The following is a 57,019-nucleotide window of genomic DNA, read 5'->3' on the forward strand; positions in this document are numbered from 1 at the left end:
CGCCGCGATCACCACGACCAGCGCGGCGACCAGAAACAAGAACATGACCATGTCTGCCGTCCCCTGCGTTCGACCGGGCCGTGCGGCCCTCAACCGTCAGGCATCGATCGTGCCATGCCGCACTGACAGTTAAGGTCACAGACGACGTTCGACCAGGACCGAGAAGGAGAGTCACAGGGGATGCTCAGGCTGGGCCAGCACGAGTTCGGTGTGAACGAGCCGGTGATCATGGCGATCGTGAACCGGACCCCGGACTCCTTCTACGACCAGGGCGCCACCTTCCGGGACGAGCCCGCGCTCGCCCGTGTCGAGCAGGCGGTGTCCGAGGGCGCCATGATCGTGGACATCGGCGGGGTGAAGGCCGGCCCCGGCGAGGAGGTCACCGCCGAGGAGGAGGCGCGGCGGACCGTCGGCTTCGTCGCCGAGGTGCGGCGCCGCTTCCCCGACGTGATCATCAGCGTCGACACCTGGCGGCACGAGGTCGGCGACGCCGTGTGCGAGGCGGGCGCGGATCTGCTCAACGACGCGTGGGGCGGGGTCGACCCGAAGCTCGCGGAGGTCGCGGCGCGCCACCAGGTGGGCCTCGTGTGCACGCACGCGGGCGGCGCCGAGCCCCGCACGCGCCCGCACCGGGTGACGTACGAGGACGTGATGGCGGACATCCTGGACGTGACGGTCGGGTACGCGGAGCGGGCCGTCGCCCTCGGGGTGCCGCGCGAGTCCGTGCTGATCGACCCCGGCCACGACTTCGGGAAGAACACGCGGCACTCCCTGGAGGCGACGCGGCGGCTTCCGGAGATGGTCGACACGGGGTGGCCGGTGCTCGTCTCGCTGTCCAACAAGGACTTCGTCGGCGAGACCCTCGACAAGCCGGTCAAGGAGCGGGTCATCGGGACGCTGGCCACGACCGCCGTGTCGGCGTGGCTCGGGGCGCAGGTCTACCGGGTGCACGAAGTCGCCGAGACGCGGCAGGTGTTGGACATGGTGGCGTCCATCGCGGGCCACCGGCCCCCGGCGGTCGCCCGCCGGGGACTCGCGTAGCGGCCTCTTGGAGGGGCCTACTTACCGGTCTCCTTGGTGACCAGCGTGATCGCCTCCTCCACGTCGTCCGTGATGTGGAACAGCATCAGGTCCACCTCTGAGGCCTTGCCCTGCGCGATCACCGTGTTCTTCAGCCAGTCGACCAGGCCGCTCCAGTACTGCGAACCGAAGAGGACGATCGGGAAGCGCGTCACCTTCGTGGTCTGCACGAGAGTGAGCGCCTCGAAGAGCTCGTCCAATGTGCCGAGGCCGCCGGGGAGCACCACGAAGCCCTGGGCGTACTTCACGAACATCGTCTTCCGTACGAAGAAGTAGCGGAAGTTCAGACCCAGGTCGACGTACGGGTTGAGGCCCTGCTCGAAGGGCAGCTCGATGCCGAGGCCGACCGAGGTGCCCTTGGCCTCCACGGCGCCCTGGTTGGCCGCCTGCATGGCGCCGGGGCCGCCGCCGGTGATCACCGCGAATCCGGCCTCCACCAGGGCCTTGCCGATGGCGACGCCCGCCGCGTACTCCGGAGAGTCCTCCGGGGTGCGCGCAGAGCCGAACACGCTGATCGCGGGCGGCAGTTCGGCGAGCGTGCCGAAGCCTTCGATGAACTCCGACTGGATGCGCAGCACCCGCCACGGGTCGGTGTGCACCCACCCCGAAGGGCCTTCCGTGTCGAGCAGACGCTGGTCGCTCGTCCCGGGCTGCATCTGGTCACGGCGCCTGACCACCGGCCCCGTCCGCTGCTCCACAGGACGTCGCTTGCCCTCCGGGTTGCTCATGGTCCGCTCCCTTCCTGCGCAGGTATCACGCACTTACGTAGAGCAAGGGTAGGTCTACGCGGGTTACCGGCGCGGGACCTCGGCGTATCGGGAAGCCGAGGATCAGGAAGCGGTGAGCCAGGCGGCCAGGCGCTTCTCGCCCTCCAGGATGAGCGACGTCTCGACCCGCTCGTCGATCTTGTGCGCGAAGATCGGGTTGCCGGGGCCGTAATTGACCGCGGGCACGCCCAGCGCACTGAACCGGGAGACGTCGGTCCAGCCGAACTTGGGGCGCACCTCGCCGCCCACCGCGGCCACGAAGGCGGCCGCCGCGGGGTGCGTGAGGCCGGGGCGGGCGCCGCCCGTGTGGTCGTCGACGACGAACTCGTCGATGGGGCAGCCGGCGAAGAAGTCGCGGACGAACTGCTCGGCCTCCTCCATCGACCGGTCGGGCGCGTAGCGGAAGTTGACGGTGACGGCGCACTCGTCCGGGATGACGTTGGTGGCGACGCCGCCCTCGATGCGGACCGCGTTGAGGCCCTCGTGGAACTCCAGTCCGTCGACGACCGGCTTGCGCGGCTCGTAGGCGGCGAGGCGCTCCAGGATCGGGGACGCGGCGTGGATGGCGTTGCTGCCCATCCACGCGCGCGCGGAGTGGGCCCGCTCGCCCTTGGTCTTCAGGATGACGCGCAGGGTGCCCTGGCAGCCGCCCTCGACATCGCCGTTGGTCCCCTCCAGGAGGATCGCGAAGTCGCCCTCCAGCCAGTCGGGGTGGGCGTCGGCCACATGCCCGAGCCCGTTGAGGTGCGCGGCGACCTCTTCGTTGTCGTAGAACACGAACGTGAGGTCGCGGTTGGGCTCGTGGACCGTCTGCGCGATCCGCAGCTGGACCGCGACGCCGGCCTTCATGTCGCTGGTGCCGCAGCCCCACAGGACGCCGTTCTCATCGAGCCGCGACGGCACGTTGTCGGCGATCGGGACCGTGTCGATGTGACCCGCGAGGATGATCCGCTCGTCGTGTCCCAGGTTCGTCCGGGCCACGATGTTGTTGCCGTACCGGTCGACCGTGAGGTGCGGCAGCTCCCGCAGGGCCTCCTCGATCGCGTCGGCGAGCTCCTTCTCGGCTCCACTGGGCGAGGCGAAGTCGACCAACTGGGCGGTGAGGCGCGCGGCGTCCTGCGTGAGGTCAAGGGGGGTGCGGTCCATGGCGCCGAGCCTAATACCCATGGGACGACGGGCCTGTCAGTGGACTCCAGTACCTTGGACGCGTGCCTGAGCCCCCCACTCTCGTCCGGCGCGGCCGCCTCCTTCGTATCGGCGCGGCCGTCGTCGTGCTGCTCGCTGTGGCCACGTACGTGGCCGTGCAGTACGTCACCGGGGGCCGCTCCAAGCCGAGATGCACGGTCATTTCGGCGAACGGGGACGGGGCGACGTACGCGTTCTCCTCCGAGCAGGCGGTGAACGCGGCGACGATCGCCGCCGTCGGCACCTCGCGCGGCATGCCCGAGCGCGCCGTCACGATCGCCCTCGCGACGGCGCTGCAGGAGTCGGGGCTGCGCAATATCGACCACGGCGACCGGGACTCGCTGGGCCTGTTCCAGCAGCGCCCCACGAAGGGCTGGGGCACCGCGGACCAGATCATGGATCCGGCGTACGCGTCCGAGCGCTTCTACGCGCACCTGGCGAAGATCCCCGGTTACTCGCGGCTCCCGCTGACCGCGGCCGCGCAGCGCGTGCAGCGCAGCGGCTATCCGCAGGCGTACGCGAAGCACGAGCCGGACGCCACGTTGCTGGCCGCCTCGCTGACCGGTCGCGCCGCCGCGTCGCTCACCTGCGACGGGCGGGCGGTCGGGGGCGACGCCGCGCGGTCCGGCGACCCCGCGCGCGTGCGGGCCGCGCTCGCCCGTGACTTCGGGCGGGACGTGGCGCCCGCGAAGGGGCCCGGCGAGGGTTCGGTCCGCGTTCCCGTGCCCGCCACCGTCGACTCGGCCGGGGGCGGGGAGCGCCAGCGCGGCTGGGAGCTGGCGCAGTGGGCGGTGGCCAACTCCTCGGCGCTGCGCATCGAGCGGGTGTCCTACGCGGGCCGCGAGTGGGCCGCCGGCGAGTCCGGGGACAAATGGCGCAAGGCGTCGTCCGCGGAGCGGGGCGGGCGGTCCGGTGCCGCGGCCTCGATGTCCGTCGGCGAGGTCCGGATCGTCACCGGGCAGTAGTCCGGGCGCCCACTCGAAGGGGTGATGCGGATCACGCTGGGTGGACGCCTGCGGGGCACCTTCGAGTGAGGGGGCGCGTCACCCTCAAGGCCCTTGCGGGCGGGGCGCTGTAAGGGTTCTTCAGCGGTCGGCGTTGCGTGCACTTTGCCCGTTTCTGCCCTGAACTGATAATGCGACGCATTGCGAACCCTTTACGTTTCCGACCCGCAACCTTCCTGGGGCCTGGGGCGGTTGTCACGGCGTCCGGTCGCCGCACGGCAGCCGGGCACCAAACGTTCTCTCCCGTCTAAGGAGCATCATGTCCCTCCCCCTGACCCGCCGGATCGCCCGTGCCGCGCTGCTCGTAGCGGCAGGAGCGGCGCCCGTGGTCGGTGCGGCCGGCTCCGCGAGCGCCGCCGACCTTCCGGCCACGTCGAACCTGGGTGGTGTGACCGCCCTGGACGGTGCGAACGTGGGCAGCACCGTCGACGGTGCGGCGCAGGACACCACCGGTCTCGCCGGGGCCACCGGCGGCAAGGCCGTCAAGAAGGCCGTTCCCGCGGCGGGCAAGGTCGTGGGCTCGGGTGCGAAGACCGCCACGCCGGCCGCGCAGGAGGCCGCGGGCAGTGCGGCCGGTGGCGCGGGTGAGGTGCTCGGCGAGACGGCCGGGGCCGCGACCGACGGCGGCCTGCCGGTGGGTGGCGGCGGCCTGCCGACCACCGGGGCGCTGGGCGGCCTGCCGATCGGCTGACAGCCAGGATGACCGAACGGGGTGCCGGGAGCGTTCTGCTCCCGGCACCCCGTTCTGGTGCCGTGCCGTGCCGTGGGCGGGCCTGTGCAGCTGTTGCGCGGCACCGGGGTGCCGCCTTGCCCACCCTGCCGCCCAAGGCGGCGGATTGCCCAAGTCGGCGACGCCCGCGTCAGGTCAGCCGGTTCACCGCTGCCGCTACGCGGTCGTCCGAGGCCGTCAGGGCCACTCGTACGAAGGTGGCGCCCGCCTCTCCGTAGAAGTCGCCGGGGGCCACCAGGATGCCGAGGTCGGCCAGGGCGGAGACCGTGTCCCAGCAGGACTCGTCACGGGTGGCCCAGAGGTACAGGCTCGCCTCGCTGTGCTCGATGCGGAAGCCGTGGGCCAGCAGAGCCGAGCGCAGCGTCTCGCGGCGGGCCGCGTAGCGCTCCCGCTGCACCCGTACGTGCTCGTCGTCGCCGAGCGCCGCGACGACCGCCGCCTGCGTCGGCGCGGAGGTCATCATGCCGCCGTGCTTGCGGATCTGGAGGAGCGGGCCGAGCACCGAGGCGTCACCCGCGATGAACGCCGCGCGGTAGCCCGCCAGGTTCGAGCGCTTCGAGAGCGAATGGACGGCGACCAGGCCCTCGTGCGAGCCGCCGTTGACGTCCGGGTGCAGGACCGAGACCGGGTCGGCCTCCCAGCCCAGCTCCAGGTAGCACTCGTCGGAGAAGATCAGGATGCCGTGCGAGCGCGCCCAGTCCACGATGCGCTTCAGCTCGTCCTTGGCAAGCACCCGACCCGTGGGGTTCGACGGGGAGTTGAGCCACAGGAGCTTCAGGCCGGTCGGGTCGAGCTCGGTCGGGTCGTCGTAGACGACGTAGTCCGCGCGGGCCAGGCGGGCGCCCACCTCGTACGTCGGGTAGGCGAGCCGCGGGTAGGCCACCTTGTCGCCCGGGCCGAGGCCCAGCTGCGTCGGCAGCCAGGCGACCAGCTCCTTGGAGCCGACGACCGGCAGGACGTTCGTGTGGTCGAAGCCGCGGGCGCCGAGGCGGCGTTCGCACCAGCCGACGAGCGCGTCACGCAGCTCGGGGGTGCCCCAGACCGTCGGGTAGCCGGGCGAGTTCGCGGCGTCGACCAGGGCCTTCTGGATCAGCTCGGGCACCGGGTCGACGGGCGTGCCGACGGAGAGATCGACGATGCCGTCCGGGTGCGCCGCAGCCGTCTTCTTGTACGGCTCCAGCTTGTCCCAGGGGAAGGCGGGGATGCGGTCGATGGGGGCCGGGACGGTGGACACCTGGGGGCTCGCTTTCCTCGTGATGCTTTCTTCGCGACGTGGTGGACAAACACCTCGGTCCCGTACGGCAGTCAGAGCCGTACGGGACCGGGGCAGCGCCTGTGCGTACCGCTGAACTCGGTTACTGGTTCTGCGGCGGCAGCGCGGCGATGAAGGGATAGTCCTTGTCGATCAGGCCCATCTTCGAGGCACCACCGGGCGAGCCGAGATCGTCGAAGAACTCGACGTTCGCCTTGTAGTAGTCCTTCCACTCCTCAGGAGTGTCGTCCTCGTAGAAGATCGCCTCGACCGGGCAGACCGGCTCACAGGCGCCACAGTCGACGCATTCATCCGGGTGGATGTACAAGGACCGCTTGCCCTCGTAGATGCAGTCGACCGGGCACTCCTCGATGCACGCCTTGTCCTTGACGTCGACACAAGGCTGCGCGATGACGTAGGTCACGCTGTCGTTCCTCCTCGATAGGGCGCTGGCGGGCCTCCGCAGGCTCCGCCGCCTGGCGCGCGGGAGCGCGGCGTCGTCGATGCCCACCTCTAGTATCTCCGTTCCTGGGCATGATCCGAACAGGAGGGGTGGGCCGAGCTGTGGAATTCACTGCGGGCGGACGCCTGGAAGTCCGCATTTCAGGCCATGACGTGGGGAAACGCGTCTCTGTGCGACGGGTGAGCGGGGAGGGCTCCGCGGGTCGAAAGTTCACCGACACCGTCGGAGTTCTCACATCGTGGAACGACGGTGTGCTCCTCGTCACACGGAGAAACGGTGAAGGTGTGCGGATCGAGGAGTCCGCGCTGGTCGCGGGCAAGGTCGTACCGGCCGCGCCCGCCCGTCGCCGCGGCCCGTCGGCCACGTATCCGGAGCTCGCCCGCGTCGCCTCGCGCGCGTGGCGGCCGATCGAGAGCGAGCGGCTCGGCGAGTGGGAGCTGAGAGCCTCCGAGGGGTTCACCCGGCGGGCCAACTCGGTGCTCCCCCTGGGTGACCCCGGGTGCCCGCTCGACGACGCGCTGAGTCACGTACAGGAGTGGTACGCGGCCCGTGGCCTTCCGGCGTACGCGCAGACGGCGACCGGGGCCGAGGGGGCGCAGGAAGTGCTGTGCGCCGGGCTTGAGGAGCGCGGGTGGGCGCGCGAGGTGAGCGCCGAGTTGCGGATCGCCGCGCTCGCGCCCATCGGGGACGCGCCGGACGCGCCGCGCGTGCTGCTGAGCCGTGTGCCGGACGAGGCGTGGCTCGCGCGTTACCAGCGCAAGGGGGCGAGCGAGGTCGCGCTGAAGGTGCTGTGCGCCGGTCCATCGGTGTGGTTCGCGACCGTGCCGGGCGAGGGTGACGTGCCCGCAGCGATCGGGCGGTGCGTGGTCGACGGGCGGTGGGCCGGGTTCGCCGCCGTCGAGGTCGACCCTGCGCAGCGGCGTCGAGGGCTCGCCACGGACGTGATGACGGCGCTCGCCCGGCAGGCGCTCGACGAGGGGGCGTCGGCGGCCTGGCTCCAGGTCGAGGCGGAGAACGAGGGGGCGCGCGCCCTCTACGACCGCATGGGTTTCGCCACGCATCACACGTACCACCACTACCGTGCTCCGGAACGGCGTGGCGGGTGACGCGTTCCCGGCCGGGGGTCCGGGGGTTGCCCCCGGGAGACGCAGCACCACTATCGTGCTCCGGAACGGCGTGGCGAGTGACGCGCTCCTCCGGCCGGGGGTCCGGGGGTTGCCCCCGGGAGACGCAGCACCACTACCGTGCTCCGGAACGGCGTGGCGGACTCGTCGGCTGATGCCGTAGCGACGAATGCCGTATCGATCGGCCTGAGAGGGCACGAGGCACGTATGTCCCCCCACCTTTCCCCCCGTTCCACGGAGCTGCGGCGGCGGTTCGCCGAAGAGGCGCGGGCCGAGCGGCCCGATCTGGCGCAGCTGTGTCTGCTGCTCGCCGCGCAGGGCGACGCCGCGCTCGACGAGGCCGGCATGGACGCCGTGCAGATCGAGCTGGACGAGCTCGCCGGGCGGCTGCCGTACCGGCCCGGTTCGCCGCACGGCTGGGCCACCGCGTGCGCCCAGCTGCTCGGGGCGCGCGCCGGTTTCCACGGCACGCCGAACGACTACCAGCGGCTGGAGTCGTCCCTCCTGCACGAGGTCGTACGGCGTCGCAGAGGGCTGCCGATCCTGTTGTCCGTGGTGTGGCTGGAGGTGGCCCGGCGGGCGGGGGCGCCGGTGTGCGGGGTGGCCCTGCCGGGGCACTTCGTGGTCGGCTTCGGCCCTCCTGAGAAGCCGGAGGATCAGGTGCTGGCCGATCCGTTCGACGGTGGGCGGGTGCTGACCGGGCCCGACGCGCAGATGCTGGTGGCGGGAGCGACGGGCGGCCCGCTGGATCCTTCGATGCTGCAGCCCGCCGACCCACTGGACGTGGTGCTGCGGATCCTCAACAACATCCGGGCGTGGGCGGCGACGCGGCCCGAGCGCTCCGACGTGTCGATGTGGGCCGTGGAGTTGTCGCTGCTGCTGCCCGCACACCCGGCGCGACTGCGCTACGAGCGGGCCCAACTGCTCGTACGCCGTGGGGACTTCGTTAACGGGGCAGTGGAGCTGGAGGCGTACGCGGACGTGGTCGGGGCCGTCGACGAGACGGCGGCGGAGTCGGTGCGGGAGCAGGCGCGGGCGGCCCGCGCGATGCTGAACTGAGCGGCCACGTCCGCTGCCGCGTCCGCCGTCGCGCGCGGGAAGGGTTCGCGCCGCCCGAGAGCTGTTGACCTTGCGGGTCGGCGGGGTGCGCGTGAGTCCCGCATGACGGATGTCATGCGGGACTCGTGACGCGGGTGCGCGGGTGCGCGGGTGGAGCTCCTTCGGGCCTACGAGGCGTTCGTCTGGATCTCCGCGGTGCGCTCGGCGGAGGTCTTGCCGAGCAGCGCCTTGCCGATGGCGGCGGCCACGTCCGTGGGCTGGACCGGCGTCTTCTTGCCGGTGCCGCGGGTGACGAGGACGCCGTCGAAGGTCGTGCCGTACAGCTTCTTGAGCTCCGGGAGGTTGTACTTCTCGACCAGCTTCCCGTTGACCGGCTGGACGCTCAGGATCTTCGGCAGCGACTTGTCGGGGCCGAACTGGATCGAGGCGCCGCCCGCCTTGACCGTGATCAGTCCGGACATCGCGGGCTCGGCGAACTGCTGCATCTTCCGGTCGACCTCGGCGTCCGCGATCGTCGGCTTCTGCGTCGACGTCGCCAGCGGGACCGCTCCGGACGCGCCGGTCTCGATCTGCGCGTGGTACGCGTCCTTGACGGCGGCGGCCGACTGGGCGATGTCGAGCCCCTTGCCGGTCTTGCCGTAGACGGGAACGGCCTTGCCCGGCGCGAACTTGATCGTGCCGTCGCCGGACGCGGCGGCGCCGCCCGCGGCCCGCTGCAGGGACGCGGCCAGCTTCTCCTCGTCGACGGGCATGACCGGGGCCACGACTCGCTCGTTGCCGAACAGTGAGCCGATCACCGAGACCGGGTTGTAGTCGCTGCCCGCGGCGGCGGCGACGGTCGACGCGGTGTCGAAGGAGAGGCCTGCCTGGGCCGGCTCCATCGCCACGCTCTTGCCGCCGACCTGCAGCTTCAGCGCCTGTTCCGTGCGCTTGCCGAGGGCGTTCTCCAGCTTGGTGGTCGCCTCGTCGCGGGTACCGCCGCCGATGTCGACGCCGGCGACGGTGGTGCCCTTCGGGACGTCGGCGTGGTTCATCAACAGGCCCGCGCCGTACGCGACTCCGGCCAGGCCGACGACGCCCGCGCCGAGCAGCACCAGCTTGTTGCGGCCCTTCTTCTTGGGCGCGGGGGTGGAAGGCACCGGGTCGGGCAGCTTCGGCGGGGTGTGCACCGCGGGGCCGTCCGGGCCCTGCTGGAACGGGTCGGAGGCGCCGGGGGCCTTGGGGCCGCCACCGGCCGAAGGGACGACCCGCATGCCGCTGGTGAGCGTGTCACCCGAGACGTTGCCACTGGAGGTGTTGCCCCCCGCGGGCGGCTCCGGGGCCGGCTTCTGCGGCGTGAGGATCGCGGTGTCGTCGCTCATCCGCGGCGGCGACTGACCGGCGCCGGGGGCCAGCGGGTTGGCAGCGCCGGGCGGCACCATGGGGCTGTCGCCCGCGGCCGGTCCCGTGGTGGGGCCCGAGGGTCCTTCGCCACGGTCGGGCGCGCCCGGGTCCTGGTTGGCTGAGAAGAACGGCAGGTCGTCGCGGGGACCGGGGGCGCCGCCCGCACCGAGGGGACCTGCCGCCACGGCACCGGACACGTCGAACCCACCGGAGGAACTGCCCGACGGGGTGCCCATGGGCCCACCCGTCGGACCGCCGGACGGGCCGCCGGACGGGCCGCCGGACGGGCCGCCGGTGGGCCTACCCATCGGACCACCCGAAGTGCCACCAGTGGGGCCGCTCATGGGTCCACCCGAGGGACCGCCGGACGGACCACGCATCGGACCGCCCGAGGAACCGCCGGTGGACCCGCCCATCGGACCACCCGAAGTACCGCCGAAGGGACCGTCGGACGAGCCGCCGTTAGGCCTACCCATCGGACCACCCGAAGCGTCGCCGGAGGCGCCGCCCATGGGACCGCCCGAGGCCCCGCCGGACGAGCCGCCCATGGGCCCACCCGAAGTGCCGCCAGAGGCGCCACCCATGGGTCCGCCCGAAGCGCCGCCGGTGGACCCGCCCATCGGACCACCCGAAGTACCGCCGAAGGGACCGCCGGACGAGCCGCCGTTAGGCCCGCCCATCGGACCACCCGAAACGCCGCCGGACGGACCGCCCATGGGACCGCCCGAGGCCCCGCCGGACGAGCCGCCCAGGGGCCCACCCGAAGTACCGCCAGAGGCGCCACCCATGGGACCGCCCGAAGCGCCGCCGGTGGACCCGCCCATCGGACCACCCGAAGTACCGCCGAAGGGACCGTCGGACGAGCCGCCGTTAGGCCTACCCATCGGACCACCCGAAGCGCCGCCGGAGGCGCCGCCCATGGGACCGCCCGAGGCCCCGCCGGACGAACCGCCCAGGGGCCCACCCGAAGTACCGCCAGAGGCGCCACCCATGGGACCGCCCGAAGCGCCGCCGGTGGACCCGCCCATCGGACCACCCGAAGCGCCGCCGGACGGACCGCCCATGGGTCCGCCCGAAGCACCACCGGACGAGCCGCCGCCAGGGCCGCTCATCGGACCACCCGAGGATCCGCCGGACGAACCGGATGAGCCACCCGAAGTGCCAGACGGAACGCCTCCGTTGAGGCCCGGCGCCGGAGGCGTGGCGCCGCCTGCCCCCGCCGTCGGCACCGGGCCGCCGCGTGACCTCCGCGGTGCGAACCAGTCGCTCGTCTTCTCCTCGCTCTGCGGCGCGGGAGCGGTGGGCGCGGAAGGCTCGGGGGCGGCGGGCGCGGAGCCCGTGTCCGCCGGGCCGCCGTACGAGGAGGGCGCCGCCGGGGCGGCGTCCGCTCCCTTGCCCGCGCCGCTCCGCGGGCTGGCGTCGACATCGCTCATCGGCGTCCGCATGACGACCGGCGGGATCGGCCGGGAGCCGGGGATGTTGATCCGGATCCGGGTCGTCAGCGTCGTCTCGGTCTTGGGTGACTCCGGAGCGCTCTGCTCGCCCGGCGGCGTCGCGTCGGCGTCGCCGGACGGCGCGCCCTGCGCGGGCGATCCGTACGGAGGCGTCCCCGACGGGTAGCCGGCAGCGCCGCGCCCCTGGGGCCCGGAGGACGAACTGTCAGTTTCACGACTCAAGGCAGGTTCTCCCGGTTGGCTCCGCCGCCCGTCTCGACCTCTCGCGGGCTGCTCGGCGGCGCGCACCACCATACTGGCCGCCGCCGGAAGTCACTGTGCGACGGATGGCGAATCCGGAACCGCACGCGCCGCGCGACGACCCAAAGTGCTACGTCACTTCCCAAGTCGGGCGGTGGACGTGGGTGGTTGCACGGGCAGCCAGAAGGTGGCACACATCACAGCGACGGCCATCCCTCCGAGGAGGAAGAGGTACGAGCCGGCTCCCGCGCCGAACAAGAAGTCTCCCTCGGGGCGGCTCGCGGTGAGCAGGATCACCGCGAGCACCCAGCCCGCAGCGGGCGCGACGGCCCCCGCGCGACCGCGCGCAAGGCGCGCCCCTCCGTAGAACAGGCCGGCCGCCCCGACGAGCGCGAGCAGCAACCCGCCCGGGAACCAGCCTCCTTGGACGAGCGCCCCGCAGGTCGCGACGACCGCGCCGAGGATGAAAAGGACAAGCAGGGCAGCCGTCCGCCCCGCGCCGAAGCCGCCGAAGCCGAAGGGCAGGTCGACGTTCTGCGCCGCGGGCCCGCCGGTGGCCGCCTTGCCGCTGGACGCCGCGGTCCGCCCGTTCCTGTCGCCGCTCATCGCTCGGTCACTCCCTCAAGGCCCTCGAACAGGTCCTTCTCGTACGGCGATCCGGGCTCGCCCCGCACCAACTCGTAGTACTCGATGTCGAACAGTGGCTGCGCGAGTCCGTTGGAGAGCGCGAAGACGGCGCCCTCGTCCGGCACGTCGACCTGGGTGGCGTGCGCGCGCATCGCGGCCGCCTTCCGCTCGGCGTACGGCCGCCCGTCGATCGCCGCGGTGATCCGCTCGTCGTCGACGACGCCCGGCACGTCGTCCACCGCTGCGGCGACGTCGAAGGGTGTGGCGTCGAGCACGCCTGCGAGCAGGCGGAACCGCTCCTCGACGACCGTGCGCGGCACGCGGTTCCAGTAGATCTTCGCGATCGTGTGCGGCTCCCCGAGGTCGCGCCGGAAGGCGGTCTCGGCGGCGAGGTCGGCGGCGCGCATCGCGACGCGGTGGGCCTGGATGTGATCGGGGTGCCCGTAGCCCCCGTCGGGGTCGTACGTGATCAGGACCTGCGGGCGGGTCTCGCGGATCACGGCGACGAGGTCGGCGGCGGCCTCGTCGAGATCGGCGGCCCAGAAGGCGCCCTCCCGCTCGTTCTGCGGGGCGTCCATCATTCCGGAGTCGCGGAAGCGCCCGGGGCCGCCGAGGAAGCGGTGGTCGGTGACGCCGAGCTCCTTCATGGCGGCGGCCAACTCGCCGATCCGGTGCGGGCCGAGGAGGTTCTCCCGGTCCGGCGCGAGATGCGCCAGTTCGTCCGGAATGACCTCGCCCTCTTCGCCGAGCGTGCAGGTCACCAGCGTGACCTGGGCGCCTTCGGCGGCGTACTTGGCCATGGTGGCGCCATTGTTGATCGACTCGTCGTCGGGGTGCGCATGCACGAGGAGCAGGCGCCTACCTGGCATTTCCGTCATGCCCACAGCCTAGAACGCCCCACTGACACGGCTGGACCGTGATGTCGCCAGAACGTGATGCCGCTAGAACTTGATGCCGCCGACCATGTCCGCCACGTTCGTCGTCAGCTCCTTGATCGTGGGAGCGACGGACGAACTCGCCAGATAGAACCCCAGGAGCACACACACCACCGCGTGCCCCGCCTTCAGTCCCGACTTCTTGATCAGGATGAAGACAATGATCGCGAACAGCACCACGGCCGAGATCGAGAGCGCCACAGCGGTCCTCCTCCAAAGTGATCTGTCGCCGACGGACTCGTACCCACACAGTGCTAACGATCATAACTATCCGTGCCCGCGCGCGAGTCGCGATCGGGGAGCACACGATGCGACCGGGAGCGCACGGGGGCGCGCGGACCTCATCTCTCCCCAGGGCCCTCCTGGCGGATCCTGCTGGAGTCGCGGGCACCGAATGTTCACGGCCGTCCGGACCCAGCCGGATCCGCCAGGAGGGCCCTAGGCTTCACCAATGACCATCGAGACCTTCCCCCGTCAGCACGCGCGTACCCAGCGCTTCACGTTGGGGGCGCCGCGCGCCTTCACGGTGGCGCCGGACGGCGAGCGCGTCGTCTTTCTGCGTTCCTCTTCGGGTACCGATCGGGCGAACGCGCTGTGGGTGCTTGACGTGGCGGGTGGTCAGGAGCGGGTGGCCGCCGACCCGGTGGCCCTGCTCGGAGGGGCGGCGGAGAACCTGTCGGCCGAGGAGCGGGCCCGGCGCGAGCGCAGCCGGGAGGGTGGCGCGGGCATCGTGGGCTACGCGACGGACGCCGCCGCCGAACTGGCCACGTTCGCCCTGTCGGGGCGCCTGTTCGCGGCCGAGCTGCGGGTGGGCACCGCACGCGAACTGCGGGTGCCCGGACCCGTGTTGGACCCGCGGCCCTCCCCCGACGGGCGGCACATCGCGTACGTCGCCCGCGGCGCGCTGCGCGTCGTCGGCGCGGAGGGCGAGGGCGACCGGGCGCTCGCGGAGCCGGAGTCGGAGACCGTGACGTACGGGCTCGCGGAGTTCGCCGCGGCCGAGGAGATGTCCCGGTACCGCGGCCACTGGTGGTCGCCCGGTTCGGACCGCCTGCTCGTGGCCCGCGCCGACGACGCGGACGTACGGCGCTGGTGGATCGCCGACCCCGCGCACCCGGACCGGGAGCCGGCCCGCGTCGCCTACCCGCGCGCCGGCACACCCAACGCCGACGTGCGGCTCTTCGCGTACGACCTCGACGGCGGCCGCACCGAGGTGACCTGGAACCGCAAGGCGTACCCGTACCTGGCTCGTGTGCACTGGTCGGCGGACGGCGCCCCGCTGCTCCTGGTCCAGGCCCGCGACCAGCGCAGCGCGCTCTACCTCGCGGTCAACACGGACGACGGCTCGACGCGCATGGTGCACGCCGACGAGGACGACCAGTGGCTCGAACTGTTCCCCGGGTCGCCGGGCTGGTCGCCGAGCGGACAGCTGGTGCGGATCGCCGACGAAGGGGGCGCACGCGTCCTCGCGGTCGGTGAACGGCCGTTGACCGGGCCCCAGTTGCATGTGCGCGCGGTGCTCGACGTGGGTGAAAGCGACGTACTGGTCTCGGCGTCCGCGGGCGCCGACGCCGAGTCCCCGGAGACCGGCGAGGTGCACGTGTACCGCGTCAACGAACTGGGCGTGCAGCGCGTCTCCACCGAGCCGGGCGTGCACTCGGCGGTCCGCTCGGGCGATGTCACCGTTCTCGTGAGCGCGACACTCGACGGACCCGGCGCACGCGCACGCGTGGAGCGCGACGGCAAGCACGTCGCCGACATCACCTCGGGCGCCGAGCGCCCGCTGCTCTCGCCGCGCGTGACGCTCACGGAGGCCGGGGGCATCCCGTGCGCCGTTCTCCTGCCCTCCTCTTACGAGGAGGGGGACGGCCCGCTGCCGGTGCTCATGGACCCGTACGGCGGCCCGCACGGGCAGCGCGTGGTGTCCGCACACAACCCGCACCTCACCTCGCAGTGGTTCGCCGACCAGGGCTTCGCGGTGATCGTCGCGGACGGCCGGGGCACGCCCGGCATCTCGCCCGGCCGCGAGAAGTCGATCCACGGCGACTTCACACTCACCCTCGACGACCAGGTCACGGCGCTGCACGCGCTCGCCGACCGGTTCCCGCTCGACCTGTCCAAGGTCGCCATGCGCGGCTGGAGTTACGGCGGCTACCTGTCGGCACTCGCCGTGCTGCGCCGCCCCGACGTCTTCCACGCGGGCATCGCGGGCGCCCCGGTCACGGACTGGCGGCTGTACGACACGCACTACACGGAGCGCTACCTGGGCGATCCGGCCGCGTCCCCTCAGACGTACGCGAAGAGCTCCCTGGTGACCGACGACGGGCTCACGGACGCCGCCGAGCAGCACCGGCCGATGCTCGTCGTGCACGGCCTCGCGGACGACAACGTGGTCGTGGCGCACGCCCTGCGGCTGTCCTCGGCGCTGCTCGCGGACGGCCGCCCGCACGAGGTGCTCCCGCTGTCCGGCGTGACCCACATGACGCCCCAGGAGCAGGTCGCCGAGAATCTGCTGCTCCAAGTGGACTTCTTGAAGCGGTCGTTGGGGTTGTAGGCGAACGGGTCCGGGCCGGAGCGACATGCGCTCCGGCCCGGTTCTACGGCACCCGCACGGCCGTACGCGGAACACTCTGGCCTTCGCGCGTATCGGCGCCGGGTCGGCAGAGTTGCCTGCGTGTAAAGACCCGTCAGGCGCCTACTCCGTCGGCACGACGTGCTTCTCTTCGGCGAAGTGGCAGGCCGACGGGTGGCTCGCCGGAGTGTCGCCGCCCCGGAAGACCTCGGGCACCGCCAGCAGCGGCTCTTCGTCCGCGCAGCGCTGCTGCGCCTTCCAGCAGCGGGTGCGGAAGTGGCAGCCGGAGGGCGGGTTGGAGGGCGAGGGCACGTCGCCGGAGAGCAGGATGCGCTCGCGGCCCTCGCGCGCCTCCGGGTCGGGCACCGGCACCGCCGACAGCAGCGCCTGCGTGTAGGGGTGCGTCGGGTGCTCGTAGATCTCGGCGTCCGAACCGATCTCGACGATGCGCCCCAGGTACATCACGCCGACCCGGTCGGAGATGTGCCGCACGATGGACAGGTCGTGCGCGATGAACACGTAACTGAGGTCGAACTCGCTCTGCAAACGGTCCAGCAGGTTCACCACCTGCGCCTGCACGGACACATCGAGCGCGGACACCGGCTCGTCCGCGACGATGATCTCGGGCCGCAGCGCGAGCCCGCGCGCGATGCCGATGCGCTGGCGCTGGCCGCCGGAGAACTGGTGCGGGTACCGGTTGATGTACTCCGGGTTGAGCCCGACGACGTCGAGGAGGTCCTGGACCTTCCTCCTGCGGTCGCCCTTCGGGGCCACCTCGGGATGGATCTCGTACGGCTCCCCGATGATGTCGCCGACCGTCATACGGGGGTTCAAGGACGTGTACGGGTCCTGGAACACCATCTGGATGTTGCGGCGGACCGCCTTCAGGGCGCGCCCGGACAGCGTGCTGATGTCCTCGCCCTTGTACGTGATGACGCCGGCGGTCGGCCGCTCCAGGTTCACCAGCATCTTCGCGACCGTGGACTTGCCGCAGCCGGACTCGCCCACGATGCCGAGAGTCTCGCCCTGCCCGAGGTCGAAGTCCACCCCGTCGACGGCCTTCACCGAGCCGATCTGCTTCTTGACGAGGACGCCCTGGGTGAGCGGGTAGTGCTTGGTCAGTCCGCGTACCTGGAGGAGGGGTTCGTGCCCCGAGGCCGAGCCGTTCTCCGCGTAGTCGTTCTCGGCCTGCGCCCTGTGGAGGAGGTGTTCGGCGATCCTGCCCTCGCGCTTCAGGTCGTCCTTGCTCACGTGCTTACCTTGTTGCGGCATCGAGGGTCTCCTTCCAGAAGTGGCAGGCGCTGCGGCGTTCTTCGGAGACGCGGGCGAGGGGCGGTACGTCCGTGCGGCACACGTCCTGGGCCATCGGGCAGCGCGGGTTGAAGGCGCAGCCGGGCGGGATGTGCATGAGGTTCGGCGGGAGCCCCTTGATGGCGAAGAGCTCCTGCCCCTTCTGGTCGAGGCGCGGGATCGACTCCAGCAGTCCCTTGGTGTACGGGTGGGCGGGCGCCTTGTAGATCTCGTGCACCGGCGCCTGTTCGACGATCCGGCCCGCGTACATGACGGCGATCTTGTCGGCGACGTCCGCCACGACACCCAGGTCGTGCGTGATGAGGATCAGCCCCATGTTGAGCTCGCGTTGCAGCTCGGCGAGGAGGTCCATCACCTGGGCCTGCACGGTGACGTCGAGGGCGGTCGTCGGCTCGTCCGCGATGATCAGCGAGGGTTCGAGGGCGAGCGCCATCGCGATCATGATGCGCTGGCGCATACCGCCGGAGAACTGGTGCGGGTACTGGCTCACCCGCTCCTTCGCGGCCGGGATGCGCACCCGGTCCATCAGCTCGACGGCCCTGGCCCGCGCGTCCTTCTTCGACATCCCCTTGTGGACGACGAACATCTCGCCGAGCTGCTCCCCCACCGTGAGCACGGGGTTCAGCGACGACAGCGCGTCCTGGAAGATCATCGCCATGTCGGCGCCGCGGATCTTCCGCCGCTCCTCCTCCTTGAGCTTCAGCAGATCCCTGTCCTTGAAGAGGATCTCGCCACCGGAGATGCGGCCCGGCGGCATGTCGAGGATGCCCATCACGGCCTGCGCGGTGACCGACTTGCCGGAGCCGGACTCGCCGAGGACGGCGAGCGTCTCCCCCTCGTCGACGGTGTAGTTGACGCCGTTGACCGCCTTGGCGACTCCGTCGCGCGTACGGAACTCGACGTGCAGATCGCGTACTTCCAGCAAAGCCATGTGCGGCTACCTCAGCTTGGGGTCGAGGGCGTCGCGCACCGCGTCGCCGAGCATGATGAACGCCAGCACCGTGAGGGCCAGCGCCCCCGCCGGATACAGCAGCATGTGCGGGGCGTTGCGGATGTACGGGGCGGCGTTGGAGATGTCGATGCCCCAGGAGACCGCCGGCGGTTTGAGGCCGACGCCGAGGAACGAGAGCGTCGCCTCCAGGGCGATGTACGTGCCGAGCGCGATGGTCGCGACGACGATCACCGGGGCGACGGCGTTCGGCAGGATGTGCCGCAGCAGGATCCGCGAGTTGGAGGCGCCGAGGGTGCGCGCCGCGTGCACGTAGTCGTTCTCCTTGACCGTGATGACGGAGCCGCGGGCGATGCGGGAGATCTGCGGCCAGCCCAGCAACACGATAAACCCGACCACCGGCCACACCGTCGTCGAGGTCACCACGGACAGCAGGACCAGGCCCCCGAGGATGACGGGGATGCCGAAGAAGATGTCGGCGACGCGGGACAGCAGGGCGTCCGCCCACCGCCCGAAGAAGCCGGCGAGCGCGCCCAGGATCCCGCCGAGGAGCGCCACCCCTGCGGTGGCGCAGACGCCGACGGTGATCGAGGCGCGGGCCCCGTACACGGTGCGCGTGTACACGTCGCAGCCCTGCGCGTCGTAGCCGAAGGGGTGTCCCGAGCTGGACGTTTCCTGGCCGTGGGCGAGGTCGCAGTCGTTGGGGTCGCCGCCCGTGAGCAGCTGCGGCCAGATCGCGACGATCACCAGGAACAGGATGATCAGCCCCGAGATGATGAAGACCGGGTTGCGGCGCAGCGAGCGCCAGGCGTCCGACCACAGCGAGCGCGCGGGTCCTTCGGCGCCGCCGCCCTCGGGTGTGCCGGGCGTCAGCTGGGCCTCGACGGTGACCGGGGTGACGGGCTCAGGCATAGCGGATCCTCGGGTCAAGGACGGCGTAGAGCAGGTCGACGATGAGGTTGGCGAGCAGGAAGACGATCACCAGGACGGTCACGAAGCCGACCACGGTCGGCGAGGACTGGTGCAGGATGCCCTGGTAGAGCTGGTAGCCGACGCCGCGGATGTTGAAGATCCGCTCGGTCACGATGGCGCCGCCCATCAGGGCGCCGATGTCGGTGCCGATGAACGTGACCACCGGGATCAGCGAGTTGCGCAGCAGGTGCCGCCAGATGATGCGGCGCCGCGGCAGGCCCTTGGCGACGGCGGTGCGGACGTAGTCGGAGCGGGCGTTCTCCGCGACGGACGTGCGGGTCAGGCGGGTCACGTACGCGAGGGAGACCGAGGCGAGGACGAGGCCCGGCAGGATCAGCTCGCTCAGTGGCGCCTCGTACGCCACGGAGGGTTTGACGATCCCCCACTCCATGCCGAACAGGAGCTGGGCGACGAGGCCGGTCACGAACGTCGGTACGGAGATCACGACCAGGGTCAGGACGAGCACACCCGTGTCGATGGGCTTGCCGCGGCGCAGTCCTGTGATGACGCCGAGGGAGATGCCGATGACGATCTCGAAGACGATCGCCACGAACGTCAGCTTGATGGTGACGGGGTAGGCGCGGAGCATCAGGTCGGAGACGGAGTCGCCGTTGAAGGCGGTGCCGAAGTCACCCTGGAAGATGTTGCCGAGGTAGATCAGGTACTGCTGCACCAGCGGCTTGTCGAGGTTGAACTGCTCGCGCAGCGCCGCCTGGGTGGCCGGGTCGCAGGCCTTGTCGCCGCAGAGCGCCGCGGTGGGGTCGCCCATGACGTTGACCATGAGGAAGATCAGCAGCGTGGTGCCGATGAACACCGGGATCATCTGCAGCAGCCGTCGGATCACATAACGCCCCACGGCACCTCCCTCACATAACCCGAGCGGTCGTGGTTCTCAGTCACTGACGGTCATCTCCTCGAAGACCGGCACGCTGAAGGGGTTGAGCTTCACGTCGTGCACGCGGGTGCCGTAGACGGCGGTGCCGTTCTGGTACCAGAGCGGGATCGCGGGGAGCTGCTCGGCGAGGATCCGCTCGGAGTCCTGGAAGTCCTTGACCGCGCTCTTCGGGTCCGGGTCCGCGTTGGCCTTGTTGATCAGCGCGTCGAACCGCTTGTCGCTCCACTTGCCGTCGTTGCTGGGGGCGCCCGTGGTGTAGACGGGCTGGAGGAAGTTCTGGATCAGCGGGTAGTCCATCTGCCAGCCGCTGCGGAAGGGGCCGCTGAACTTGCCGCTCTGGATCTGCGTACGGAAGTCGGCGAAGGTGCCCACCGGATTGCCGACGCAGGACTTCGAGTTGCCCATGACCCGGTTGACGCTGTTGCAGATGGCGTCGACCCACTGCTTGTGGTTGCCGGTGTCGGCGTTGTAGCTGACGACGAGTTTGCCGCCGGGGAAGCCGCCGCCCTCGTCGATCAGTTGCTTGGCCTTCTTGGGGTCGTACTCGCAGCGGTCGCCGCAGATGTCGGGGTTGTAGCCGCCCTCCTCGCGGAGCACGGGTGAGGTCCAGTCCTTGGCGGGGATGCGGGTCTTCTGGAAGATCTTGTCGGTGATCTGCTCACGGTTGATGGCGAGCGAGACGCCGCGGCGGACCTTGAGGGCGTCGGCGGTGCTCCAGTCCTTGTCGTACATCGGGAACATCAGCGTCTGGATGATGCCGGCCGGGGTGTTGATGTACCGGTCGTCGATGTCCTTGTGGAGATTGCTGAGCTGCTCGGCGGGGACGGCGTCGGTCACGTCCAGCTGGCCGGCCACGACATCGGTGTACGCGGTGTTGTCGTCGGTGTAGACGAGCAGGTCGACGCCCTTGTTTCGGGGTTTGGTGCCGTTGTACTCGTCGTTGAGACGTAGCTTCATGCGGCCGCCGCGCTCGTAGTCCGTCACCGCGTACGGGCCGTTGCCGAACGGCTTCTCCAGCCAGGCGTCGTGGTCGGTGAAGAACTTCTTCGGCAGCGGCGAGAAGGCGGCGTAGCCGAGCATGTCGGGGAAGAGCGAGAACTTCTGATTCAGCTTGACCGTGAAGTGCAGGTCGTCGACGGCCTTGAGCCCGGAGAGCTTCTTCGCCGTGGGCTTCCCCTTGACGGGGTGAACCTTGTCGTAGCCGTCGATGTAGCCGAAGAAGTCGGCGCCGATCTGCGCGTTCGGCAGGTAGGCGGCGTAGTTCCAGGCGTCGATGAACGACTGCGAGGTGACCTTCGTGCCGTCCGCGAACTTCCAGCCGTCCTTCAGCGTGACCTTGAAGTTCTGCGCGTCGTCGCTGCTGATCGACTTCGCGACGGCGTACTTGGGCTCGGCGGTTTCGGGGTCGTAGATCTTGAGCCCCCGGAAGATCATGTCGAGGACCTTGCCGCCGTTGACCTCGTTGGTGTTCGCCGGCTCCAGCGGGTTCTGCGGGTCGCCCCACTTCGCCCGCACGACACCCGACTCGGTGGCCGTGGCCCCACAGGACGCGAGCCAGGGCACTGCAAGCACCAGGGCGGCGGCCAGGGCACCGGTACGCAGGCCGAGGCGCATCAGGGTCCTCCAGAGGGCGGTACGGGGACGGGCCTTGGGGACATTTGACCTGCGGTGACCGGGGACCGCCCGCTGGGTCACCCGAATGAGGTGAGTCGCGGGCGCGGGGGCGACGGAGCGGGTGGCGCGGCTACCGTCGACGCATGGAGTACGCGAAGATGCGCGCGATCGCCGAGGAGCTGGCCGAGTACGCCGAGCACCTCGAAGGCTCATGGACCGTGGAGATCGCGGCTTCCGGTCCGAAACTGGCGATGACGAGCCCGTCGAAGCGGCACGAGGGGACCATCCACCGCATCCGCGAACAGCTCAATCGGCAGATCCCGGACACTCATCCCGGTTACGTGTGCGCCAATGGCTTCGAAATCGAGCACCCCTCGGCCGGCCGCATGCGACTACCCGATGCAGCGGTATTCCCCGAGGCCGCATTCGACGAGGACGGCCTGCCCGTCGACGCCTCCCAGGTGCTGGCCGTCGTCGAGATCGTCTCCCCCTCGAACCCCGACAACGACTACCGCGACAAACTCGCCGACTACCCGGCCATGGGCATCGAGCACTACCTGATCGTCGACCCGCGTACGGGCACCATCGAGGTCCACTCCGACCCCGCGGACGGCCGCTACCGCTCATCGGAGCCGTACATATACGGCGACTTGGTCCCCTTCGGCCCCTGGGCCGTGGACACCGCCGACTTCCGCCGCTACGGGAAGGCGGGCGACCGGGAGACCCGGTGACGGACGGAGCACGCCCGGACATGCCGACGCCCGGCCCCCGGTGTCGATACCGGGGGCCGGGCGTCAGGACTTGGCGTCAGGACTTGGCGTCGCCCTCCAGGGCCGCGAGGGCCGGGTCGAGGACGATGTCCTGCGCGCGGGCCTCGATGGTCGGGTCCTCCGGGAAGTGGCAGGCCGTGAGGTGCCCGGACCTGTTGCCGGAGATCTGGACCAGCGGGGGCTCCTCCGTGGCGCACTTGTCCTGCGCCTTCCAGCACCGCGTGCGGAACCGGCAGCCGGACGGCGGCATGACCGGGGAGGGCACGTCGCCCTCGAGCCGGATCCGCTCCCGCTTCTCTACGTCGAGGTCCGCCTCCGGCACGGCCGACATCAGCGCGTGCGTGTACGGGTGGCGCGGGCGGTTGTAGAGCGAGTCGCGGTCCGCGACCTCCATGATCTTGCCGAGGTACATCACGGCGACCCGCTGCGAGAAGTGCCGCACGATGGCCAGGTCGTGGGCGATGAAGACGAACGCGATGCCCATCTCCCGCTGAACCTTCTGGAGGAGGTTCACGACCTGCGCCTGGATCGACACGTCGAGCGCCGAGACCGGCTCGTCCGCCACGATCAGCTTCGGCTCCAGGGCCACCGCGCGGGCGACCCCGATGCGCTGGCGCTGACCGCCGGAGAACTCGTGCGGGAAGCGGTTGTAGTGCTCCGGGCTGAGGCCGACGATCTCCAGGAGTTCGCGCACCCGCTTCTCACGGCCACCGGGCGGGTTGATCCCGTTGATCTCCATCGGCCCCGCGATGATCGAGCCGACCGTCTGCCGCGGGTTCAGGGACGCGTACGGGTCCTGGAAGATCATCTGGATCTCGGACCTGATCGGCGCCAGCTGCTTGCGGTTCGCGTGGCTGATGTCCTGGCCCTTGTACGTGATGGTGCCCTGCGTGGGCTCGTACAAGCGGGTCAGCAGCCGGCCCGTGGTCGACTTGCCGCAGCCGGACTCGCCGACGAGGCCCAGGCTCTCGCCCGCGTAGACCTCGAAGTCCACGCCGTCGACGGCCTTGACCGCCCCGATGGTGCGGCGGATCGGGAAGCCGCCCTTGATCGGGAAGTGCTTCCGCAGATCCCGGACCTGGAGCAGCGGCTCTGTGTCGCTGTCACGCTGGCCGGGGATCGCGTCGTCGACCGCCGTGGTGGTGTTGCTCTTGTTGTCGCTCATGGTCAGGTCCTGTCTGGAGCCAGTCGCCGGTTTCAGCTCAGCGCAGCCGGGGCTGAATCGTCTCGATGAACACCTGCTGCTTCTGGTCCGCCGTCAGGTGGCAGGCGGAGCCGCGCCCCTCCGGGAGCTGCGGCCGCTCGCCCGAGCAGCGGTTCCCCGTCACCTTGTCGGTGAAGGCGCAGCGCGGGTGGAACGGGCAGCCCGAGGGCGGGTTGAGCAGCGACGGCGGTGAGCCGGGGATCGGCATCAGCGGCTCGTCGATGTCCGAGGTCAGTCGCGGCATCGAGCCCAGCAGGCCCCAGGTGTAGGGGTGCTGGGGCTGCTTGAGCACCTCGCGCACGCTGCCGCGCTCGACGGCCCGGCCCGCGTACATGACGAGCAGGTCGTCGGCCATGTTCGCGACGACACCCAGGTCGTGCGTGATCATGATGATCGCGGAGCCGAACTCCTGCTGCAGGTCCTTGAGCAGGTCGAGGATCTGCGCCTGGACCGTCACATCGAGGGCCGTGGTCGGCTCGTCGGCGATGAGCAGTTCGGGGTTGCAGGCGAGCGACATGGCGATCATGGCGCGCTGGCGCATGCCGCCGGAGAACTGGTGCGGGTAGTCGTCGACGCGCTGCTTGGGCTGCGGGATGCCGACCTTTTCGAGCATCTCGATGGCCCGGTCACGGCCCTCCTTCTTGGAGGCGCCGGTGTGCTTGCGGAACGGCTCGGCGATCTGGCGCCCCACCGTGTAGTACGGCGACAGGGCGGTCAGCGAGTCCTGGAAGATCATCGCCATCTTGTTGCCGCGGAGCTTCTCCAGCTCGGGCTCCGTGGCGGTGAGAAGCTCCTTGCCGTCGAGGAGGATCTCCCCGTCGATGGTGGTGTTCCTCTTGGGGTGCAGGCCGAGCACGGACAAGTTGGTGACCGACTTGCCGGAGCCGGACTCGCCGACGATGCCGAGCGTCTTGCCGCGCTCCAGGTCGAAGGAGAGGCCGTCCACCGCCTTGACGGTGCCGTCCTCTGTGGAGAACTGCACCCGCAGGTCGCGTACCGACAAGAACGCGTCGGAACCGGTCGGGGCCGGGGCGTCCTCGGGCTTGGTGAGTGTGGTCACGGGGGTTCTCCTAGGACAGCCGCACGCGCGGGTCGATCACGGCGTACAGGGCGTCCACGACGACATTGCAGAGGATGATGAAGGCGGCGCTGATGATCATGACGCCCATGAGGACCGGCAGGTCCTTCTCGGTGACCGACCTGATCGCCAGACGGCCCATCCCCGAGAGGTTGAAGGTCAGCTCGGTGACCATGCCGCCACTGAGCAGCGAGGCGATGTCCATGCCGAGGATGGTGATGATCGGGATGAGCGAGCCGCGCCAGGCGTACCGGAAGAAGACGAAGCGACTGCTCATGCCCTTGGCCTTGGCGGCCCTGACGTGCTCCTCCTGGAGCTGCTCGATCATCGAGGAGCGCGACATACGCGTGTAGTTGGCGGTGAAGATCGTCGCCATCACGATCCAGGGGATCAGCAGCCCCATGAACCAGGACGCCGGGTTCTCCCAGAACGACACGTACTTGGGCGACTTCAGCCAGCCGGTGCTGTAGACGAAGATGCCCATCACGATCGGGCCGAGCAGGTAGATCTGGAACGAGCTGGTCACCAGGGAGGCGCCGGAGAAGAGCTTGTCGATCCAGGTGCCGCGGAAGCGGGCGGCGGTCAGACCGGCTCCCAGGCCGGCGATGAGGAAGACGACCAGGCCGCCGAGCATGAGCGAGAGCGTCAGCGGGAGACGGTCCATCATCGTGTCCCAGACCATCTGGTTGTTCCGGAACGAGACGCCGAAGCACGGGGCGTCGCAGTGGCCCACCGCGAAGTCACGTCCGACGAAGATCCCCTTGAGGAACTCCCAGTACTGCACCGGAACCGGCTGATCGAGCCCCAGGTTCTTGTGAATGAGCGCCAGCGCGTCCGGGGTGCAGTTCTTGCCGCACGCGAGCGTCGCCGGGTCCTGTGGGATGGCGAAAAACATGAAGAACGTGAAGGCGCTGATCAGCAGGAGGATGAGTGCTGCGCCAGACGTCCGGCGTATGAGAAATCGAAGCATGGCAGAAAGCTGCTCTCAGGACGGCGGCGGTGGGAGACCAGGAGGGGATGTGCGGCGGCCCGGGGGCGAGAGCTCCGCCGCGCTCTCACCCCCGGGAACTGCCTTGTGCGAACTACTTCTTGAGGAAGATCCGCGTCGGGTCGGTGTAGTTGGTGACCGACGAGTAGCGCAGGCCGCCCACGTTGGATCCGGCGATCTGGAAGATCTTGGTGTAGTAGATCGGGGCAGCCGGGTTGATCTTCGTCGAGATGTACTCGGAGAGCTTCGCGTACTCCTTGGCGCGCTCGGACGCGTCCGCGATCTTCTGGATGCGGGCGCTCTCCGCGTTCACGTGCTTGTCGTTCACGTGGGAGTAGTTCGAGGCACCGTCCTGGATGTTGGCGCCGTCGTAGGACGGCGGGAAGACGGTGTTGCCGTCGGCCCAGTCCTGGCCCCAGCCGGTCATGTACAGGTCCATGCCGTTCTTGACCTTGCCCATCTGCTCGTACCAGGTGGCTTGGTCAACTTCCTTCTTCTGGATGTCGAGCCCGATCTTCTCCAGGTTGTTGATGATCAGGTTCGCCTGGGTGACGCGGACATCGACGTTGGCGAAGGCGTAGACGAGCTTCTTGCCCTTGGCGCCGGCCTCGTCGATCAGCTTCTTGGCCTTCTCGATGTCGCCGTTCGGCTTCTTGGCCCGGTTGAACGGGTCGAACTTCGGGTCGTAGCCCGGAGTGGAGGGCGACGTCAGCGAGTTGGCGGCGTCACCGCCGTAGGCGCCGCCGTCGGCGTGGCCGGCCGCGGTGCCCGGGATCGCCAGGGCGATGGCATCGCGGATCTTCTTGTCCTTGATGCGGTCCATGTTCATGTTCAGCTGCCACACGTACGGGCCGTAGCCCTGCACCGTGCGCTTCATGACCTTCTTGTCGGTCGTGATCTTCTGCAGCTGGGTGGCGTCGATCTGGCCGGAGAACATGACGGCGTTCTTGGCCTCGCCGCGGTCGGCCAGGATCGTCTTGGTCTGGTCGGCCTTGGAGACGTTGAAGTCGATGTTGAACCCGTCCACGTAGTTGTGGCGCATCGGGTCCGTCTTCTCGTCCCACTGGTCGTTGCGGACGAGCTTGAGGCTCTTGCCCGGCTTGAACGCGGAGATCTTGTACGGGCCGGTGGCGACCGGCTTCTGGTCGTACTTCTGCTTGGTGTCCGTCTTCTCGGGCACGACCGAGTACGCCGCCATGGCCAGGGCCTGCGGGACGTCGGTGTGCGCTTCCTTGAAGTGGAAGACGATGGTCTTGTCGTCCGGCGTGTCCAGGACCGAGTCCGGCAGGTGCTTGCCCTTGTAGGGGCCCGCGTACGCCTTGCGGTACGAGGTGCCGGAGCCGGACAGCCACTGCTGGATGTACGCCGGACCGTCCGTCAGGAACGAGGAGTACAGCCGCTCGATGGAGTGGCGGATGTCGGCCGACGTGATGGCGTGGCCGTTCTCGTCCTTGACCCCGTCCTTCAGCTCGAAGGTCCAGGTCTTGCCGCCGTCCGAGGACTTGCCCGCGTCCTTGGCGAGGTCACCGACGACCGTCTGGGTGCCCTTGTCGTCCTCGGTGTACGTGGTCAGACCGCGGTAGAGGAGCTTGGAGAGCAGACCGGCGTCGGAGACGTATATCTGGCCCGGGTCCAGGTGCGAGAAGTCGGTCTCCTGGTAGACCTGGGCGACGCCGCCCTTCCTGGCGCCCGGGACCGCCTTGGCCGGGCCGACCGACTGCTCCGCGGTGCCCATGACGACCGGCTTGGCCTGGGCCTTCGCGTCGTCCTTGGACTTGCCCACGGGCTTGTCGTTGTCGTTGCTGCCGCTGCTGCAGCCGGTCAGCGTGAGGGCGCCGACAGCGGCGGCGACGATCGTCGCCTGCGCCGTGCGCGAACGAAGGATGCTCATGGAGTTGAATCCACCTGCCTGTGAGTAGTGATCCTTGTGTGCTGCCTGACGCATCCGGCTGTGTCGGTCCGGCGCCCGGGTGGCAGCGACCCTCGGTGAGGCCTGCTCAGCGTCCGGTCTTGGGATCGAACGCGTCCCGGACCGAGTCACCGAAGAGGTTGAACGCCACGAAGAAGACGACCATGGCGACACCCGGGAAGTACAAGTAGGTCGGGTCCACCTCGTAGATCTTCGCCGCGGTCGCGAACATCAATCCCCAGTCGGGCGTGGGGTCTTGATAGCCGACGCCGACGAAGGAGAGGAAGGCGACCGAGAGGATGGTGCTGGGGAGCAGGTAGGTGCCCTGCACGATGATCGGCGTCACCAGGTTGGGCAGCAGCTCCTTGCGGATGATCCGCCAGGGCGAGGCACCCGCGACCTTCGCCGCCTCCACGAACTCCCGCTCGCGCAGCGACAGCGTCACCGCACGCACCAGGCGGGCCAGGGTCATCCAGGTGAGCATCCACATCACACCGGTGATGGCGAGGAACCGGACGTAGACCGGCGTCTCCTCGTCGGGAGCCACGAAGACGGTGACGATGACGGGCATGGCCGCGACCATGAACAGCTGGTTGGGCAGCGCCATCATGAAGTCGGTGAGCCGGCCGAGCCAGTAGTCGATCTTGCCGCCGAAGTAGCCGCTCGCCAGGCCGATCACGACGCCGAGGAGCACCATGCCGATCGTCGCGCACAGCGCGGTGTAGAGCGACGTACGCATGCCGTAGAGCAGATACGCGAACACGTCGCGCCCGTAGTTCGGGTCGATGCCGAACCAGTGCTCGGGCGACATACCACCGTTGGGCCCTGCCGGCAGGTTGAACTCGTTGAGGAGCGTCGGGTCGTCCTGGCCGTAGAAGGTGTACGGGTCCTTGCCGTACAGGCCGCAGATGACCGGGGCGAGCGCGGCTATCGCGAAGAAGGCCAGGACGATCCAGGCGGATATGACGCCCGTCCTGTCCCGCTTGAAGCGCCGCCACATCAACTGACCGGGGCTGCGCCCCTCGAGCTTCTTGGGCTCCTTCGCGTCGCCCTGCGGCGCGCTCTCCTTGTCCAAGGCGGAAGAGGTCTCGGCGCCCTCAATCTCGATTGGACTTGTCATGATTCGTCCATTTCACAGGTGTTGGAAGCCGCCGGAAGGTGAAGTCGATCCGGCGGCCGTCGCACGGCGTACGTCACTCGAAGCGCGCGAGAGGGACTGACGACTGGGGCGAGCAGGTCGGCCCACCCCTGAGGAAGTGTCAAAAACTGTCGCAGCGCCGGATCGTCACCTCGGCCGCCGGAGCACTACTGCGCACTCCCGCGGGGCCAACACCTGCTGTCCTGGACGACGCGACCCATATGGCGCATGCGGCACCTTGCATGGGTTCCTCCTCATGAGTCCACTTCGTTCACTGCAAGTGGAGGCAGAAGATCGCCAACCGGCCGACACCCCTGACGGCGAAGTTGACGCTGCCTCAGTGCGCTCGCGAGTCGCCGCCCCCCATTAGCGCGTGACCCTTTGACCCGAGCTCTACGCGGACCACTATTAGCCACAGCCGCTGTCGCGACCACACTCTTTTGGTCTCGGTTCGATCACACCTGATGCGTACTTCTCCCAAAATCCGGACAAACAGATCCGAGATAGAGGGCCACGAAACGGACGTGTTACATACCTATCGACCACCGGCGTCCGCATTCCGGACTGCGGGGTGGACTTAATCACTTGCGCCCGACGGGGTTTTGACCCCCTGTTGGGAGACATCACAACAGGGCATGTCACTCGGCATATCACTGCGCGTAGACCGCGTGAAGACTAGCGGCAACGCAAAGGGCCCGGCACCCCACTCGGGGGTACCGGGCCCAACTGCCGTCAGGCAGCGGTGGCTCAGCCGTGCTTGGCGCGCGAAGCGCTGCGGCCGCGCTCCTTGTGGTCCAGGACGACCTTGCGGATGCGGACGGCCTCCGGGGTCACCTCGACGCACTCGTCGTCGCGGCAGAACTCCAGGGACTGCTCCAGGGAGAGCTTGCGGGCCGGGACCACGTTCTCCGTGTTGTCCGCGGACGCGGCACGCATGTTGGTGAGCTTCTTCTCCTTGGTGATGTTCACGTCCATGTCGTCGGCGCGCGAGTTCTCACCAACGATCATGCCCTCGTACACCTCGGTGCCGGGCTCGGTGAACAGCACACCGCGCTCCTGGAGGTTCATCATCGCGAAGGGGGTGACCGCGCCGGCGCGGTCGGCGACCAGCGAGCCGTTGTTACGGGTCGTCAGCGTGCCGAACCACGGCTCGTGGCCCTCGTGGATCGAGTGGGCGATGCCCGTGCCGCGGGTGTTCGTCAGGAACTCCGTACGGAAGCCGATGAGGCCACGGGACGGGACGACGAACTCCATGCGGACCCAGCCGGAGCCGTGGTTCGACATGTTGTCCATGCGGCCCTTGCGGACGCCCATGAGCTGCGTGACGGCGCCCATGTGCTCCTCGGGGACGTCGACGGTCATGCGCTCGACCGGCTCGTGCGTCTTGCCGTCGACCTCCTTGGTGACGACCTGCGGCTTGCCGATCGTCAGCTCGAAGCCCTCGCGGCGCATCTGCTCGACCAGGATCGCGAGCGCCAGCTCACCGCGGCCCTGCACCTCCCAGGCGTCGGGGCGCTCGGTGTCCAGGACGCGCAGCGAGACGTTACCGATCAGCTCGCGCTGCAGGCGGTCCTTGACCTGGCGGGCGGTGACCTTGCGGTCCTTGACGGCCGCCTTGGCGTCCGCGCCCTTGCCCGTGCCACCGCGGCCGACCAGCGGCGAGGTGTTCGTACCGATGGTCATGGAGATCGCCGGCTGGTCCACCGTGATCAGCGGCAGCGCGACCGGGTTCTCCGGGTCGGCCAGCGTCTCGCCGATCATGATGTCGGGGATGCCCGCGACGGCGCAGATGTCACCGGGGCCCGCGACCTCGGCGGGCTTGCGGGTGAGCGCCTCGGTCATCATCAGCTCGCTGATGCGGACGTTCTGAACCGTGCCGTCGCGCTTCATCCAGGCCACGGTCTGGCCCTTGCGCAGCTCGCCCTGCTCGACACGGAGCAGCGCGATACGGCCGAGGAAGTTGTCGGCGTCGAGGTTGGTGACGTGGGCCTGGAGCGGCGCGTCCTCCTCGTACGTCGGGGCCGGGACGCTCTCCAGGATCGTGGAGAAGAACGGCTCCAGGTTGGTGGAGTCGGCCGGGACCGTGCCGTCCTCCGGCTTGGTCAGCGAGGCGATGCCGTCGCGACCGCAGGCGTAGACGATCGGGAACTCGATCTGGTCCTCGTCGGCGTCCAGGTCGAGGAAGAGGTCGTACGTCTCGTTGACGACCTCGTCGATGCGCGAGTCGGGCCGGTCCGTCTTGTTGATGCACAGGATGACGGGCAGACGCTGCTTGAGCGCCTTGCCGAGCACGAAGCGGGTCTGCGGGAGCGGGCCCTCGGAGGCGTCCACGAGCAGCACCACCGCGTCCACCATCGACAGGCCGCGCTCGACCTCACCACCGAAGTCGGCGTGGCCGGGGGTGTCGATGATGTTGATCGTGATGACCTCGCCGCCATCCTTGGGGTGATACTTCACCGCCGTGTTCTTGGCGAGGATCGTGATGCCCTTCTCACGCTCCAGGTCGTTCGAGTCCATCATGCGGTCGTCGAGCGACTCGGCAGCGTGGGCGGCGAAGGAGCCGGCCTGCTTGAGCATGGCGTCGACGATGGTCGTCTTGCCGTGGTCGACGTGGGCGACGATGGCGACGTTACGGATGTCGTGGCGCGTGGCCATATTGCGGCGTACTCCCGGAGTGAAGGGTCGGCTGCGCGTACTTCTTTGGTACACGCGCCCTGCCGGGCTGGACACGCCACGGCCTCACCCCATGGTACGTGGCTTGACGGCCGCCGGCTCCGCCGGGCCGGGCGGACCACCGCCGAAGCGCCGGTCCGCCCGGGAAAACCGCAGGTCAGCCAGCGTCCTCTGTGGGTGAGCCGGTGGCCTTCGCACCCGGCTTCAGGAAGCCGATGTCCTCGTAGGAGGGCTCCTGGAAGCCGAACGCCCCGGCGTTCACCAGGTTCGCCTTCGTCGCCACCAGTTCGGGCCGCTGGTAGAGCGGAATCGATCCTGCGGCGGCCCAGATGCGCTCGTCGGCCTGCCGGACGAGCGAGCGCTCCTTCTCCTGGTCGAGCTCCCCGACGGCCCTGTCGAAGAGCTGGTCGATGTGGTCGGTGCCGACCCGGGTGTAGTTCTGCTCGACCGTGAGCTCGCCGTCGGCGGCCGGGACCGGCTTGGCGTAGATCGGGCGGGCGTCGGTGGCCGGGTAGGCGGAGCCGGGCCACGAGTACAGCGCCAGGTCGTATTCGCCGGCCGCGACGTGGTCCTTGAAGTAGGTCTCGTCGTCGACCTTGGTGATGTCCGTACGGACGCCGATCTTCTGCAGCATGGCCGAGATCCGGTCGGCGACGGACTGCAGCTGCTCGGCGTCGGGGCCGGCGGGCAGCACGAAGTTCAGGGTCAGCGGCTTGCCGTCCTTGGCGAGCTGCCCCGAGGCGGCGCCGGCCTTGGCGCCTTCCTTGCCATGGGCCTCGCCGGCGTCCTTCGCGGCGGCCTGCTGCGGAGCGGGGGTGCCCTTCGGGGCGTACGCGCCGCGGGCCGCGCCCTGCTTCGCGTCGCCCGCGTGCTTGCCCTCCCGCTCGGCGGAGCGCACCTTCGCGGCGTCGGCCTGGTGCAGGAGCGCGGAGTGCTGCGCGTCGGCGAGGGCGCCGGGGCCGAGCAGCGGGGGCGCGGCGTCGCCGGGCTTCGCGTCGTCCGGCTTCTGGTCGTCCTCGCCCATGATGTACGTGCCGTCGCCCGCGGCCTTGGACTCGGCCGCGGCGCCCTCCGCCTTGCCGCCCGCCGTCTTGGGCTTCTGCTGCTTCTCCTCGACCGGGCCGCCGCGCACCCAGCCCGCCTCGGCGAGCAGGGCCTGCGCCTTGTCGGCGTCCTGCTCGCCGAGCGCGTCGCTGTTGTCGGCGTAGGCGGCCTGACCGGAGAGGGCGAGGTGGCTGCCGACGGTCTCGGCCGGCAGGCCGAGCGGCTTGAGCACACTCTCGGCGAGCTTTCCGCGGTCGAGGGCGCGGGCGACGGCCTGGCGCACCCGCTCGTCGGCGAGCGGGCCGCTCGAACCGTTCAGGGCGAGCTGCGTATAGGCGGGTTCGAGCGACTTGCGGACGACGAAGCCGTTCAGCCCCGTCTGTTCCTTCGCGTACTTCTGCGCGGCCTTGCGGGTCTTCGCGCGGGCCTCCAGCTCCGCCTCCGCGACCTCCCAGTCCTCGTTGTGCGCCCGCGCCCAGGAGCGCAGCGCCTCACCGGAGGTGCCGCCGGTGCCGGGGCCGTGCGCGAGCGGGCCCGACGCACCCTTGTCGCGGGCGGCGTACGCGATGCGCTCGGCTGCCTCCGGGTCGACATCGGCGAGGTCCAGCTTGCCCGCGGCGAGCGCGGCGGGCCGCTCGTCGCGCGGCACGGCGGTGAGTTCCAGCTTCTGGAGCTTGGCCGGGCGGCCCCACCAGCGGGGGTTGCGCTCCAGCGTGACCTGCTTGCCGCCCCGGTCGATCTCGCCGAGCGCGAAGGGGCCCGCGGTCACCTTGAGCGCGCTGCGCGCGCCCTCGTTGAAGGCGTCCGGGGTCCCCATGACGTCCTTGGGGTACAGCGGCGAGAAGAGCGAGCGCCAGTCCGCGTACGGCTTCGCGAACGTGACCCGCACCTCCAGGTCGTTCTTGCCGCGCTCGACGTTCTCGATGCGGTTGTAGCCCGCGTTGTGGGCGGTCCAGTACGCGCTGTTCCTCCCGGACAGGGCGCGCCACTGCGCGGCGAAGTCCGCGGCGCCGATCTCCCGGCCGTCGCTCCACACCGCCTGCTGGTTCAGCTTGTACAGCACGACCTGCTTGGGCTCGGTCTTGATGACCTCGGCCTTCTCCAGGTAGTCGGAGTCGGCCTGCGGGCGCCCCTGCGCGTCGAGCCGGAACATCGAGGGCAGCACGGCCCCGGTGACCCGGCTGGTGGCCGCGTCCGCGTCGGCCTGGAAGGAGTTGAGGGTCTGCGGCACGTCGTCGATCGCCCACCGCAGCGTGCCACCGTCCTTGATCTGCGTACGGGCGGCCGAGGCGACGTCGGGTCCGGCGGCGGGTCGGCCCGCCTCGTCGTCGGAGCCGCACCCGGCGAGCGCGGTCACGGCGAGCGCGCCGCTCACGAGGAACGCGGCCGAGCGCGCGGCGGCTCGTGGGCGCCTGGGGACGTGGGGCATCACGGGTACCTCCGGGGCTGGCCGGTTTTGTCTCATTTGGCGGTATATGGAGCTGATCACATCTATCGGCCAACTGAAGTGGATCCGGGGAGAGGCGCCGTCCGACACGCCCGCAGGGCACCTGAAAGCCACCCGTGCGGCCCAAAGGAACCCATGGCGCACCGGCAATCCGCACGGATCCCTTCACAAACGGCAATGTGACGCGCGACACTCGCAGGCGCATGAGCAACTCCGCCGCACCAGCGGAAGCGAGGCCAAATCATGTCCCTGCACGACGACTTGACGGCAATTCAGCGCTGTGTCGACGATCTCGCGCGCGCCGTGGGACGCCTGCAGCCCCAGCTCGAGGGCGTCGCGGGAGGCCCGGATCTTCGCCGGGTGCGCGCCGACACGGCGCATCTGCGCGAGAGCGTCGCCCTGCTGCGCGAGTCGGCCGCGAGCCCGGACACACCGCGCCGTCCCGACCTCGTGACGATCTCCGACGCCCCGTACGACAGGTCCCTGTGGACCGACTCGGACGACGAAGGGCTCGGCGCCCGGGACCGCCACGCACCCTGACCCGCCCTCATCCGCATCCCCATCCCCGTCCCCCGTCCCCCGTCCCTGCGAGCGGAGGCTTCGTTGGCCACCGGCACGGAACCCACCAGTACCGAAGACCCCCATACCGAAGGCGGCACCGGCGTCCGAGGCCGGACCCGTGCCGCGATCTCCGCGCCCCATCTGCGCACGGACCGCTGGTGGCTGGCCCCGGCCGCGACCGCGGGCGGACTGTTCGCCTTCATCGTCTACTCGACGTGGCGGGCCTTCGCGAACGCCGACTACTACGCGGCCCCCTACGTCTCGCCGTTCTACTCGCCCTGCCTCGCGGACAACTGCGAACCGATGCGGGGCGGCCCCAACTGGGAGATCTTCGGCGGCTGGTGGGGCCTGTCCCCCGCCCTGCTGATCCTGATCTTCCCGCTGGGCTTCCGGCTGACCTGCTACTACTACCGCAAGGCCTACTACCGCGGTTTCTGGGCGTCACCGCCGGCCTGCGCGGTGGCCGAGCCGCACAAGAAGTACAGCGGTGAGACGAAGTTCCCGCTGATCCTCCAGAACATCCACCGCTACTTCTTCTACGCGGCCGTCCTCGTCGCCTGCATCCTGACCTACGACACGGTCCTCGCGTTCCGCGACGAGAACTACGAGTGGGGCCACATGGGCCTCGGCACGCTGGTCTTCCTCCTGAACATCGCGCTGATCTGGGCCTACACGATCTCCTGCCACTCGTGCCGGCACATCGTGGGCGGACGCCTCAAGCACTTCTCGAAACACCCGGTGCGCTATCGGCTCTGGGGCTGGGTAGGAAAACTGAATGCCCGTCACATGCTGCTCGCCTGGGCCTCGTTGGTGAGCGTCGCGCTCGCCGACTTCTATGTGTACCTGGTCGCGTCCGGCGCCTTCGACGATCCGCGGTTCTTCTAATGGTGGGGGCTTTCTGATGAGCGTGGTGGAGCGGCAGCAGTGGGATGTTGTCGTGGTGGGCGCCGGTGGCGCAGGGCTCCGGGCCGCGATCGAGGCGCGTGAGCGGGGCGCCCGTACGGCGGTGATCTGCAAGTCACTGTTCGGCAAGGCCCACACGGTGATGGCGGAGGGCGGCATCGCCGCCTCCATGGGCAATGTGAACTCACACGACAGCTGGCAGGTGCACTTCCGCGACACGATGCGCGGCGGCAAATTCCTCAACCAGTGGCGGATGGCGGAGCTGCACGCGCAGGAAGCCCCCGACCGCGTATGGGAGTTGGAGACCTGGGGCGCGCTGTTCGACCGGACCGGTGACGGGCGGATCTCGCAGCGGAACTTCGGCGGGCACGAGTACCCGCGGCTCGCGCACGTCGGCGACCGTACCGGCCTCGAACTGATCCGCACGCTCCAGCAGAAGATCGTCCAGCTCCAGCAGCAGGACTTCAAGGAGACCGGCGACTACGAGTCCGGCCTCAAGGTCTTCCAGGAGTGCACGGTCACCCGCGTCCTGAAGGACGAGGAGGGGCAGGTCTCCGGCACCTTCTGCTACGAGCGGGAGAGCGGGCGCTTCTTCGTCATCGAGGCGCCGAGCGTGGTCCTGGCGACCGGTGGCATCGGCAAGTCCTTCAAGGTGACGTCGAACTCGTGGGAGTACACGGGCGACGGGCACGCGCTCGCGCTGCTGGCCGGGGCGCCGCTGCTGAACATGGAGTTCGTGCAGTTCCACCCGACGGGCATGGTCTGGCCGCCCTCGGTGAAGGGGATCCTGGTCACTGAGTCGGTGCGCGGCGACGGCGGTGTGCTGCGCAACTCCGAGGGCAAGCGGTTCATGTTCGACTACGTCCCCGACGTCTTCAAGGAGAAGTACGCGCAGTCGGAGGAGGAGGGCGACCGCTGGTACGAGGACCCGGACCACAACCGCCGGCCTCCTGAGCTGCTGCCGCGCGACGAGGTGGCGCGGGCGATCAACTCCGAGGTGAAGGCGGGCCGCGGCACGCCGCACGGCGGTGTGTTCCTGGACGTCTCGACCCGGATGCCCGCCGAGACGATCCGGCGTCGACTGCCCTCCATGTACCACCAGTTCAAGGAGCTGGCGGACGTCGACATCACGGCCGAGGCGATGGAGGTCGGGCCGACCTGTCACTACGTGATGGGCGGCATCGCGGTCGACTCGGACACGGCGGCGGCGCGCGGTGTGCCGGGTCTGTACGCGGCCGGTGAGGTGGCCGGTGGCATGCACGGCTCCAACCGGCTCGGCGGCAACTCGCTCTCCGACCTGCTGGTGTTCGGCCGCAGGGCGGGCCTGCACGCGGCGACGTACGCCGTCTCGCGCCGCACGGCGCGTCCGACCGTGGCCGACGAGCTGATCGACACGGCGGCGGCCGAGGCGCTTCGCCCGTTCTCGGCGGAGTGTCAGGAGGAGGGCGTCACGCCCGAGAATCCGTACACCCTGCACCAGGAGCTCCAGCAGACGATGAACGACCTCGTCGGCATCATCCGGCGGGAGGCCGAGATGGGGCAGGCGCTGCGCAAGCTCGCGGATCTGCGGGTGCGGGCGCGGCGGGCCGGGGTCGAGGGGCACCGCCAGTTCAATCCGGGCTGGCACCTGGCACTCGACCTGCGGAACATGCTCCTGGTCAGCGAGTGCGTCGCGCGGGCCGCGCTGGAGCGCACGGAGTCGCGCGGCGGGCACACCCGCGAGGACTACCCGGCGATGGACCGGGAGTGGCGGCGCGCGAATCTGCTGTGCCAACTCCGGGATCCCACCGGCGGGTTGGCGGCCACGGACCCGGTGCGCGGCCAGATCACGCTCACCCGCGAGACCACCGAACCCGTCCGCGCCGACCTGCTCGCCCTGTTCGAGAAGGAGGAGCTGGTGAAGTACCTGGCCGAAGAGGAGCTTTTCGAGTGAGCAGCTACGAGGCGGCCTTCCGGGTGTGGCGGGGCGACGTCGGCGGGGGCGGCCTGGAGGACTTCAAGGTCGAGGTGAACGACGGCGAGGTGGTCCTCGACATCATCCACCGCCTCCAGGCGACGCAGGCCCCCGACCTGGCGGTCCGCTGGAACTGCAAGGCGGGCAAGTGCGGTTCGTGCTCCGCGGAGATCAACGGCCGGCCGCGGCTGCTGTGCATGACGCGCATGTCCGTGTTCACCCGCGACGAGGTGATCACGGTGACGCCCTTGCGTGCCTTCCCCGTCGTGCGCGACCTCGTCACCGACGTCGGCTTCAACTACACGAAGGCCCGCGAGGTTCCGGCCTTCGTTCCGCCGGCCGGGGTCGGGCCCGGTGAGTACCGAATGATGCAGGAGGACGTCGACCGCTCGCAGGAGTTCCGCAAGTGCATCGAGTGCTTCCTGTGCCAGGACACCTGCCATGTCGTCCGCGACCACGAGGACAACAAGACGGCCTTCGCGGGCCCCCGCTTCCTGATGCGCGTGGCGGAACTCGACATGCACCCCTTGGACGCGGCCTCCGACGACGGCCTCGACCGCAAACGCACGGCCCAGGACGAACACGGTCTCGGCTACTGCAACATCACCAAGTGCTGCTCGGAGGTCTGCCCCGAGGGCATCCACATCACGGACAACGCCCTGATCCCCCTGAAGGAACGGGCGGCCGACCGCAAGTACGATCCGGTGGTGTGGCTGGGCAACAAGATCCGCCGTCGCACCTCTTGAGCCCCTGCGGCGATTGAGCAGCGGGGTCCGGGGCAGAGCCCCGAGCCGTGTGCGGACGGTGCCGCCGTCGAGCGATGAAGGGGCACCCCACGCTCGGGGTGCCCCTTCATCACCGGTCAACCGACGGAGTCAGTCCGTGCCGGATTCCATCGCCGCGCGGTCCAACGCCTCGTCCTCCGCGGAGATCTCGCCGCGGGAGGCGATCGCCTGGGCGCCGCCCTCCGGCATGGTGCCGACGAGGCCGGCGACCGGGCTGCCCTCGCCGAGGAGACCAAGGCCCGCGTACTGCTCGAGCTTGCCGCGCGAGTCGGCGATGTCGAGGTTGCGCATGGTCAGCTGGCCGATCCGGTCGACCGGGCCGAACGCCGAGTCCTCGGTGCGCTCCATGGAGAGCTTGTCCGGGTGGTACGAGAACGCCGGGCCCGTCGTGTCGAGGATCGAGTAGTCCTCGCCGCGCCGCAGCCGCAGGGTGACCTCGCCGGTGATCGCGGCGCCGACCCAGCGCTGGAGCGACTCGCGGATCATCAGGGCCTGCGGGTCGAGCCAGCGGCCCTCGTACATCAGCCGGCCGAGACGCCGGCCCTCGGAGTGGTACTGGGCGACCGTGTCCTCGTTGTGGATCGCGTTGACCAGGCGCTCGTACGCGGCGAACAGGAGGGCCATGCCCGGCGCCTCGTAGATGCCGCGGCTCTTGGCCTCGATGATCCGGTTCTCGATCTGGTCGGACATGCCCAGGCCGTGACGGCCGCCGATCGCGTTGGCCTCCATCACCAGGTCGACGGCGGAGGCGAACTCCTTGCCGTTGATCGTGACCGGGCGGCCCTGCTCGAAGCCGATCGTGACGTCCTCGGTGGGGATCTCCACCGACGGGTCCCAGAACTTGACGCCCATGATCGGCTCGACCGTCTCGAGCGAGACGCTCAGGTGCTCGAGCGTCTTGGCCTCGTGCGTGGCACCCCAGATGTTGGCGTCCGTGGAGTACGCCTTCTCCGCCGAGTCCCGGTAGGGCAGGCCGTGCTCGACCAGCCACTCCGACATCTCCTGCCGGCCGCCGAGCTCGGTCACGAAGTCCGCGTCGAGCCACGGCTTGTAGATCCGCAGGTTCGGGTTGGCGAGCAGACCGTAGCGGTAGAACCGCTCGATGTCGTTGCCCTTGTACGTCGAGCCGTCGCCCCAGATCTGGACGTTGTCCTCCAGCATCGCCCGCACCAGGAGCGTGCCGGTGACCGCGCGGCCGAGCGGCGTCGTGTTGAAGTACGCGCGACCGCCCGAGCGGATGTGGAACGCGCCGCAGGTCAGCGCGGCAAGACCCTCCTCGACGAGGGCGGCCTTGCAGTCGACGGCACGCGCGATCTCGGCGCCGTACGCCTGCGCGCGGGCGGGCACGCCGTCGATGTCGGGCTCGTCGTACTGGCCGATGTCGGCGGTGTACGTGCACGGGACGGCGCCCTTGTCACGCATCCACGCGACGGCGACCGACGTGTCGAGGCCGCCCGAGAAGGCGATGCCGACGCGCTCGCCGGCCGGGAGGGATGTGAGGACCTTGGACATAGGAAGAGTATGCATGACGATGCATGACCATGCAAAGGGGGGTGGAGTGATGTGTTCGGCGTCACCACAGGTGACCGCGCCGAAGGCCGGACAGCTCCCCGGTCAGAACAGGCTGAGCAGCGCCTCCGTCGGATCCGCCAGACCCGTCTCCCCGTCCGGCAGCGGCAGCTCGAACCAGACCGTCTTCCCGCGCGGTGTCCGGCGCGCGCCCCACGCCGCGCTCAGCAGCCCGACGAGCTGAAGCCCCCGGCCACCCTCGTCCGTGTCCCGCGCCCGGCGCCGGCGCGGTTGCACGAGACCCGCGTCCCACACCTCGCACACCAGCGTGCGGTCGAGGAGGAGGCGGAGCCTGATGTCGCCCTCGCCGTACCGCAGTGCGTTGGTGACCAGCTCGCTGACCAGCAGTTCCGACGTGTCGACGAGGGCTTCGAGGCCCCAGCTCGACAGCTGCGCCCGCGCGTGCTCGCGGGCCCTGCCCACCGACTTCGGCTCGCGCGGCAGGGTCCAGTCGCCGACGTTCTCGCTCGGCAGCCCCTCCACACGGGCCATGAGGAGCGCGATGTCGTCCTCACCGTGATGCGTGTCGAGGGTGTTCAGGACGTGGTCACAGACGTCCTCAAGGGCCGGGGAGGGATCGTCGAGCGCGTTGCGGAAGGCGGAAAGGCCCTCGTCGAGCGGATGATCGCGGGATTCCACCAGGCCGTCCGTGTAGAGGGCGAGCAGTGCGCCCTCCGGGATCTCCACCTCCACCTCCTCGAACGGCTCGCCGCCGACGCCGAGCGGCATCCCCGGCGGTACGTCGAGCATGAGCGCGCTCTCGCCGGGTTCGACGAGGACCGGCGGCAGGTGGCCCGCGTTCGCGAACGTGCAGCGCCGGGTGACCGCGTCGTACACCGCGTAGACACAGGTGGCGAGGTACACCTCGGAGAGGTCCTCGCCGCCGAAGGAGCGCGCGGAGCGGGCGGGGCGGGTGCCCTGCTGGGCGCCGCCGGGGGTGCCGAGGCCGCGGGCGATCTCGTCCAACGCGCTGAGCACTTCGGCGGGTTCGAGGTCCAGCAGGGACAACGTACGTACGGCGGTGCGCAGTTCGCCCATGGCGACGGCGGCGCGCAGGCCGCGCCCCATGACGTCACCGATGACCAACGCTGTTCGGTGTCCCGGGAGTTCGATGACGTCGAACCAGTCGCCGCCGACCTCGGTGGCGGCGTTGCCGGGCCGGTAGCGGCAGGCGATGTCGAGCCCGGCGGCCTCCGGGTCGTCCGGCGGCAGCAGGGAGCGCTGCAGGATCAGGGCGCGCTCGTGCTCGCGGCGGTAGAGGCGCGCGTTGTCGATACAGACCGCGGCGCGGGCGGCCAGCTCCATGGCGAGCGTCCGGTCCCGTTCGTTGAAGGGCTCGCTGCCCTTCGTACGGGAGAACTGCACGAGCCCGACGACCGTGTCGTGCGCGACCATCGGCACGGCGAGCGTGGACTGCACGAGGCCGCGCTGCTCGGTGGGCAGCGTCTGCGGCCGCGCGGTGCGCAGGGCGTGCGCGCAGGGTGAGTTGAACGCGAAGCGGTGCACCGCCCCCACGTTGACGGGGGCCTCCCCGCCGAGGTCGAGGAACGGCATGTCGGCGACGGCGCTCGCGGCGGCCACCCTGCGCAGTTCGGCGCTGCCGTCGGCGAGGCCCGGCGGGGCCTCGTCGCCCGCGAGCAGCCCCTGGTACAGGTCGACGGAGGCGAGGTCGCAGAAGCCGGGGACGACGACGTCGAGGAGTTCGCGGGCGGTCGTCTCCAGGTCGAGCGAGTTGCCGATCCGGGAGCCCGCCTCGTTCAGGAGCGCCAGGTTGCGGCGGGCGTGCGCGGCCTCGCGGGCGGCGGCGTGCCTGCGGGTGACGTCGGTGGCGAGGCCCGCGACGCCGATGGGGCGGCCCGAACCGCTGTGCACACGGTAGAGGTTGATGGACCAGTGCCGCCGCTCGGTGGACTCCGGGGCGGGGCCGACCAGTTGCATGTCGGTGACCGCGTCGCCCGTCTCCAGGACCCGGCGCAGCGCGCCCTGTACCCGGTCGGCCTCGTGCCGCGGCAGATAGTCGTGGACGGTGCGGCCCCGGTGGTCGTCGACGTGTCCGCCGAAGACCGAGGTGAGGGTGCGGTTGGTGCGCTGGACCTTGAGGTCGGTGCCGAACAGCAGGAAGCCGAAGGGGGATTGGCCGAAAATCGCCTGCGAGGCCGCGAGGTCGGTCTCCATGTGGCGCAGGGTCCGTACGTCGACGACGATGCACACCGCGGCGCGCTCGCCGGACTCGGTGGTCGTCGGCATCACATAGATCTCGGCGAGCCCGGTCGGCCCCGCACCCGCCACGAGCGGCGCCTCCGCTCGCGGTTCCGCTTCCGTCGCCTCTTCGGGGTCGGGCGCCGGTACGCGGAACGGGACGACGCCCGTCCACTCCTGTCCGTCCAGGATCTCCGCCATCTTGCGGTGGCCGCGCTCACGCAGGTCCGCGGGGACGAAGGCCTCGATGGGGTCCTTGCCCACGGCCTCCTGGGACGGGACCCCGAAGAGCTCGGCGGCCCGCCGGCTCCACTGCTCGATCGCGCCGTCGGAGCCGATCGAGAAGGAGGCGACCTTGATGTAGTCGTAGATCGAACCCGGTGGGCTCGCCTGCCAGAGGTCGGTGCGGCCGAGGGACTCCTCGGGGAGAGCCGGGGAAGCGTCCGGTTCCGGTTCCGGGATCGGTTCCGCACGCTCCGTGCCCGCGGCATCAGGAGCGTCACCGCCCAGCGGCACCCGCTCCGCGCGCGGCGCCGAGGCCGCGCCCGAGGAGTCCTCGGACGCCCTGCCCTTCGCTGGTATCTCGCTCACGCGAACCGTCCCCTCCAGCTCACCGCGTTCCGGCACCGGTCACCGAGGCGGCTGCACGCAGTATCCAGCACTACGGAGCCGCGCAACACGGTGTTCACGATCATACCATGGTCCCGACGCTTTTTGGCCCGTCGGGACCGACTGTTTGCGTACCCAGGGTGCGGGTGCGCCCACACACGACATCTCACACGCGCTCCCTCACACCCGCGTCTGTCCCACTCGGGCGTCTCCTAACCCGGCAGCGCCAGCTCGAACCACACCGTTTTCCCGGTCTTGCCGCCCGATCGCTCCCCGCCGGTCCGCGTGCCCCAGCGCCGCGACACGTCCGTCACCAGTTGCAGCCCGCGCCCGCCCTCCTCGTCGGGGGCCGCGGTGCGGGCGCAGGGCGGGTCGGGCAGCGGGTCGGAGACCTCCACCAGGAGGACGCCGGAGGTTTCGGGCAGGCAGGCGAGCCGTACGCCGATGGGGCCGGACGCGTACCGCAGGGAATTGGTCACCAGTTCACTGACCAGCAGCGCGGCGATGTCGGCGAGCTCTTCGAGCCCCCATGCGACGAGTTGTGTACGCACCTCGGAGCGCGCCCTGCGGACGGCCGACGGGTCGGCGGGAAAGGCCCACTCGACGCAGTCGCCTTCAGTGTGGAGCACGCGGATCACTTCCCTGGCCCGCGAAGGACCCTGTCCGGTTTCATAGGGTTAATTGGGATATACCCGGACGGAGTGGCGCGCTATCGCGAAGTAGGGGGCGCGGTGGTACGGACGGCGTAGGCGAGGCGCGCGGGAGGTGCCTGGGAAATGGCCGCGAGCCCCCGTCAGAGGCGGTCCCGCAGGACCTCTTTCACCGCGGGGACGTCCTGGTCGAGCCAGTCCACGGACCACGCCTCGGCCGCCGTCAGCCAGCGCAGCTCGTCGTGGTCCTGGAGGGGGCGCGGGGTGCCGGAGCGCAGATGACAGCGCCAGACCCGCAGTACGTATCCCGCCTTCAGGGGCCATTCTCCCGGCACCCGGGCGAGCGGTTCGGCCTCGATGCCGAGTTCCTCGCGCAGCTCGCGGACGAGCGCACGCTCCGGCGTCTCGCCCGGTTCGACCTTGCCGCCGGGCAGCTCCCAGCGGCCGGCGAGTTCAGGGGGCGCGCTGCGCCGCGCGGCGAGCAGCCGCTCATCGGTGTCGTACAGGGCCGCGGCGACCACGACGGTCGGTGCTGGTGACTCGGGGGGCATACGCCGGAGCCTATGGCTCCGTCAGAGCGCCGTGCCGTTCCGCCCCTGCCCCAGGCGCTCCACCCAGTACGTCGGCTCGTGGCCCCTGCGGTCGTCGAGGCTGTCGGCCATGCGCTGGGCCTCGGCCTTCGTGGCGTAACGGCCCACCCGGTAGCGGTTCCCGTTGTCGTCCTCGCGGATGACCAGCCACGGAAGTGTGGTCGTGCTGTCGTTCATCGCGCCCCGCCCCTCCCTGGCCGCCCCGGCCTCGACTCGCATCGCGCCCTGCCTCCCAACCCCTAGGAAACCGCACCCCGCATATGCCCGAGCCTACGCCTGACCTTTACGCACCGGATACGGATTGGCACAAAGAGATACGCAACAAGCCACTGACCGGACACGCGTACGACGGACGGAGGGGGCGCACCCCGCGGGTGCGCCCCCTCCGTCGCCGACAGTGCCTCAGTGCGTACGCACCTCCGGCATCGGCATCAGTACCGGTTCGCCGCTCGGCCGCTTGGTGCAGACGTCGCCGCAGCCGGCGTCGAGGGAACAGCAGAGCGAGCAGATCGGGCCGGAGTGGGCCGGGCAGTCGGCGATGTCCGGGAGTTCGTAGGCGGTCTCGCAGACGGTGCAGGTGTGGGTCGCGGTGATGTCCTCGACCGGGACGTCCGGGCCATTCACGGGGTTCGGCCGCGCCAGGTAGTACCTGCCCTTCGTGGCCCACGCGATGAGCGGGCACAGGATCAGCGCGAGACCTGCGGCGATGAAGGTGGAGAAGGCCTGGGCGTACTCGCCGAAGAGCCCGAAGAACGCCAGGATCGAGACGACCGAGGCGATCACCATCGCGCCGAATCCGGCCGGGTTCACCGCGTACAGGTACGCCCGCTTGAACTCGATGTACCGGGGACTCCAGCCCGCCCGCTTGTTGATGACGAGGTCGGCGGCGACGGCGACGATCCAGGCGATGCCGACGTTCGAGTAGAAGCCGAGCAGCTTGTTCAGGGCCGCGAACATGTTCAGTTCCATCAGCGTCAGCGCGATGGCGAGGTTGAGGAAGATGTACCAGACGCGGCCGGGGTGCCGGTGCGTCACGCGGGAGAAGAAGTTCGACCAGGACAGCGAACCGCTGTACGCGTTGGTGACGTTGATCTTGATCTGTGAGACCACCACGAAGAGCGCGGCGACGGGCAGCGCGACCGAGCCGAGCCAGGGCTTGAGCGCCTCGACCTGCGGCGCGATGGGTTCGAGGGCGTGCGTCTTGCCGACGGCCTCCAGGGCCACGAAGGCGAGGAGCGCGCCGCCGAGCTGCTTGGCGGCGCCGATGACCACCCAGCCGGGGCCTGCCGCGAGAACGGCCAGATTCCACCGCTTCTTGTTCGCTTCCGTCTTGGCCGGCATGAAGCGGAGATAGTCGGCCTGCTCGCCGATCTGGGCGATGAGCGAGAGCGCGACACCGGTGCCGAGCCCGAAGCCGATCCAGGAGAAGCCGCTGCCCGCGCCCTCGGTCCCGCCGAAGCTCGTGAAGTCACCGAAGGAACCCGGCGAGTGGAAGAGCAGGATCACGAAGGGCAGGACGAGACCGATCAGCCAGACCGGCTGCGTCCACGCCTGCACCTTGGCGAGCGCGCCCATCCCGCGGAACACGATCGGGATCACGATCAGCGTGGTCACCAAGTACCCGATGGGCAGCGGCAGTCCGAAGACCTCGTGCATCGCCTGCGCCATGATCGAGCCTTCGAGCGCGAAGAAGATGAAGGTGAACGAGGCGTAGATGAGGGACGTGAGCGTCGAGCCGAAGTAGCCGAAGCCGGCGCCCCGGGTGATCAGATCCATGTCCAGGCCGTACTTGGCGCAGGCCCGGGCGATCGGGATGCCGGTGGTGAAGATGATCGTCGCCGCGCACAGGATCGAGGCGAGTCCGCTGGTGAATCCGTAGGTGAAGACGATGGACGCGCCGATCGCGAAGTCCGCGAGGTAGGCGATGCCGCCGAGTGCGGTGGAGGCGACCATGGTCGGCGACCAGCGCCGGTAGGAGTGCGGGGCGTAGCGCAGCGAGTAGTCCTCGCGGGACTCGTCGGCGGCCAGCTTGGCGTAACTGCGCTTCGGGGCCCGCCCGTCGGGCCCTCCTGCGGGCGACCCGGACGCCGGGTCTGCGTGGGGTACGGCGGTCTCGGTCATGGCGGCTACCCGTTCCTCCGTCGGCGGTATACCAACTGCGTACGGAGAGGGAAGTTAGGAGCCGTACATGACAATCTGCGGCAGCGCTCGATTGCCTGCCTGTTACGGGAGTTGGGGCACGGTTAACTCGGGATCACACGGCCCGGACGGGGCGCGCCGGACATCGGGCGCTGCGGGGGCTATCTCACCGGCAGGTGGTACGCGATGCGGTAGCGGTCCGCGGGGACGACGACGTCGGCCGTCTCCACCGGTCGGCCGGAGGCGAAGAAGGTCCGGTGGATGACGATCACGACATGCCCCGGCACGCCGCCGAGCGCGCTCAGCTCCTCGGCGAGGCCGGGGCGGGCGGCGACTTCCTCCGTCACGTTGTCCACAATCACGTCGATCGCGGCCATGCGCTCGGCCACCCCGCAGCCGCCGAGCGGGCCCTCCTCCGGGAGCATCACGGGCGTACGCCCCGTCACCGCGAGGGGCTCCCAGGAGGTCGCGAGCATCATCGCCTCGCCTGCGTCCCGGTACACGTACTTGGTGCGCATCACCCGGTCGCCCGCGCGGAGAGCGAGCCGCTCCGCGACCGTGGTGACCGCCTCGATCTGCTCGCTGCGCGACTCCCAGGTCCCCCGCGCCTCCGGGTCGGCCTGCTCCTGCCGGAACGGCGTGGAACCGCTGTCCGGCCGGTAGCCGGAGCGGGAGACGCGGCGCGGCACGGGCAGCTCGCGCACATAGGTCCCCGAGCCCGAGCGGCCCTCGACGAGCCCCTCCGCCATCAGGACCTTGCGGGCCTCCAGCGCCACCGTGTCCGAAACCCCGTACTCCTCACGGATCTTGGCCTGTGAGGGGAGGCGGGTGTGCGGCGGCAGCGATCCGCTGACGATCTTCTTGCGGAGGTCACCCGCAACGCGGAGATACGCCGGCTGCTCACCGAATGTCACTTTTCGTCCCCTCGGATCCCCATCGGATTGACAGACAGCAACAGCGTGGCAACCGTGGGTTGAGGCGTGCAAGCAAAGGCCAAAGAATCACTCGATGTGATGAGTTCCGACCTCAGGGGCCTTTACGCAGCGACTTTGCCCAGGTAGTGCGGCATTCACACATCGGGCCGTGGTTCGAGCATTCATACGTTTCCGGGGTCGGCCACGAGGCCCGTTTTCAGCCCCGCGCCGCACAGCGGGACCACGGCGCTCCGGCCGCCGAGAGCGCCGCCCTCGCGGGTCGCGGCCCAGCACACCGCGCCCGTCGACTCCACGTAGAGGCCGCGGGAGGCGAGGTCGAGTTGGGCGTGCCGGATCTGGTCCTCCGTCACCGTGTGGAAGGCGCCGCCGGATTCGCGGACGGCGCGCAGGATCTGGCGGGCACGCGGCGGGTTCGGGATGGCGATGCCCTCGGCCGCGGTGGGGGCCGGGGCCTCGTCGACCACGATCTCGACCGATCCGGCCTGCCACGCGCGCGCCAGTGGGGCGACCGCCGCCGACTGCACGGCGTGCAGGGCGGGGCGGCGGTCGATCAGGCCGGCGTGGTGCAGTTCGGCGACGGCGAGGGCCGCGCCGAGCAGCAGCGTTCCGTTGCCGACAGGGAGGACCAGGACCCCGGGGAGGCGGCCCCCCATGTCCTCCCACAGTTCGTGGACGTACGTCTTGGTGCCGTGCAGGAAGTACGGGTTGTAGACGTGGCTGGCGTAGAACACCCCGTCCTCGTCGGCGGCGGCGCGGGCCGCGCGGGCCGTGGCCTCGCGGTCGCCGGGGACCACTTCGAGGCGCGCGCCGTGGGCCCGGATCTGCTCCAGCTTCTTGGCGGACGTGGCCTCGGGGACGTAGACGGTGCAGGCGAGGCGGGCGCGGGCGCAGTAGGCGGCGATGGCGGTTCCGGCGTTGCCGCTGCTGTCGGCGATGACGCGCTCGGGGCCGAGGCGGGTGGCCAGCGCGGCGAGCATCACCGCGCCGCGGTCCTTGAAGGAGAGGGTGGGGTTGAGGAAGTCCAGCTTGGCGTCCACGTCGGCGGTGAGCGGCACGAGGGGCGTCCGCCCTTCGCCGAGGGTGCAGTCCGGTCGTGGGAGGGGGAGGCATTCCGCGTAGCGCCACATCGAACTGGTGCGGCCTGTGAGGGACTTGAGGGGGCTCGGGGTGGGTGAGTAGTCGAGGTCGAGGGGGCCGTGGCAGGAGGGGCAGCGCCAGGTGAGGGAGCCGGAGGGGATGCGGGTGCCGTCGGCGGGGCAGTAGGTGGTGAGGCTCATGCGGTGAGGTTAAGCCGCCGTGTTGCGCCGGAACGGTGTTGCGGCCGCGGGGCTCTGCCCCGGACCCCGCTGCTCAATCGCCGCAGGGGCTTGAAAGATCGGGGCTCTGCCCCGGACCCCGCGCCTCAATCGCCGGCGGGGCTTGAATTTCCCCGGCGCGCGTCCGCGGTCGGCAGTCGTGTTCGGATCACTCTCTTCTCATGAAGACAGCACGCCTCGTCGCCATCGCCAGCCTCACCATTGGTGCCACCCTTGCTCCTCCCGCACACGCCGCACCGGCAGCCGAATCCGGCTGTGGTGGGGCCGGGTGGGCGCTGGGGACCCGGGCCGCCGATGCCGAGAGTCCGTACCACGCGTACGCGGGCAACGGGTATCTCGGTGTGCGTGTTCCGCCGGTCGGGGCCGGATACGCGAGGACCGGTGGGGACGGCGCCAAGACCGGGTGGCCGCTCTACACGCCCCCGTACGACGGCGCGTTCGTCTCCGGGCTCTATGGGCGTGGGCCCGAGAACACCGCCCACCGCGAGGCCGTCGCCGCGCTGCCCACCTGGACCGCTCTCGACGTGCGGGCGCGCGGTGAGACGTACGGGCCCGGCAGTCGCACCACGGGCTACCGGCAGACGCTCGACATGCGCTGCGGCGTCGTCCGTACCGAGGTCACGTGGGTGCACAAGGACGGCAAGCGCACCGATCTGACCTACGAAGTGCTGGCCGACCGGGCCGATCCGCATGTCGGCGCGGTGCGGTTGAGGGTGAGACCGCGCTGGTCGGGGGATGTCACGGTGACCGACCGTATCGACAAGCGCGGTGCCCGCCGGATCACCGGCACCGGCAGCGGCCCGGCCGGAAAGCGCACGGCCGCCGTCGGCTTCCGCACGGAAGGGTCCGGGACCGCAGGGACCGTCGCCTCCACCCTCCGCTCCCCCGGCCGCACCCACACCGCCCGCCCCGCGAAGGACGCCCTGGGTACCAGCCAGTCCGCTGACTTCCGCGCCGTGGACGGCGGCACGTACGACGTCACGAAGTACGTGGGTGTGGACACCGCGCTCACGTCGAAGAATCCGCGGGCCGACGCCCTGCGGGCGTCGAAGCGGGCCGCGGCCGCCGGCTGGGACGCGCTCGTCCTGCGACACAATGCCGCCTGGCGGGAGCTGTGGACCGCCGATGTCGAGACTCCGGGCCGTCCCGAGCTCCAGTCGCGGTTGCGCGCCGCGCAGTACGGGCTGCTGTCCTCGCTGCGTCCCGGCGCCCGCAACAGCATCGGGCCGACCGGTCTGAGCAGCGACAACTACGCGGGCATGGTCTTCTGGGACGCCGAGACGTGGATGTATCCGTCGCTGCTCGCCACCCGTCCCGAGCTGGCGAAGCCGGTGCTCGAATACCGGTACCGGACGCGCGGCGCCGCCGCCGACAACGCGCTCATGACCTCACAGAAGGGGTTCATGTACCCCTGGACCAGCGCGAGTTCGGGTTCGCTGTGGAAGGAGTGCCAGAGCTGGAACCCGCCGCACTGCGTCACCCAGAACCACCTCCAGGGCGACATCGCGCTCGCGGCCTGGCAGTACTACCAGGCGACCGGCGACCGCGCCTGGCTGCGCGAGCGCGGCTGGCCGCTGCTCAAGGGGCTTGCCCCGTACTGGAGTTCGCGTGTGACCCCGAACGAGAAGGACGGGACGTACTCCATCAAGGACGTCGCCGGGCCCGACGAGTACAGCAACGGCGTCGACGACGGTGTCTACACGAACGCCGTCGCCGCGACCTCGCTGCGGAACGCCGCGAAGGCCGCCGCGCTGGTCGGTGAGCGGGCCCCGGCCGACTGGAAGCGGATCGCCGACCGGCTCCGCATCCCGTACGACAGCAAGCGCAAGGTCTTTCTCCAGTACGCCGGTTACGACATCGACAAGGGTGCCGACATCAAGCAGGCGGACGCCGTGCTGCTGCTGTATCCGCTGGACTGGAAGCCGATGCCGCAGGGCGCCGCCGCCGCGACCCTCGACTACTACGCGGCCCACACCGACCGCGACGGGCCCGCGATGACCGACTCGGTGCACGCGGTCGCCGCCGCGCGGATCGGTGAGCCGGGCTGCTCGACGTACACCTTCCTGGAGCGGGCCTCGCGGCCGTTCTTCCGGGGCCCGTTCGGTACGTTCTCGGAGTCGCGGGGCGAGAAGGCGGGGGCGGGGGACGCGCTCGCGGGCACACCCGCGCAGGACTTCCTGACCGGGAAGGGCGGCTTCCTTCAGGTGTTCACCCATGGACTGACCGGGATGCGGCTCACCGACGGCGATACCGTTCGGCTCGATCCGATGCTGCCGCCGCAGCTCTCAACAGGCGTGAAGGTCAAGGGTCTTCAGTGGCGGGGGCGGTCGTACGACGTCGGGATCGGGCCGGAGAACACCACGGTGCGACTGACCTCCGGCGCGCCCTTCACCGTCGAGACGCCGAGCGGGCGGCACACCGTGACCGGTGCCGGGCTCACCCTCCCGACCCGCCGCCCCGACCTCACCCCGACCACCGACCTCGCCCGCTGCAAGTCCGCGAAGGCCACGTCGGAGGACCCGGGCCAGTACGCGGGCGCGGCCGTCGACGGCAACCCCGCCACGACCTGGCACCCGGCCGCAGCGGGCGCCTCGCTCACCGTGGATCTCGGCGGCGTGCGCCCGGTGGACCGGGTGGAGGTGGCCGGGACGAAGGCGTACCGGCTGGAGACCTCGGTGGACGGCAGGCGGTGGACGCCGTTCGAGACAGGGGACGGGACGGGCGCGCGTTACGTGCGGCTCACCGAGACCGGTGAATCGGCCGAGTCCGTCGGTGAGTTGACGGTGTCCTGACCCCGGGACCGTACGACGAGTTGGGCACCGGTCGTGACGACGAGGTTGACGGCCAGCGCGATCAGGCCGGTGTCCACGGTGCCGACGTCGACGGAGCCGAACGTCAGCCAGGCGAGCACCGCGACGCCGGTCAGGATGCCGATGAGCGCGGGCACGGCGCCCAGCTTCACCTTCTTCGCGAGGCCCATCACGATCGCCGGGGCGAGCTGCGTCAGGCCGCCGTACGTGAGCAGCAGCAGGTCGGAGAGGAGACCGGGGCGGGTGAGGCCGAGGACGAGCGCGAGGCCCGCCGCGGCCACCACGCACAGGTGGTTGGTGCGCAGCTGGGTGCGTTCGTTGCGGACGCTCAGCAGGTTGCGCGAGAGCAGGCTGGAGATGCCGACGACGATGGCCGCGGACGGCACCATCGCGGCGGAGGCCGCGGCGACCGCCACGATGCCGACGAGCCAGCCCGGCAGGGTCTGTCCCGCGAGGGTGAGGGCGACGCCGTTGGGCTCGGTGCCCTTCTTCGCGAGCAGGACCCCGGCGAAGCCGATGATGATCGGGATGCCGAGGGCGAGCTGGTAGAGGGGCAGCCAGATCGCGTTGGAGCGCAGTACGCGGCCGCTGCGGGCGGCGAGCACCGGCGGCCACAGGTGGGCCATGGTGCCGAGGCCGCCGCCGATGCCGGAGATGATGACGGCGGTGACGAAGAACGTGCCGTCGTAGCCCTCCTGGTCGAGGGTGAGCAGCTGCGAGTGGCTGTCGCGGATGGTGTCGAAGAGGCCGCCGATGCCGCCGTTGACCGACAGGGCGACGCCCGCGACCAGCACCACGAGACCGACGATCATCAGCGCGTCCTTGAGGTAGGCGACGCGCGCGATGCCGCGGATGCCCGACCACAGGACGAAGACGACGGTGAGGACGGTGGCGAGGACCATGCTCAGATTGCCGCCGGTGCGGCTGCCGGTGGCGAGCTGCACGATCATGCCGAGCCCGGTGATCTGGAGTTGCAGGTACGGCAGCAGGAACACGGCGCCGACGACGGCGACGACCTTGCCGAGCAGCGGGCTGCGGTAGCGGTCGACGAAGAAGTCGGCCTGCGTCAAGTACCCGCCTCGCTGGCCGAGTTGGCGCATCCGGGGAGCGGTGAAGTACTGAAGGATGAAGTTGATGGCGAGGTAGCAGACCGCGAAGGACGCGGCGACGCCGCCGCCGAAGGCGATGCCGGCGAGGCCGAGGAAGCTGAAGGTGGTGAAGGCCTCCCCCGCTTGGAGGAACCAGGTGGTGAAGGTGGAGAAGCCGCGCTTGGCGACCGTCCACTCGCCCAGCTCCTTGCTGGGCGCGCGGCGGCCGGAGACGCCGACCACCGCGATGGCGACGATGCCGAGGACCGTGATGACCATGGTGCTGTTCATACGGCCGCCACCTCGTCCTCCTCCTCGGACTGCCCGGCGAACACCAGCCGGTCGACGACGGCGAGAGCCACCGTGGTGCCCACCGTCCAGAGCAGGCACCAGGCCAGGACGGACGGAATGCCGAACCACAGGTGGGGCCCGTTGACGAACGGCAGGAACGGAGTGCTGAGAAAGGCCAGAACGGGCACGGCGGCCCACAACACGTGCGGAGATCTCATCGGGGCTCCAGCGAGGGAGAGTTCGGGCGCGGGCGAGGACCTACGGAAGGCTGGGGGCGCGGCGGCCGTGTCCGGTGGCCGCCTCGTAGGCGGCGCCGATTTCGAGGACGGCGCGTTCGGCGCGCGGCGGGCCCACGATCTGCAGGCCGACGGGGAGCCCGGCGTCGGTAAAGCCGGCGGGGACGGAGAGGGCGGGTGCGCCCAGGACGGTGAGCAGGTACGCGGAGCGCATCCAGTCGAGGTAGTCGTGCTGCGGCCGACCGTCGATGACGGTCGGGTACTCCATGTCGACGTCGAACGGCAGGACCTGGCTGACCGGGGCGATCAGCACGTCGTAGCGCTCGAAGAACCCGGTGGCCGCGAGGTGGATACGGCTGTGCTCGACGCGGGCGCGCGCCAGGTCCGCGGAGGTGAGCCCGAGGCCCGCCTCGATGTTCTGGACCAGGCTGGGCTTGAGCTGCTCGCGGGAGGTCTCCAGGAGCGGGCCGAGCCCGGTGCGGAAGGCCTGCGCCCGCAGCGTGCGGAAGACGTCGTCGGCGCCGTCCAGGTCGGGGCAGTCCTCGACGACGTGCGCGCCCGCCGCCTCGAACACCTTGACCTGCTGGGCAACGAGCTCGCGGACCTCGGGGTCGACGGGGACGCGGCCGCCGAGGTCGGGGGCGTATGCGACGCGCAGCCCCTTGAGGTCGCGCTCCAGCGGGCCGCGGAACACGGAACCGGGGGTCTCCAGGGACTGCGGCCAGCGTGGGTCCGGGCCCGCCATGGCCGACAGGAGCAGCGCGACGTCGGCGACGGTGCGCCCCATCGGCCCGGCGACACCGAGCGTCTCCCACAGGTCGTTCGTGGGCAGCGAGGGCACGCGTCCCGGCGTGGGGCGCAGGCCGACGACGTTGCAGAACGAGGCGGGGTTGCGCAGTGAGCCGCCCATGTCGCTGCCGTCGGCGATCGGGGTGAGCCGGGCGGCGAGCGCGGCGGCGGCGCCGCCACTGCTGCCTCCGGCCGAGCGCGTCGGGTCGTACGGGTTCCGCGTCGCGCCGAAGACGGGGTTGAAGGTGTGCGAACCGGCCGCGAACTCGGGGACGTTGGTCTTGCCGATGCGGATGGCGCCGGCCCCCTGGATGCGCTCGACGAGGAGTTCGTCCTCGTCGGGCACGTGGTCGGCGAAGAGCGGCGAGCCGTGCGTGGTGCGCATGCCTCGGGTGGGGTGGGTGTCCTTGAAGGCGATGGGCAGCCCGTGCAGCGGCCCCAACTCGGCTCCTGACACCGCTAGTTCGTCCGCCTGCCCGGCGGCCGCAAGGGCGCCTTCCGCGTCGAGCGTGACGATGGCGTTGAGCGCGGGGTTCACGCGCTCGATGCGGTCGAGGTGGGCGGAGACGACCTCGCGCGCCGACAGTTCGCGGCGGCGGATCAGTCCTGCGAGCTCGACGGCGTCGAGCCCACAGAGGGTGTCGGAATCGGTGGGGTGTACGGGCATGACCGTCCTCGGGCAGGAGGCGACTGTGTGCGCCCTCACACTGCGGCGGCCTGACCTTTTAAGTCAATGGCTCGTACTCCATGAACTTTTAAGACGCTAGATTCACCTAGTTGGCATTTACGGTCACGCCACTGCGCTTCCACGCCTCGACCACGAGATGGGACTGCACGGACTCGGCCCTGCGCACCCACGGCGCCTGCGTCAGGAAGGCGTGCAGCGCCTCCTTCGACGGCTGGGTCACGTCGACGAGCAGCTGGTGCTCCCCCATGACCACGGCCGCGTACCGCACCAGCGGCGACTCGACGAGCAGCCGCCCCACCTCCTCGACCTCGCCCGGCCGGGTCCTGATCCACAGCAGCGCCTGGACGGGCAGGCCGAGCAGCGCGGGCTCCACGACCGCGCGGATGCTGACGAGCCCGGCGCGGCTCAGCGCGTCGACGCGGCGCCTGGCCGTGGCGACCGAGACGCCTGCGACGGCGGCGAGCTCGTCATTGGTGCACCGCCCGTCCGCGGCGAGTGCGCGCAGGATGGCCTCCTCGTCGGGCGCGAGCTCGACGGCCGCGAGGCCCACCCTGTCGTCCCGCTGCCCGCCGCCCCCGAGGGCCTCGACCTCGGCGTCGTCGAGGATGCCGGGCGACCACTCGTGCACGGTGCGGAAATAGCGAAGCACGGGCGAGACCTGCTGCTGTACGAGCCCCGGGAGGGCAGGCACCTCGTCGAGCATCAAACGGCCCAACTGCCCTGGTGGGCACTGAAGTTCGGCCACGCAGTCGGCGACACCCGCGAGCACGTACGAGAAGACGGCGTCGGGCCGCCGGGCCGTGGCGAGGGCCGCGTCCCGTACGGATCCCGGCCGGCAGTTCATCCGCAGGATCACGGTCTCGCCGCGCATGACGAGCCCGCGCACCGCGACGTCCCCGCTCTCGACGAGCCGGTGCCCGCGCCGCGCCACCTTTCGCTCCGGCTCCCCCAGCACATCGGCGATCCGCCGCCAGGAGGCCCGCCCGTCGACCTGGAGGGCGGCGACGATGCGGCGGTCGATCTCGTCGAGGGGGGCGGAGGGTTTCGGCTCGCTGGTCACGGCACGACCCTAGTCCGCCCGCGGCAACGCATCTGAAAAACAGATCACTCACCTCGGAAACATCTGTTGGACAGAGTTACGGGTGCGTCCAAGGATGGCTCCCACCGCACAACCCGAGTGGAGGCTCAAGTGCCGAATGAAGAGACGGAAGTTGTCGTCGTCGGGGCGGGCCAGGCCGGCATCGCCATCAGCGAGCACCTGGGCACGCTCGGCGTACCGCACATCGTTCTCGAACGCGACCGGATCGCCGAGCGGTGGCGCACCCAGCGCTGGGACTCGCTCGTCGCGAACGGGCCCGCCTGGCACGACCGGTTCCCGAACCTGGAGTTCCCCGACGTCGGCCCCGACGCCTTCGCGACGAAGGAGCAAGTCGCGGAGTACTTCGAGCGGTACGCCGAGAAGATCGACGCCCCGGTGCGGTGCGGCGTCGAGGTGACCAAGGTGCGCAAGCACGAGGGGCGCCACGGCTTCCGGGTCGAGACGTCCGAGGGCACCATCGACGCCGGGTTCGTGGTGGCCGCGACCGGGCCCTTCCAGCGGCCCGTGATTCCGCCCATCGTCCCGGAGGGCGCGGTCCGCGCACAGATCCACTCCAGCGACTACCGCAACCCGGAGCAGCTGCCCGAGGGCGCGGTGCTGGTGGTCGGGGCGGGTTCGTCGGGCGTGCAGATCGCCGACGAGCTGCGCCGCTCGGGACGCCGCGTGTTCCTGTCCGTGGGGCCGCACGACCGTCCGCCGCGGCAGTACCGCGGTCGTGACTTCTGCTGGTGGCTCGGGGTGCTCGGCCTGTGGGACCTGACGACGCCTCCGCAGGGCGCCGCCCACGTGACCATCGCGGTCAGCGGTGCGCGCGGCGGCCACTCCGTGGACTTCCGCGAGCTGGCGGGCACCGGCATCGAACTCCTCGGCATGACTGACGCTTACGAGGACGGGGTGCTGAGCTTCGCGTCCGACCTCGCCGAGAACATCGCGGTCGGCGACGAGAAGTACCTGGAGCTGCTGCGGGCCGCCGACGCGTACATCGAGCGCAACGGGCTCGACCTCCCCGAGGAGCCCGAGGCACACGTCCTCGGCGCCGACCCGGAGTGCATGACGGACCCGACGCTCGCGCTCGACCTGGCCGGGGCCGGTGTCACTTCGATCGTCTGGGCCACCGGTTTCGCCGCCGACTACAGCTGGCTCGACGTCGACGCGTACGACGAGAACGGCCGCCCCGACCAGCGCCGCGGGGTCTCCACCGAGCCCGGCGTCTACTTCCTGGGCCTGCCCTGGCTGTCCCGGCGCGGGTCGAGCTTCATCTGGGGTGTCTGGCACGACGCCAAGTACGTCGCCGACCACATCACGACCCGGCGCGGATACCTCGCGTACGGCACCGAGTAAGGAGAAGACCATGGCCAACGCCCCGATCGTGGCCGGCGGGCACACCCGGATCCGGCCGTTCAACACCCGCGACACCTACCCCGAGCAGAACCTCGACAACGACCTCTGCCAGGCCGTCGTCGCCGGCGACACGGTGTACGTCCGCGGCCAGATCGGCCAGGACCTCGACACCAGCGAGAACGTCGGCGTCGGCGACGCGGAGGCGCAGGCCGAGAAGGCCATGGCGAACATCAACATGCTGCTCGAGGAGTCGGGCAGCCGGATGGAACACCTGGTCAAGCTGACGATCTACCTGATCGACCCGCGCTACCGGGAAGCCGTGTACCGCACGGTCGGCCGCTGGACGAAGGGCGTCCACCCCATCTCCACCGGCATCGTGGTCTCGGCGCTCGCCCGCCCGGAGTGGCTGTGCGAGATCGACGCGGTCGCGGTGATCCCGAAGGACGCGAAGGAGGCGCGGGCATGACGTTCTCCCTGGTGGTACGCGACGGTGAGCGGTTCGGCATCGTGGGCAGCTCGTCGAGCCCCGCGGTCGCCGCCCGCATCGCCCATCTGCGGCCCGGTGTCGGCGCGGCGAGCTCGCAGAACATCACCGACCCG

At 70.3% G+C, this 57,019-nt stretch carries 49 protein-coding genes (2 of these 49 cut by a window edge); 16 read left to right on the forward strand and 33 right to left on the reverse strand.

Annotation, left to right across the window (positions count from 1 at the left end):
* Positions 1-51 carry the beginning of a DivIVA domain-containing protein gene (locus tag ACFYWS_RS05295; RefSeq protein ID WP_389269762.1) on the reverse strand. The gene continues 351 nt to the left of window position 1, outside the view, so only the first 51 of its 402 coding nucleotides appear in the window; its start codon is at positions 49-51; the stop codon falls past the left edge of the window.
* A gap of 129 nt (positions 52-180) precedes the next feature.
* Between ACFYWS_RS05295 and folP the strand changes: the two genes are divergently transcribed.
* Positions 181-1,041: a dihydropteroate synthase gene (gene folP, locus ACFYWS_RS05300; protein ID WP_389269764.1), complete on the forward strand. Its 861-nt coding sequence runs from the start codon at positions 181-183 to the stop codon at positions 1,039-1,041.
* A 17-nt stretch (positions 1,042-1,058) separates the two neighbouring features.
* On the opposite strand, the gene ACFYWS_RS05305 is transcribed toward folP, so the two are convergent.
* Both ACFYWS_RS05305 and dapE read right to left on the reverse strand, forming a co-directional pair.
* On the reverse strand, positions 1,059-1,808 hold the full coding sequence (locus tag ACFYWS_RS05305) for a TIGR00730 family Rossman fold protein (protein ID WP_351333434.1): 750 nt from the start codon (positions 1,806-1,808) through the stop codon (positions 1,059-1,061).
* 102 nt (positions 1,809-1,910) lie between these two features.
* A complete protein-coding gene (dapE, locus tag ACFYWS_RS05310; protein ID WP_389269766.1) occupies positions 1,911-2,993 on the reverse strand; it encodes a succinyl-diaminopimelate desuccinylase in 1,083 nt (360 codons plus the stop codon).
* 62 nt (positions 2,994-3,055) lie between these two features.
* On the opposite strand from dapE, the gene ACFYWS_RS05315 reads away from it, so the two are divergent.
* Positions 3,056-3,997 carry a heavy metal transporter gene (locus tag ACFYWS_RS05315; protein WP_389269768.1) on the forward strand — a complete coding sequence of 314 codons (942 nt, stop codon included), beginning with the start codon at positions 3,056-3,058 and terminating at the stop codon, positions 3,995-3,997.
* A gap of 298 nt (positions 3,998-4,295) precedes the next feature.
* Positions 4,296-4,727, forward strand: a complete 432-nt coding sequence (locus ACFYWS_RS05320; RefSeq protein ID WP_389269770.1) for an ATP-binding protein — start codon at positions 4,296-4,298, stop codon at positions 4,725-4,727.
* Between the two features lie 169 nt (positions 4,728-4,896).
* Here the strand turns inward: ACFYWS_RS05320 and ACFYWS_RS05325 are convergent, their stop codons facing one another.
* Positions 4,897-6,000 carry a bifunctional succinyldiaminopimelate transaminase/glutamate-prephenate aminotransferase gene (locus ACFYWS_RS05325; RefSeq protein ID WP_389269772.1) on the reverse strand — a complete coding sequence of 368 codons (1,104 nt, stop codon included), beginning with the start codon at positions 5,998-6,000 and terminating at the stop codon, positions 4,897-4,899.
* 121 nt (positions 6,001-6,121) lie between these two features.
* Positions 6,122-6,442 (reverse strand): ferredoxin, encoded by a 321-nt coding sequence (gene fdxA / locus ACFYWS_RS05330; protein WP_266713752.1) that lies wholly within the window; start codon positions 6,440-6,442, stop codon positions 6,122-6,124.
* A gap of 140 nt (positions 6,443-6,582) precedes the next feature.
* Here fdxA and ACFYWS_RS05335 point away from each other — a divergent pair, with 140 nt between their 5' ends.
* Positions 6,583-7,587 carry a GNAT family N-acetyltransferase gene (locus tag ACFYWS_RS05335; protein ID WP_389269774.1) on the forward strand — a complete coding sequence of 335 codons (1,005 nt, stop codon included), beginning with the start codon at positions 6,583-6,585 and terminating at the stop codon, positions 7,585-7,587.
* Between the two features lie 225 nt (positions 7,588-7,812).
* Positions 7,813-8,664, forward strand: coding sequence for a transglutaminase-like domain-containing protein (locus tag ACFYWS_RS05340; protein WP_389269776.1), 852 nt, complete (start codon positions 7,813-7,815; stop codon positions 8,662-8,664).
* Between the two features lie 167 nt (positions 8,665-8,831).
* On the opposite strand, the gene ACFYWS_RS05345 is transcribed toward ACFYWS_RS05340, so the two are convergent.
* Positions 8,832-10,355 carry a hypothetical protein gene (locus ACFYWS_RS05345; RefSeq protein ID WP_389269778.1) on the reverse strand — a complete coding sequence of 508 codons (1,524 nt, stop codon included), beginning with the start codon at positions 10,353-10,355 and terminating at the stop codon, positions 8,832-8,834.
* A gap of 892 nt (positions 10,356-11,247) precedes the next feature.
* On the opposite strand from ACFYWS_RS05345, the gene ACFYWS_RS05350 reads away from it, so the two are divergent.
* The gene (locus ACFYWS_RS05350) at positions 11,248-11,667 is read left to right on the forward strand and encodes a hypothetical protein (RefSeq protein WP_389269780.1); all 420 of its coding nucleotides are present in this window, start codon (positions 11,248-11,250) and stop codon (positions 11,665-11,667) included.
* A 209-nt stretch (positions 11,668-11,876) separates the two neighbouring features.
* Here the strand turns inward: ACFYWS_RS05350 and ACFYWS_RS05355 are convergent, their stop codons facing one another.
* The 3 genes from ACFYWS_RS05355 to ACFYWS_RS05365 all read right to left on the reverse strand — a co-directional run bounded on the left by ACFYWS_RS05355 (position 11,877) and on the right by ACFYWS_RS05365 (position 13,504).
* Entirely contained in the window at positions 11,877-12,347 is a 471-nt protein-coding gene (locus ACFYWS_RS05355) for a DUF6113 family protein (protein WP_389269782.1), read from the reverse strand.
* Positions 12,344-13,246 carry an N-acetyl-1-D-myo-inositol-2-amino-2-deoxy-alpha-D-glucopyranoside deacetylase gene (gene mshB, locus ACFYWS_RS05360; protein ID WP_389269784.1) on the reverse strand — a complete coding sequence of 301 codons (903 nt, stop codon included), beginning with the start codon at positions 13,244-13,246 and terminating at the stop codon, positions 12,344-12,346. Before mshB ends, ACFYWS_RS05355 begins: the two co-directional genes overlap by 4 nt.
* Before the next feature lie 63 nt (positions 13,247-13,309).
* Positions 13,310-13,504 (reverse strand): hypothetical protein, encoded by a 195-nt coding sequence (locus ACFYWS_RS05365; protein ID WP_351333402.1) that lies wholly within the window; start codon positions 13,502-13,504, stop codon positions 13,310-13,312.
* Positions 13,505-13,754: 250 nt separating this feature from the next.
* Here ACFYWS_RS05365 and ACFYWS_RS05370 point away from each other — a divergent pair, with 250 nt between their 5' ends.
* Entirely contained in the window at positions 13,755-15,857 is a 2,103-nt protein-coding gene (locus tag ACFYWS_RS05370) for a prolyl oligopeptidase family serine peptidase (RefSeq protein WP_389269786.1), read from the forward strand.
* Between the two features lie 141 nt (positions 15,858-15,998).
* Here ACFYWS_RS05370 and ACFYWS_RS05375 read toward each other — a convergent pair whose 3' ends face one another.
* Genes ACFYWS_RS05375 through ACFYWS_RS05395 form a run of 5 tightly spaced genes read right to left on the reverse strand, consistent with a single transcriptional unit; the run spans position 15,999 to position 21,616 of the window.
* Positions 15,999-17,147 carry an ABC transporter ATP-binding protein gene (locus ACFYWS_RS05375; protein ID WP_389269788.1) on the reverse strand — a complete coding sequence of 383 codons (1,149 nt, stop codon included), beginning with the start codon at positions 17,145-17,147 and terminating at the stop codon, positions 15,999-16,001.
* Positions 17,131-18,117, reverse strand: coding sequence for an ABC transporter ATP-binding protein (locus tag ACFYWS_RS05380; RefSeq protein ID WP_389269790.1), 987 nt, complete (start codon positions 18,115-18,117; stop codon positions 17,131-17,133). The genes ACFYWS_RS05375 and ACFYWS_RS05380 overlap by 17 nt, the downstream gene beginning before the upstream one ends.
* 6 nt (positions 18,118-18,123) lie before the next feature.
* Positions 18,124-19,047, reverse strand: coding sequence for an ABC transporter permease (locus ACFYWS_RS05385; RefSeq protein WP_389269792.1), 924 nt, complete (start codon positions 19,045-19,047; stop codon positions 18,124-18,126).
* On the reverse strand, positions 19,040-19,963 hold the full coding sequence (locus ACFYWS_RS05390) for an ABC transporter permease (protein ID WP_389269794.1): 924 nt from the start codon (positions 19,961-19,963) through the stop codon (positions 19,040-19,042). Before ACFYWS_RS05390 ends, ACFYWS_RS05385 begins: the two co-directional genes overlap by 8 nt.
* Positions 19,964-19,999: 36 nt before the next feature.
* Positions 20,000-21,616, reverse strand: a complete 1,617-nt coding sequence (locus tag ACFYWS_RS05395) for an ABC transporter substrate-binding protein (protein ID WP_389269796.1) — start codon at positions 21,614-21,616, stop codon at positions 20,000-20,002.
* Between the two features lie 143 nt (positions 21,617-21,759).
* Here ACFYWS_RS05395 and ACFYWS_RS05400 point away from each other — a divergent pair, with 143 nt between their 5' ends.
* Positions 21,760-22,347, forward strand: coding sequence for a Uma2 family endonuclease (locus ACFYWS_RS05400; protein WP_389269798.1), 588 nt, complete (start codon positions 21,760-21,762; stop codon positions 22,345-22,347).
* Positions 22,348-22,423: 76 nt separating this feature from the next.
* Here the strand turns inward: ACFYWS_RS05400 and ACFYWS_RS05405 are convergent, their stop codons facing one another.
* The 7 genes from ACFYWS_RS05405 to ACFYWS_RS05435 form a co-directional block, all read right to left on the reverse strand.
* The gene (locus tag ACFYWS_RS05405; RefSeq protein WP_389269800.1) at positions 22,424-23,551 is read right to left on the reverse strand and encodes an ABC transporter ATP-binding protein; all 1,128 of its coding nucleotides are present in this window, start codon (positions 23,549-23,551) and stop codon (positions 22,424-22,426) included.
* A 37-nt stretch (positions 23,552-23,588) separates the two neighbouring features.
* A complete protein-coding gene (locus tag ACFYWS_RS05410) occupies positions 23,589-24,650 on the reverse strand; it encodes an ABC transporter ATP-binding protein (RefSeq protein WP_389269802.1) in 1,062 nt (353 codons plus the stop codon).
* A 10-nt stretch (positions 24,651-24,660) separates the two neighbouring features.
* Positions 24,661-25,638, reverse strand: coding sequence for an ABC transporter permease (locus ACFYWS_RS05415; protein WP_389269804.1), 978 nt, complete (start codon positions 25,636-25,638; stop codon positions 24,661-24,663).
* 112 nt (positions 25,639-25,750) lie between these two features.
* A complete protein-coding gene (locus ACFYWS_RS05420; protein ID WP_389269806.1) occupies positions 25,751-27,547 on the reverse strand; it encodes an ABC transporter substrate-binding protein in 1,797 nt (598 codons plus the stop codon).
* A 106-nt stretch (positions 27,548-27,653) separates the two neighbouring features.
* Complete coding sequence (locus ACFYWS_RS05425; RefSeq protein WP_389269808.1) at positions 27,654-28,685, reverse strand: ABC transporter permease; 1,032 nt, start codon at positions 28,683-28,685, stop codon at positions 27,654-27,656.
* Between the two features lie 765 nt (positions 28,686-29,450).
* On the reverse strand, positions 29,451-31,358 hold the full coding sequence (typA, locus tag ACFYWS_RS05430) for a translational GTPase TypA (RefSeq protein ID WP_389269810.1): 1,908 nt from the start codon (positions 31,356-31,358) through the stop codon (positions 29,451-29,453).
* A gap of 175 nt (positions 31,359-31,533) precedes the next feature.
* Positions 31,534-33,849: an ABC transporter substrate-binding protein gene (locus ACFYWS_RS05435; RefSeq protein WP_389269812.1), complete on the reverse strand. Its 2,316-nt coding sequence runs from the start codon at positions 33,847-33,849 to the stop codon at positions 31,534-31,536.
* Positions 33,850-34,110: 261 nt separating this feature from the next.
* Here ACFYWS_RS05435 and ACFYWS_RS05440 point away from each other — a divergent pair, with 261 nt between their 5' ends.
* The 4 genes from ACFYWS_RS05440 (at position 34,111) to ACFYWS_RS05455 (ending at position 38,031) form a co-directional block, all read left to right on the forward strand.
* Entirely contained in the window at positions 34,111-34,407 is a 297-nt protein-coding gene (locus ACFYWS_RS05440; protein WP_389269814.1) for a hypothetical protein, read from the forward strand.
* Between the two features lie 63 nt (positions 34,408-34,470).
* Complete coding sequence (locus ACFYWS_RS05445; RefSeq protein ID WP_389269816.1) at positions 34,471-35,313, forward strand: hypothetical protein; 843 nt, start codon at positions 34,471-34,473, stop codon at positions 35,311-35,313.
* 16 nt (positions 35,314-35,329) lie between these two features.
* Positions 35,330-37,264, forward strand: a complete 1,935-nt coding sequence (locus ACFYWS_RS05450; RefSeq protein ID WP_389269818.1) for a fumarate reductase/succinate dehydrogenase flavoprotein subunit — start codon at positions 35,330-35,332, stop codon at positions 37,262-37,264.
* Complete coding sequence (locus tag ACFYWS_RS05455) at positions 37,261-38,031, forward strand: succinate dehydrogenase/fumarate reductase iron-sulfur subunit (RefSeq protein ID WP_389269820.1); 771 nt, start codon at positions 37,261-37,263, stop codon at positions 38,029-38,031. Before ACFYWS_RS05450 ends, ACFYWS_RS05455 begins: the two co-directional genes overlap by 4 nt.
* A 129-nt stretch (positions 38,032-38,160) precedes the next feature.
* Here the strand turns inward: ACFYWS_RS05455 and argG are convergent, their stop codons facing one another.
* The 8 genes from argG to ACFYWS_RS05495 form a co-directional block, all read right to left on the reverse strand.
* Complete coding sequence (gene argG, locus ACFYWS_RS05460) at positions 38,161-39,582, reverse strand: argininosuccinate synthase (protein WP_389269822.1); 1,422 nt, start codon at positions 39,580-39,582, stop codon at positions 38,161-38,163.
* A gap of 102 nt (positions 39,583-39,684) precedes the next feature.
* Positions 39,685-42,429: a SpoIIE family protein phosphatase gene (locus ACFYWS_RS05465; protein WP_389269824.1), complete on the reverse strand. Its 2,745-nt coding sequence runs from the start codon at positions 42,427-42,429 to the stop codon at positions 39,685-39,687.
* Positions 42,430-42,659: 230 nt separating this feature from the next.
* Complete coding sequence (locus ACFYWS_RS05470; RefSeq protein ID WP_389269826.1) at positions 42,660-43,085, reverse strand: ATP-binding protein; 426 nt, start codon at positions 43,083-43,085, stop codon at positions 42,660-42,662.
* Between the two features lie 155 nt (positions 43,086-43,240).
* A complete protein-coding gene (locus ACFYWS_RS05475; protein WP_389269828.1) occupies positions 43,241-43,648 on the reverse strand; it encodes a (deoxy)nucleoside triphosphate pyrophosphohydrolase in 408 nt (135 codons plus the stop codon).
* Between the two features lie 21 nt (positions 43,649-43,669).
* Complete coding sequence (locus ACFYWS_RS05480) at positions 43,670-43,864, reverse strand: SPOR domain-containing protein (protein ID WP_389269830.1); 195 nt, start codon at positions 43,862-43,864, stop codon at positions 43,670-43,672.
* A gap of 225 nt (positions 43,865-44,089) precedes the next feature.
* Positions 44,090-45,808 carry a purine-cytosine permease family protein gene (locus tag ACFYWS_RS05485; protein ID WP_389269832.1) on the reverse strand — a complete coding sequence of 573 codons (1,719 nt, stop codon included), beginning with the start codon at positions 45,806-45,808 and terminating at the stop codon, positions 44,090-44,092.
* A gap of 179 nt (positions 45,809-45,987) precedes the next feature.
* Positions 45,988-46,740 carry a GntR family transcriptional regulator gene (locus ACFYWS_RS05490; RefSeq protein ID WP_389269834.1) on the reverse strand — a complete coding sequence of 251 codons (753 nt, stop codon included), beginning with the start codon at positions 46,738-46,740 and terminating at the stop codon, positions 45,988-45,990.
* 182 nt (positions 46,741-46,922) lie between these two features.
* Complete coding sequence (locus ACFYWS_RS05495) at positions 46,923-48,038, reverse strand: threonine synthase (protein WP_389269836.1); 1,116 nt, start codon at positions 48,036-48,038, stop codon at positions 46,923-46,925.
* 200 nt (positions 48,039-48,238) lie between these two features.
* Here ACFYWS_RS05495 and ACFYWS_RS05500 point away from each other — a divergent pair, with 200 nt between their 5' ends.
* Positions 48,239-50,869: a discoidin domain-containing protein gene (locus tag ACFYWS_RS05500; protein ID WP_389269838.1), complete on the forward strand. Its 2,631-nt coding sequence runs from the start codon at positions 48,239-48,241 to the stop codon at positions 50,867-50,869.
* Here the strand turns inward: ACFYWS_RS05500 and ACFYWS_RS05505 are convergent.
* The 4 genes from ACFYWS_RS05505 to ACFYWS_RS05520 all read right to left on the reverse strand — a co-directional run bounded on the left by ACFYWS_RS05505 (position 50,806) and on the right by ACFYWS_RS05520 (position 55,039).
* Positions 50,806-52,266 carry a sodium:solute symporter gene (locus ACFYWS_RS05505; protein ID WP_389269840.1) on the reverse strand — a complete coding sequence of 487 codons (1,461 nt, stop codon included), beginning with the start codon at positions 52,264-52,266 and terminating at the stop codon, positions 50,806-50,808. The two genes, ACFYWS_RS05500 and ACFYWS_RS05505, sit on opposite strands and share 64 nt — an antisense overlap.
* Complete coding sequence (locus tag ACFYWS_RS05510; protein WP_389269842.1) at positions 52,263-52,484, reverse strand: hypothetical protein; 222 nt, start codon at positions 52,482-52,484, stop codon at positions 52,263-52,265. Before ACFYWS_RS05510 ends, ACFYWS_RS05505 begins: the two co-directional genes overlap by 4 nt.
* 40 nt (positions 52,485-52,524) lie before the next feature.
* A complete protein-coding gene (locus tag ACFYWS_RS05515; RefSeq protein ID WP_389269844.1) occupies positions 52,525-53,958 on the reverse strand; it encodes an amidase in 1,434 nt (477 codons plus the stop codon).
* Positions 53,959-54,064: 106 nt separating this feature from the next.
* Positions 54,065-55,039, reverse strand: a complete 975-nt coding sequence (locus tag ACFYWS_RS05520; protein WP_389269846.1) for an AsnC family transcriptional regulator — start codon at positions 55,037-55,039, stop codon at positions 54,065-54,067.
* A gap of 129 nt (positions 55,040-55,168) precedes the next feature.
* Between ACFYWS_RS05520 and ACFYWS_RS05525 the strand changes: the two genes are divergently transcribed.
* The 3 genes in view from ACFYWS_RS05525 to ACFYWS_RS05535 are tightly spaced (at most 10 nt apart) and all read left to right on the forward strand, a layout consistent with a single transcriptional unit that may run on beyond the window.
* Positions 55,169-56,419, forward strand: coding sequence for a flavin-containing monooxygenase (locus tag ACFYWS_RS05525; RefSeq protein ID WP_389269848.1), 1,251 nt, complete (start codon positions 55,169-55,171; stop codon positions 56,417-56,419).
* 10 nt (positions 56,420-56,429) lie between these two features.
* A complete protein-coding gene (locus ACFYWS_RS05530) occupies positions 56,430-56,885 on the forward strand; it encodes a RidA family protein (protein WP_389269850.1) in 456 nt (151 codons plus the stop codon).
* A protein-coding gene (locus tag ACFYWS_RS05535) for a DUF1028 domain-containing protein (protein ID WP_389269852.1) crosses the window boundary here: on the forward strand, positions 56,882-57,019 show its 5' portion. It continues 540 nt past the right edge of the window; only the first 138 of its 678 coding nucleotides appear in the window; its start codon is at positions 56,882-56,884; its stop codon lies beyond the right edge, outside the window. Before ACFYWS_RS05530 ends, ACFYWS_RS05535 begins: the two co-directional genes overlap by 4 nt.

This window comes from Streptomyces sp. NPDC002795 (assembly GCF_042888725.1).
Classification (GTDB): Bacteria; Actinomycetota; Actinomycetes; order Streptomycetales; family Streptomycetaceae; genus Streptomyces.

Coding starts and splice junctions, on each gene's coding strand:
- folP (WP_389269764.1), top strand. CDS start 181: ATGCTCAGGCTGGGCCAGCACGAGTTCGGTGTGAACGAGCCGGTGATC.
- ACFYWS_RS05305 (WP_351333434.1), bottom strand. CDS start 1,808: ATGAGCAACCCGGAGGGCAAGCGACGTCCTGTGGAGCAGCGGACGGGG.
- dapE (WP_389269766.1), bottom strand. CDS start 2,993: ATGGACCGCACCCCCCTTGACCTCACGCAGGACGCCGCGCGCCTCACC.
- ACFYWS_RS05320 (WP_389269770.1), top strand. CDS start 4,296: ATGTCCCTCCCCCTGACCCGCCGGATCGCCCGTGCCGCGCTGCTCGTA.
- ACFYWS_RS05340 (WP_389269776.1), top strand. CDS start 7,813: ATGTCCCCCCACCTTTCCCCCCGTTCCACGGAGCTGCGGCGGCGGTTC.
- ACFYWS_RS05345 (WP_389269778.1), bottom strand. CDS start 10,355: ATGGGTAGGCCCACCGGCGGCCCGTCCGGCGGCCCGTCCGGCGGCCCG.
- ACFYWS_RS05355 (WP_389269782.1), bottom strand. CDS start 12,347: ATGAGCGGCGACAGGAACGGGCGGACCGCGGCGTCCAGCGGCAAGGCG.
- mshB (WP_389269784.1), bottom strand. CDS start 13,246: ATGACGGAAATGCCAGGTAGGCGCCTGCTCCTCGTGCATGCGCACCCC.
- ACFYWS_RS05370 (WP_389269786.1), top strand. CDS start 13,755: ATGACCATCGAGACCTTCCCCCGTCAGCACGCGCGTACCCAGCGCTTC.
- ACFYWS_RS05375 (WP_389269788.1), bottom strand. CDS start 17,147: ATGCCGCAACAAGGTAAGCACGTGAGCAAGGACGACCTGAAGCGCGAG.
- ACFYWS_RS05380 (WP_389269790.1), bottom strand. CDS start 18,117: ATGGCTTTGCTGGAAGTACGCGATCTGCACGTCGAGTTCCGTACGCGC.
- ACFYWS_RS05385 (WP_389269792.1), bottom strand. CDS start 19,047: ATGCCTGAGCCCGTCACCCCGGTCACCGTCGAGGCCCAGCTGACGCCC.
- ACFYWS_RS05395 (WP_389269796.1), bottom strand. CDS start 21,616: ATGCGCCTCGGCCTGCGTACCGGTGCCCTGGCCGCCGCCCTGGTGCTT.
- ACFYWS_RS05400 (WP_389269798.1), top strand. CDS start 21,760: ATGGAGTACGCGAAGATGCGCGCGATCGCCGAGGAGCTGGCCGAGTAC.
- ACFYWS_RS05405 (WP_389269800.1), bottom strand. CDS start 23,551: ATGAGCGACAACAAGAGCAACACCACCACGGCGGTCGACGACGCGATC.
- ACFYWS_RS05415 (WP_389269804.1), bottom strand. CDS start 25,638: ATGCTTCGATTTCTCATACGCCGGACGTCTGGCGCAGCACTCATCCTC.
- ACFYWS_RS05420 (WP_389269806.1), bottom strand. CDS start 27,547: ATGAGCATCCTTCGTTCGCGCACGGCGCAGGCGACGATCGTCGCCGCC.
- ACFYWS_RS05425 (WP_389269808.1), bottom strand. CDS start 28,685: ATGACAAGTCCAATCGAGATTGAGGGCGCCGAGACCTCTTCCGCCTTG.
- typA (WP_389269810.1), bottom strand. CDS start 31,358: ATGGCCACGCGCCACGACATCCGTAACGTCGCCATCGTCGCCCACGTC.
- ACFYWS_RS05435 (WP_389269812.1), bottom strand. CDS start 33,849: ATGCCCCACGTCCCCAGGCGCCCACGAGCCGCCGCGCGCTCGGCCGCG.
- ACFYWS_RS05440 (WP_389269814.1), top strand. CDS start 34,111: ATGTCCCTGCACGACGACTTGACGGCAATTCAGCGCTGTGTCGACGAT.
- ACFYWS_RS05450 (WP_389269818.1), top strand. CDS start 35,330: ATGAGCGTGGTGGAGCGGCAGCAGTGGGATGTTGTCGTGGTGGGCGCC.
- argG (WP_389269822.1), bottom strand. CDS start 39,582: ATGTCCAAGGTCCTCACATCCCTCCCGGCCGGCGAGCGCGTCGGCATC.
- ACFYWS_RS05475 (WP_389269828.1), bottom strand. CDS start 43,648: ATGCCCCCCGAGTCACCAGCACCGACCGTCGTGGTCGCCGCGGCCCTG.
- ACFYWS_RS05480 (WP_389269830.1), bottom strand. CDS start 43,864: ATGAACGACAGCACGACCACACTTCCGTGGCTGGTCATCCGCGAGGAC.
- ACFYWS_RS05485 (WP_389269832.1), bottom strand. CDS start 45,808: ATGACCGAGACCGCCGTACCCCACGCAGACCCGGCGTCCGGGTCGCCC.
- ACFYWS_RS05495 (WP_389269836.1), bottom strand. CDS start 48,038: ATGAGCCTCACCACCTACTGCCCCGCCGACGGCACCCGCATCCCCTCC.
- ACFYWS_RS05500 (WP_389269838.1), top strand. CDS start 48,239: ATGAAGACAGCACGCCTCGTCGCCATCGCCAGCCTCACCATTGGTGCC.
- ACFYWS_RS05505 (WP_389269840.1), bottom strand. CDS start 52,266: ATGAACAGCACCATGGTCATCACGGTCCTCGGCATCGTCGCCATCGCG.
- ACFYWS_RS05510 (WP_389269842.1), bottom strand. CDS start 52,484: ATGAGATCTCCGCACGTGTTGTGGGCCGCCGTGCCCGTTCTGGCCTTT.
- ACFYWS_RS05515 (WP_389269844.1), bottom strand. CDS start 53,958: ATGCCCGTACACCCCACCGATTCCGACACCCTCTGTGGGCTCGACGCC.
- ACFYWS_RS05530 (WP_389269850.1), top strand. CDS start 56,430: ATGGCCAACGCCCCGATCGTGGCCGGCGGGCACACCCGGATCCGGCCG.